At 51.3% G+C, this 57671-nt stretch carries 53 protein-coding genes, 1 pseudogene and 1 riboswitch (1 of these 55 running past the window's edge); of the genes and pseudogenes, 43 read left to right on the forward strand and 11 right to left on the reverse strand.

The annotated features are described in order from the left end of the window. Nucleotides 1-129 precede the first annotated feature (129 nt). Nucleotides 130-612 (forward strand): low molecular weight protein-tyrosine-phosphatase, encoded by a 483-nt coding sequence (locus KQI79_RS14195; RefSeq protein ID WP_216538914.1) that lies wholly within the window; start codon nucleotides 130-132, stop codon nucleotides 610-612. A gap of 253 nt (nucleotides 613-865) precedes the next feature. On the opposite strand, the gene KQI79_RS14200 is transcribed toward KQI79_RS14195, so the two are convergent. Beyond that, nucleotides 866-1885 carry an alpha/beta fold hydrolase gene (locus KQI79_RS14200; RefSeq protein WP_216538915.1) on the reverse strand — a complete coding sequence of 340 codons (1020 nt, stop codon included), beginning with the start codon at nucleotides 1883-1885 and terminating at the stop codon, nucleotides 866-868. A gap of 141 nt (nucleotides 1886-2026) precedes the next feature. Here KQI79_RS14200 and KQI79_RS14205 point away from each other — a divergent pair, with 141 nt between their 5' ends. Beyond that, nucleotides 2027-2926 carry a LysR family transcriptional regulator gene (locus tag KQI79_RS14205; RefSeq protein WP_216538989.1) on the forward strand — a complete coding sequence of 300 codons (900 nt, stop codon included), beginning with the start codon at nucleotides 2027-2029 and terminating at the stop codon, nucleotides 2924-2926. A gap of 42 nt (nucleotides 2927-2968) precedes the next feature. After that, nucleotides 2969-3697, forward strand: a complete 729-nt coding sequence (locus KQI79_RS14210) for a sulfite exporter TauE/SafE family protein (RefSeq protein WP_216538916.1) — start codon at nucleotides 2969-2971, stop codon at nucleotides 3695-3697. An 85-nt stretch (nucleotides 3698-3782) separates the two neighbouring features. Here the strand turns inward: KQI79_RS14210 and KQI79_RS14215 are convergent, their stop codons facing one another. Beyond that, on the reverse strand, nucleotides 3783-4511 hold the full coding sequence (locus tag KQI79_RS14215; RefSeq protein WP_216538990.1) for an alpha/beta hydrolase: 729 nt from the start codon (nucleotides 4509-4511) through the stop codon (nucleotides 3783-3785). Nucleotides 4512-4755: 244 nt separating this feature from the next. Here KQI79_RS14215 and pdhA point away from each other — a divergent pair, with 244 nt between their 5' ends. The 8 genes from pdhA (at nucleotide 4756) to KQI79_RS14255 (ending at nucleotide 14120) form a co-directional block, all read left to right on the forward strand. Next, nucleotides 4756-5823, forward strand: coding sequence for a pyruvate dehydrogenase (acetyl-transferring) E1 component subunit alpha (gene pdhA / locus KQI79_RS14220; RefSeq protein WP_216538917.1), 1068 nt, complete (start codon nucleotides 4756-4758; stop codon nucleotides 5821-5823). A 24-nt stretch (nucleotides 5824-5847) separates the two neighbouring features. After that, nucleotides 5848-6828 (forward strand): alpha-ketoacid dehydrogenase subunit beta, encoded by a 981-nt coding sequence (locus KQI79_RS14225; RefSeq protein WP_216538918.1) that lies wholly within the window; start codon nucleotides 5848-5850, stop codon nucleotides 6826-6828. Between the two features lie 68 nt (nucleotides 6829-6896). Beyond that, nucleotides 6897-8171 (forward strand): dihydrolipoamide acetyltransferase family protein, encoded by a 1275-nt coding sequence (locus KQI79_RS14230; protein ID WP_216538919.1) that lies wholly within the window; start codon nucleotides 6897-6899, stop codon nucleotides 8169-8171. 2 nt (nucleotides 8172-8173) lie between these two features. Next, nucleotides 8174-9589: a dihydrolipoyl dehydrogenase gene (gene lpdA / locus KQI79_RS14235; protein ID WP_216538920.1), complete on the forward strand. Its 1416-nt coding sequence runs from the start codon at nucleotides 8174-8176 to the stop codon at nucleotides 9587-9589. A gap of 195 nt (nucleotides 9590-9784) precedes the next feature. Next, nucleotides 9785-10264 carry an acyl-CoA thioesterase gene (locus KQI79_RS14240; RefSeq protein WP_216538921.1) on the forward strand — a complete coding sequence of 160 codons (480 nt, stop codon included), beginning with the start codon at nucleotides 9785-9787 and terminating at the stop codon, nucleotides 10262-10264. Nucleotides 10265-10344: 80 nt separating this feature from the next. Next, nucleotides 10345-11301 carry a thymidylate synthase gene (locus tag KQI79_RS14245; RefSeq protein ID WP_216538922.1) on the forward strand — a complete coding sequence of 319 codons (957 nt, stop codon included), beginning with the start codon at nucleotides 10345-10347 and terminating at the stop codon, nucleotides 11299-11301. A gap of 33 nt (nucleotides 11302-11334) precedes the next feature. Then, entirely contained in the window at nucleotides 11335-11847 is a 513-nt protein-coding gene (locus tag KQI79_RS14250) for a dihydrofolate reductase (RefSeq protein ID WP_216538923.1), read from the forward strand. Then, on the forward strand, nucleotides 11844-14120 hold the full coding sequence (locus KQI79_RS14255) for a type IA DNA topoisomerase (RefSeq protein WP_216538924.1): 2277 nt from the start codon (nucleotides 11844-11846) through the stop codon (nucleotides 14118-14120). The genes KQI79_RS14250 and KQI79_RS14255 overlap by 4 nt, the downstream gene beginning before the upstream one ends. Nucleotides 14121-14220: 100 nt before the next feature. Here the strand turns inward: KQI79_RS14255 and KQI79_RS14260 are convergent, their stop codons facing one another. Both KQI79_RS14260 and KQI79_RS14265 read right to left on the reverse strand, forming a co-directional pair. Next, on the reverse strand, nucleotides 14221-14979 hold the full coding sequence (locus tag KQI79_RS14260; RefSeq protein WP_216538925.1) for an HAD family hydrolase: 759 nt from the start codon (nucleotides 14977-14979) through the stop codon (nucleotides 14221-14223). Between the two features lie 20 nt (nucleotides 14980-14999). After that, on the reverse strand, nucleotides 15000-15914 hold the full coding sequence (locus KQI79_RS14265; protein WP_216538926.1) for an ArsR/SmtB family transcription factor: 915 nt from the start codon (nucleotides 15912-15914) through the stop codon (nucleotides 15000-15002). A 112-nt stretch (nucleotides 15915-16026) separates the two neighbouring features. Here KQI79_RS14265 and KQI79_RS14270 point away from each other — a divergent pair, with 112 nt between their 5' ends. From KQI79_RS14270 to KQI79_RS14320, 11 genes are all read left to right on the forward strand, one after another. Next, on the forward strand, nucleotides 16027-16755 hold the full coding sequence (locus tag KQI79_RS14270) for a phosphonate ABC transporter ATP-binding protein (protein ID WP_216538927.1): 729 nt from the start codon (nucleotides 16027-16029) through the stop codon (nucleotides 16753-16755). A 147-nt stretch (nucleotides 16756-16902) separates the two neighbouring features. Then, nucleotides 16903-17925 (forward strand): polysaccharide deacetylase family protein, encoded by a 1023-nt coding sequence (locus KQI79_RS14275; RefSeq protein ID WP_216538928.1) that lies wholly within the window; start codon nucleotides 16903-16905, stop codon nucleotides 17923-17925. Nucleotides 17926-17994: 69 nt separating this feature from the next. Next, nucleotides 17995-19284, forward strand: coding sequence for a hypothetical protein (locus KQI79_RS14280; protein WP_216538929.1), 1290 nt, complete (start codon nucleotides 17995-17997; stop codon nucleotides 19282-19284). Beyond that, on the forward strand, nucleotides 19281-19982 hold the full coding sequence (locus KQI79_RS14285; protein ID WP_216538930.1) for a response regulator transcription factor: 702 nt from the start codon (nucleotides 19281-19283) through the stop codon (nucleotides 19980-19982). The genes KQI79_RS14280 and KQI79_RS14285 overlap by 4 nt, the downstream gene beginning before the upstream one ends. Beyond that, nucleotides 19958-21430 (forward strand): sensor histidine kinase, encoded by a 1473-nt coding sequence (locus KQI79_RS14290; RefSeq protein WP_367398198.1) that lies wholly within the window; start codon nucleotides 19958-19960, stop codon nucleotides 21428-21430. The genes KQI79_RS14285 and KQI79_RS14290 overlap by 25 nt, the downstream gene beginning before the upstream one ends. Before the next feature lie 65 nt (nucleotides 21431-21495). Then, the gene (locus tag KQI79_RS14295; RefSeq protein WP_216538931.1) at nucleotides 21496-21705 is read left to right on the forward strand and encodes a hypothetical protein; all 210 of its coding nucleotides are present in this window, start codon (nucleotides 21496-21498) and stop codon (nucleotides 21703-21705) included. A 492-nt stretch (nucleotides 21706-22197) separates the two neighbouring features. Continuing rightward, nucleotides 22198-22992, forward strand: a complete 795-nt coding sequence (locus tag KQI79_RS14300; protein WP_216538932.1) for a transporter substrate-binding domain-containing protein — start codon at nucleotides 22198-22200, stop codon at nucleotides 22990-22992. 23 nt (nucleotides 22993-23015) lie between these two features. Continuing rightward, a complete protein-coding gene (locus KQI79_RS14305) occupies nucleotides 23016-23669 on the forward strand; it encodes an amino acid ABC transporter permease (protein ID WP_216538933.1) in 654 nt (217 codons plus the stop codon). Next, entirely contained in the window at nucleotides 23662-24384 is a 723-nt protein-coding gene (locus KQI79_RS14310) for an amino acid ABC transporter ATP-binding protein (protein WP_216538934.1), read from the forward strand. Before KQI79_RS14305 ends, KQI79_RS14310 begins: the two co-directional genes overlap by 8 nt. A gap of 164 nt (nucleotides 24385-24548) precedes the next feature. Beyond that, nucleotides 24549-24727: riboswitch (cyclic di-AMP (ydaO/yuaA leader) on the forward strand. After that, nucleotides 24723-25424, forward strand: coding sequence for a 3D domain-containing protein (locus KQI79_RS14315; RefSeq protein WP_216538935.1), 702 nt, complete (start codon nucleotides 24723-24725; stop codon nucleotides 25422-25424). (Overlaps the previous riboswitch by 5 nt.) A 130-nt stretch (nucleotides 25425-25554) precedes the next feature. Further along, nucleotides 25555-33831 (forward strand): glycoside hydrolase family 94 protein, encoded by an 8277-nt coding sequence (locus tag KQI79_RS14320; RefSeq protein ID WP_216538936.1) that lies wholly within the window; start codon nucleotides 25555-25557, stop codon nucleotides 33829-33831. A 50-nt stretch (nucleotides 33832-33881) separates the two neighbouring features. Here the strand turns inward: KQI79_RS14320 and speE are convergent, their stop codons facing one another. The 3 genes from speE to KQI79_RS14335 form a co-directional block, all read right to left on the reverse strand. Next, nucleotides 33882-34760 carry a polyamine aminopropyltransferase gene (gene speE, locus KQI79_RS14325; protein ID WP_216538937.1) on the reverse strand — a complete coding sequence of 293 codons (879 nt, stop codon included), beginning with the start codon at nucleotides 34758-34760 and terminating at the stop codon, nucleotides 33882-33884. Between the two features lie 3 nt (nucleotides 34761-34763). Then, nucleotides 34764-36029 (reverse strand): saccharopine dehydrogenase NADP-binding domain-containing protein, encoded by a 1266-nt coding sequence (locus KQI79_RS14330; RefSeq protein ID WP_216538938.1) that lies wholly within the window; start codon nucleotides 36027-36029, stop codon nucleotides 34764-34766. 175 nt (nucleotides 36030-36204) lie between these two features. Then, nucleotides 36205-37200 carry a polysaccharide deacetylase family protein gene (locus KQI79_RS14335; protein ID WP_230192618.1) on the reverse strand — a complete coding sequence of 332 codons (996 nt, stop codon included), beginning with the start codon at nucleotides 37198-37200 and terminating at the stop codon, nucleotides 36205-36207. 170 nt (nucleotides 37201-37370) lie between these two features. Between KQI79_RS14335 and KQI79_RS14340 the strand changes: the two genes are divergently transcribed. From KQI79_RS14340 to KQI79_RS14375, 8 genes are all read left to right on the forward strand, one after another. After that, nucleotides 37371-38306: a dihydroorotate dehydrogenase gene (locus tag KQI79_RS14340; protein ID WP_216538939.1), complete on the forward strand. Its 936-nt coding sequence runs from the start codon at nucleotides 37371-37373 to the stop codon at nucleotides 38304-38306. Further along, complete coding sequence (gene lpdD / locus KQI79_RS14345; protein ID WP_216538940.1) at nucleotides 38303-38632, forward strand: prenylated flavin chaperone LpdD; 330 nt, start codon at nucleotides 38303-38305, stop codon at nucleotides 38630-38632. Before KQI79_RS14340 ends, lpdD begins: the two co-directional genes overlap by 4 nt. Before the next feature lie 115 nt (nucleotides 38633-38747). Beyond that, a complete protein-coding gene (locus tag KQI79_RS14350) occupies nucleotides 38748-39422 on the forward strand; it encodes a PspA/IM30 family protein (protein WP_216538941.1) in 675 nt (224 codons plus the stop codon). 124 nt (nucleotides 39423-39546) lie between these two features. Further along, nucleotides 39547-39957 carry a DUF350 domain-containing protein gene (locus KQI79_RS14355; RefSeq protein ID WP_216538993.1) on the forward strand — a complete coding sequence of 137 codons (411 nt, stop codon included), beginning with the start codon at nucleotides 39547-39549 and terminating at the stop codon, nucleotides 39955-39957. A gap of 54 nt (nucleotides 39958-40011) precedes the next feature. Beyond that, nucleotides 40012-40518, forward strand: a complete 507-nt coding sequence (locus tag KQI79_RS14360; protein ID WP_216538942.1) for a DUF4178 domain-containing protein — start codon at nucleotides 40012-40014, stop codon at nucleotides 40516-40518. Nucleotides 40519-40608: 90 nt separating this feature from the next. Further along, nucleotides 40609-41358, forward strand: a complete 750-nt coding sequence (locus KQI79_RS14365; protein ID WP_216538943.1) for a DUF4247 domain-containing protein — start codon at nucleotides 40609-40611, stop codon at nucleotides 41356-41358. A gap of 163 nt (nucleotides 41359-41521) precedes the next feature. Further along, nucleotides 41522-42121 carry a DUF2087 domain-containing protein gene (locus KQI79_RS14370; protein WP_216538994.1) on the forward strand — a complete coding sequence of 200 codons (600 nt, stop codon included), beginning with the start codon at nucleotides 41522-41524 and terminating at the stop codon, nucleotides 42119-42121. Between the two features lie 30 nt (nucleotides 42122-42151). Continuing rightward, nucleotides 42152-42826, forward strand: coding sequence for a spermine/spermidine synthase domain-containing protein (locus tag KQI79_RS14375; protein ID WP_216538944.1), 675 nt, complete (start codon nucleotides 42152-42154; stop codon nucleotides 42824-42826). A gap of 7 nt (nucleotides 42827-42833) precedes the next feature. On the opposite strand, the gene xerS is transcribed toward KQI79_RS14375, so the two are convergent. Next, nucleotides 42834-43913, reverse strand: coding sequence for a tyrosine recombinase XerS (gene xerS / locus KQI79_RS14380; protein WP_216538945.1), 1080 nt, complete (start codon nucleotides 43911-43913; stop codon nucleotides 42834-42836). A 380-nt stretch (nucleotides 43914-44293) separates the two neighbouring features. Here xerS and KQI79_RS14385 point away from each other — a divergent pair, with 380 nt between their 5' ends. From KQI79_RS14385 to KQI79_RS14435, 11 genes are all read left to right on the forward strand, one after another. Beyond that, on the forward strand, nucleotides 44294-45091 hold the full coding sequence (locus tag KQI79_RS14385; protein ID WP_216538946.1) for a helix-turn-helix domain-containing protein: 798 nt from the start codon (nucleotides 44294-44296) through the stop codon (nucleotides 45089-45091). 59 nt (nucleotides 45092-45150) lie between these two features. Beyond that, on the forward strand, nucleotides 45151-45588 hold the full coding sequence (locus tag KQI79_RS14390) for a VOC family protein (RefSeq protein ID WP_216538947.1): 438 nt from the start codon (nucleotides 45151-45153) through the stop codon (nucleotides 45586-45588). A gap of 205 nt (nucleotides 45589-45793) precedes the next feature. Continuing rightward, entirely contained in the window at nucleotides 45794-46702 is a 909-nt protein-coding gene (locus tag KQI79_RS14395; RefSeq protein WP_483311389.1) for a tyrosine-type recombinase/integrase, read from the forward strand. A gap of 80 nt (nucleotides 46703-46782) precedes the next feature. Next, the gene (locus KQI79_RS14400) at nucleotides 46783-48282 is read left to right on the forward strand and encodes a spore germination protein (RefSeq protein WP_216538948.1); all 1500 of its coding nucleotides are present in this window, start codon (nucleotides 46783-46785) and stop codon (nucleotides 48280-48282) included. A gap of 3 nt (nucleotides 48283-48285) precedes the next feature. Next, on the forward strand, nucleotides 48286-49539 hold the full coding sequence (locus tag KQI79_RS14405) for a Ger(x)C family spore germination protein (RefSeq protein ID WP_216538949.1): 1254 nt from the start codon (nucleotides 48286-48288) through the stop codon (nucleotides 49537-49539). Nucleotides 49540-49546: 7 nt separating this feature from the next. Next, nucleotides 49547-49777 (forward strand): hypothetical protein, encoded by a 231-nt coding sequence (locus tag KQI79_RS14410; RefSeq protein WP_216538950.1) that lies wholly within the window; start codon nucleotides 49547-49549, stop codon nucleotides 49775-49777. 18 nt (nucleotides 49778-49795) lie between these two features. After that, a complete protein-coding gene (locus KQI79_RS14415) occupies nucleotides 49796-50896 on the forward strand; it encodes a GerAB/ArcD/ProY family transporter (RefSeq protein ID WP_216538951.1) in 1101 nt (366 codons plus the stop codon). Nucleotides 50897-50929: 33 nt separating this feature from the next. Continuing rightward, nucleotides 50930-51283: a cupin domain-containing protein gene (locus KQI79_RS14420; RefSeq protein ID WP_216538952.1), complete on the forward strand. Its 354-nt coding sequence runs from the start codon at nucleotides 50930-50932 to the stop codon at nucleotides 51281-51283. Nucleotides 51284-51385: 102 nt separating this feature from the next. Then, the gene (locus KQI79_RS14425; RefSeq protein ID WP_216538953.1) at nucleotides 51386-51904 is read left to right on the forward strand and encodes an NUDIX hydrolase; all 519 of its coding nucleotides are present in this window, start codon (nucleotides 51386-51388) and stop codon (nucleotides 51902-51904) included. A 462-nt stretch (nucleotides 51905-52366) separates the two neighbouring features. Further along, on the forward strand, nucleotides 52367-52951 hold the full coding sequence (locus KQI79_RS14430; protein ID WP_216538954.1) for a bifunctional transcriptional activator/DNA repair enzyme AdaA: 585 nt from the start codon (nucleotides 52367-52369) through the stop codon (nucleotides 52949-52951). Then, nucleotides 52929-53441, forward strand: a complete 513-nt coding sequence (locus KQI79_RS14435) for a methylated-DNA--[protein]-cysteine S-methyltransferase (protein ID WP_483311390.1) — start codon at nucleotides 52929-52931, stop codon at nucleotides 53439-53441. The genes KQI79_RS14430 and KQI79_RS14435 overlap by 23 nt, the downstream gene beginning before the upstream one ends. Nucleotides 53442-53568: 127 nt before the next feature. On the opposite strand, the gene KQI79_RS14440 is transcribed toward KQI79_RS14435, so the two are convergent. Beyond that, a complete protein-coding gene (locus KQI79_RS14440) occupies nucleotides 53569-54096 on the reverse strand; it encodes a PadR family transcriptional regulator (protein WP_216538955.1) in 528 nt (175 codons plus the stop codon). 39 nt (nucleotides 54097-54135) lie between these two features. Then, entirely contained in the window at nucleotides 54136-54984 is an 849-nt protein-coding gene (locus KQI79_RS14445) for a sialate O-acetylesterase (protein ID WP_216538956.1), read from the reverse strand. A gap of 218 nt (nucleotides 54985-55202) precedes the next feature. Between KQI79_RS14445 and KQI79_RS14450 the strand changes: the two are divergent. Both KQI79_RS14450 and KQI79_RS14455 read left to right on the forward strand, forming a co-directional pair. Beyond that, nucleotides 55203-55707, forward strand: a pseudogene (locus tag KQI79_RS14450) (2OG-Fe(II) oxygenase). A gap of 372 nt (nucleotides 55708-56079) precedes the next feature. Beyond that, complete coding sequence (locus KQI79_RS14455) at nucleotides 56080-57426, forward strand: MFS transporter (RefSeq protein ID WP_216538957.1); 1347 nt, start codon at nucleotides 56080-56082, stop codon at nucleotides 57424-57426. Nucleotides 57427-57475: 49 nt separating this feature from the next. On the opposite strand, the gene KQI79_RS14460 is transcribed toward KQI79_RS14455, so the two are convergent. Continuing rightward, nucleotides 57476-57671: the 3' end of a FadR/GntR family transcriptional regulator gene (locus KQI79_RS14460; protein WP_216538958.1), read on the reverse strand. The gene runs 473 nt beyond the window's last position; only the last 196 of its 669 coding nucleotides appear in the window; the start codon falls outside the window, past its right edge; its stop codon occupies nucleotides 57476-57478.

Here is a 57671-nt window from a genome sequence, read left to right on the forward strand (position 1 = left end):
AAAGTCCAGTCCCAGATGAAATTTTCAAAGAACGAGCCTGGAAATTTCGAGGCCGTTTTCCATCCCCCTCAGGGGATGGAAACTAACCTATAAGAGCTTTCAAAAGATACTATACGAGGAGATATGAAAATGATGAAAGTATTATTCGTATGTTTGGGAAATATATGCCGTTCGCCGATGGCCGAAGCGATTTTCCGCGCCAAAGTCGAAGCGAAAGGGCTAAGCGGCGCGATCGCGGCGGATTCCGCCGGAACGGGAAGTTGGCATATCGGCAAGGAACCGCATGAGGGGACGCGCCGGATTCTGCGCAAGCATAGCATTTCTTATGAAGGAATGAAGGCGCGCAAATTGGAAAGTGCGGATTTTGCGAAGTTCGATTATATCGTCTGCATGGACGATTCGAACGTGAGCAACGTGCGCAGCATTCCGGGGGGCGAACGGCATCCGCAAATCGTGCGGATGATGGACTACGTACCTGAGCATCCGATGCGCGAAGTGCCGGATCCGTATTATACCGGTAATTTCGAGGAAACGTACGAATTGGTGAACGAAGGCTGCGAGCGATTGCTGCAGCATATTTGCGAACGCGAATCGCTGCAGCAGGAAGGCTGAGAGGAAGCGGTATCGGAAAGAAAGGCGGCAGGCAGAGGCGATCTGTCTGCCGCTTTTTGACGGCGATTGGCTTCTTATAGACTGTTGTTCGCTCAAAATTTGTAACGGAAATAGGAGACCATATGTGCAAAAAATCGGCCTTTTCGGATTGCAACGGATGTCAGCGCCCTTATTTGTCGTTTTGATAGCGAAAAATGAACAAATGGCCGCAAATTAGACTGGCGATGGCATTAAGCTAACGGGCAGGGATGATCTAACCGTTTGTACTAAGCGACAACAAGCGTTTTAGATTGTCATCAATAAAATTATTATCGGCAGTGTTGATTCCCCGCCCGGCAATATGGCCCCAGATCGAATCGATAGGATGAAAAACAGCATTAGGCATAAGGCTGGCCTCGTATTCGTTATCGTCCGCCGAGCAGAAAAGATCCGTGCTCCCTGGCATGACGCAGGCAAGTGCTTTAATGCTTCCCAGCGCTTTATCGAAATCTCCGTTATAGGAGGGGTTTGCGCTAATATCTGCATGTTGGCCTGTCCACAACATGGCCAATACATTGTGCGGATCTAGCTTCATAAAGGTATCTTCCCAGACGCCAGCGACAAAATCTTCCAATGAGTCATATCCCAGCTCACGATAAAGTTCCTCTCTGTAAAACGCCTGCGATAAGCCCCATCCCGCATAGACACGGCCAACGGCGCGCATGTCTGCAGAAGTCAACTGGCTTAGTTTGCTTGAATCGAAGCGGGCTGCAGCCATGAGCGGAGCTTTCATTCCTTCCAGAACCACATACGTATGGGGCCAAGTCTTGGCAACTCCGGCGAAAGGTGCAATTCGTTCTACCATTTCCGGATAACTTGCCCCCCATTGGAAAGCTTGAATGCCTCCCATGGACCATCCAACGACGAGAGCGATCTTTTGAATGCCGAATTTTTCGGCCACCAGTCGATGCTGTAATTTAACGTTGTCATAGATGGTTACCTGCGGAAAATTAGCCCGGTCGAATGGGGGAGGCGTGTTACTGGGAGACGAAGATAATCCGTTGCCCAGCAGATTTGGAACGATAATGAAATATTTTCGCGGATCTAGCGCCATGCCGTTTCCAATCAACCATTCGTTCTGAACATGCTGATCGCCAAAAGCCGTTGGATAGACGATGACATTATCTTTTTTTTCATTCAATCTTCCATAAGTCTTATAAGCAAGAAAAGCGCTCGGCAACGTCACTCCTGATTGCAGGGTCACGTCACCCAAATCAAAAATCTCATAATCCATCGTGTTGTCGCTCCCTTCAAAATGAAACCACATTTGAAATGTATTTCTTGTACTTAGTATAGGCCTGTGATATCCTCAATAAAAGTGAATGATATTCAAATTAGTATTCAATATTATTGAAAGTTAAAGGGGGATTGTATGATGGAATTGCGCCAACTGATTACGTTCCGCACGGTTGCATCCACTTTAAATTTCAGTCGGGCCGCGGAAGTGCTGAACTACGTCCCCTCCAACGTCACGATGCAAATAAAAGCATTGGAGGATGAGCTTGGTGTTCGCCTCTTCGACCGCTTGGGCAAGCAGCTTGTTATCACAACTGCGGGTAAACGCTTTTTAACTCATATCCAAGGCGTTCTAAATAAATTGGACGAAGCCCGCAGCGTCGTTCATGACGATGGGAATTTAAGCGGCACCCTAACGGTAAGTGCCAACGAGGTTCTTTGCGCCTATCGGCTTCCCGTAGTCTTTCGCCTATTTCGTTCGCGCCATCCGGGAGTTCGTCTCATCTTCCGCTCCGTTCCAAATCAAGAGCTCAAGCATACGCTCTTTGAGGGAACCGCGGATGTCGTCTTTATGTTGGACGAACCCATTCGCTCAAGCGGACTTGCGGTGGAGCCGTTGGTGGAAGAAACTTTCCGCTTTTTCGCCGCTCCGGACCATCCGCTCGCGAAACGAACAACACTAAAGCTGGAAGATTTTCACGAAGAAGTGTTCCTGACGAATGAAAAAGGTTGTACCTATCGAACCATGTTTGACCGGCAATTTGAGAAAGAGGGCATTGATAGTATTACGTATTTAGAGTTTCAAAATGCCGAAGCCATTAAACAATGTGCAATTACGGGAATCGGTATTGCCTTTCTTCCTGAAATAACAGCGAAAGCCGAAGTTGAACGGGGCGAGCTTGTTGCTCTTCCATGGCAAATTCCGGATTTGCACGTGCATACACAGATGTTATGGCATAAAGATAAGTGGCTCTCACCCATCATATTATCTTTCATAGAAGCAGCAAGGGAGGTTATCGCTGTGGCGGAGGAGAATTAGCCGTGCTGATGTGAATGGTAAAGATTTTTGGGAGTGTTGCGATTGGGAGGATATTTATTTGTATTACTTGCAGGGTTGGCGGCAGGGACAGTAAGTGGCGTTATAGGAACAGGCTCATCCATCATGTTATTGCCTGTTCTGGTATTTACATTTGGCCCAAAGCAAGCTGTACCCATCATGGCAGTCGCTGCTGTCATGGCCAATATTTCAAGGGTAATTGCCTGGTGGCGTGAAATCAATTGGAAGGCTTTTGCCGCATACTCCGTTACAGGCGTACCTGCCGCAGCGATGGGAGCTAGTACTTTGTGGGTATTGCCAGTGCATATTGTCGATATTGGACTGGGCATCTTTTTTCTGGCTATGATTCCTTTAAGGCATTGGCTTGATGCACGCAAAAAACATATTTCCTTATGGCAGCTTTCCATCGCCGGCGGATTTATCGGCTATTTGACCGGAATCGTCCTTTCAACCGGCCCTCTAAGCGTCCCGGCATTTACTTCCTATGGATTGATGAAAGGAGCATTTCTTTCTACGGAAGCTGCTAGTTCACTTGCACTTTATAGCAGCAAAGTTGTGACTTTCCAAGAGCTCGGAGCACTTCCGATCGAATTGATTTTACAGGGTGTTATGATAGGTGCCTCTCTCATGCTTGGCACGTTCGTCGCCAAGAGAATAGTGAAGCGTATGAGTATTGCCTCATTCCGATATGTATTGGATGGTCTCCTCTTATGTTCAGGTCTTTCGATGCTGTGGACTGCATTCGCTGTGTAATAAAACCATTGCTCAATAAAACAGCGGTAGTCTAGGACTTTCATTTCTCGTCCAATGCTGCCGCTGTTTTATTGGGGGTTGGGATTTACCGCAGGAAATAGGACAGCGCATCGGGCAATTGCTGCTGCCAGAAACCCCATAGATGCCGGCCGTCTTTTTCCAAGTAATGCAGATCGGCGTTCCTTCCGGCCAACAAATCCCGCGTCTTCCGGTTCAAGTCGACGAAATCGAAAACCCCGCGGTCGGTTTCGAAAGCCGTCTCTTGCAACCCGACGAGCATATACATGCGCAGCCAGGATAAATCGGCCGCGGCGGCGATCCGCTCCTGCGAAGCCGGATAGAATGCGCCGGACAGGGAGATGACGCGCCGGAACAGATCGGGATAATGAAGCGCGATATGAACCGAGACTGTCCCGCCCAGCGAATCTCCCGCGAGAATGCGTTCTGCGCCGGAGGAGCGGATCGGATATTTTGCCTCCATATAAGGGACCAGTTCTTCGGCAAAAAAGCGTACATAATCGGCAAAACGCTCTCCGTCCGGCGAATATTCCGAGGTGCGCTTCCGCTTGTCGACATCGGCGCCGACGATGATGAACGGTTCGATATCTTCATCCAAAATTAATTGATTCGCAATCGTGGCGATCCGGCCGAAATTGAAAAAATCCTCTCCGTCCTGGCAGTACACGACAGGATAACTGAGCAGTTCCTGATATCCCGGCGGCAAGTATACTCTGGCCGTTCGTTCTTCTTGAAGAAATCCGCTCGTCAACTCTTCTTTTATAATCGTACGTTTTAAATATCGTTCTTCCGTCATCATTTCCACCTTTTTCGTTTTATTTTTAGTCATTTAGGAAACTATAGGGATGATATCCTGTTCATTTCACAATTTATTCAAGTTTGTATTAAGCTGTTCTAGTCGATTTTTGTATACTGTTATACATACAAAAAAGAAAAATTATAGTTTTTCCACGATATATTTTGACCAAACTCTTATAACAGGTATATAATAATTCTATAACAGCGTAACATGAAATTCAAATTCATTAGAGGTGAAGAACATGAGCAAGCTTTCTTATGAAGTGCATGCGGATCCGGTTGAAGCTTTGTCCGTATTGTCTCCCGACGGAGAAATCATTAACAAAGCGAAAATGCCGAAACTCTCCGACGATCAGTTAAAAGAAATTATGTATCGCATGGTCTTTACAAGAACATGGGATGAGCGTGCCGTTAATTTAGGCCGCCAAGGTCGTCTCGGCTTTTACGCGCCTGTATCGGGACAAGAAGCGACCATGGTCGGCAGTGAATATGCTTTAAATAAAGAAGATTTCATTTGTCCGGGTTACCGCGACATGCCGCAAATCGTATGGCACGGTTTGCCGCTGTATCAAGCGTTCCTGTACTCCCGCGGCCATCAGCACGGCGGGCAAATTCCGGAAGGCGTCAACGTATTGATGCCGCAAATTATTATCGGCGCGCAAATTTTGCACGCGATGGGCATTGCAATGGGCTTCAAGCTGAAAAATCAAAAAAATGTAGCCATTACGTATACAGGCGACGGCGGTTCCTCCGAGGGCGACTTCTATGAAGGGTTGAACTTTGCCGGCGCATTTAATCTGCCTGTTATTTTCTTCGTGCAAAATAACGGTTATGCGATTACGACGCCGTTCGCCAAGCAAACGGCTGCTCAATCGATCGCGCATAAAGCGGTTGCGGCGGGCATTAAAGGCGTGCAGGTCGACGGAATGGACGTGCTTGCCGTGATTGCGGCGGTGCAAGAAGCGGCGGAACGCGCCCGGGGCGGCGAAGGAGCGACGCTGATCGAAGGGATTACGTACCGTTTCCGGCCGCACTCGATGGCGGACGATACGACGAAATACCGTACGAAAGAAGAAGAGGCGGAATGGAGCGTTCGCGATCCGCTCGTTCGTTTCGGCAAATATTTGGAGAAAAAAGGGCTTTGGTCGGAAGAAGAAACGGCCCGCGTAAAAGAAGAAGCGAAAGCGAAAGTGAACGAGCAAATCAAAAAAGCGGAAGCTACGGAAAAAATGACGGTAGCCGGTTTGATCGACAGCATGTTCGAGCATACGCCTCCTCATTTGGAAGAGCAAAAAGCGGATTTTCAATAAGGGGAAAAAGGAGGACAAACTACAATGGCACAAATGAATATGAAAGAAGCGATTCGCGACGCGATGCGCGTTGAATTGAAGAACGATCCGAACGTCGTCGTATTCGGGGAAGACGTAGGTCATGTCGGCGGCGTATTCCGCGCTACCGAAGGCTTGCAGAAAGAGTTCGGCGAAAATCGCGTATTCGATACGCCGCTGGCGGAATCCGCGATTGCGGGGATGGCCGTCGGTCTGGGAATTCAAGGTTTCCGCCCGGTAGCGGAAATTCAGTTTGTCGGCTTTATCTATGAAGCGCTGGATCAAATGTTCGTACAAGCGGCACGGATGCGTTATCGTTCCGGCGGCCGTTACCATAGCCCGATTGTATTCCGTACGCCGTTCGGCGGCGGGGTCAAAGCGGCGGAACTGCATACCGATTCGCTTGAAGGATTGGCGCTGCAAACGCCGGGAATTAAAGTCGTGATCCCTTCCAATCCTTACGATGCGAAAGGGCTGCTTATTTCCGCGATTCGCGACAACGACCCGGTCTTCTTCATGGAGCATTTGAACTTATATCATGCGTTCCGGGCGGAAGTGCCGGAAGACGCGTATACGGTAGAAATCGGCAAAGCGAACGTCGTGCGCGAAGGTGCGGACGTTACGATTCTCGCCTACGGCCTGATGGTGCATACGGCGCAAAAAGCGGCTGACGAAATCGAGAAAACGCGCGGCATCAAAGCGGAAGTCATCGACCTGCGCACATTAATGCCGCTCGATATCGAAACGATCGTCAAATCGATCAAGAAAACGAACCGCTGCATCGTCGTGCAAGAAGCGCAAAAAACGTCCGGCGCCGCTGCGGAAATTATTGCGCAAATCAACGAACACGCGATTCTGCACCTGGAAGCGCCGGTGCTTCGCGTTGCCGGACCGGATACGGTATATCCGTTCGCGCAAATCGAAGACCAATGGCTTCCTACGCCGGCACGGATCGTTGCGGCTCTCAATAAAGTATTGGATTTCTAATAAACTAGAACGAATAAGCATATGCTGACGAAGTATTCCTTCGGAAAACGTTAAGGAGGGTTTTGATCGTGGCGAAATTTGAATATCGTTTCCCGGAATTGGGCGAAGGCCTGCATGAAGGCGAAATTATTAAAATGCACATTAAACCGGGCGATACGGTCACTGACGAAGACATCATCATGGAAGTGCAAAACGATAAGGCGATCGTCGAAGTGCCTTGCCCGGTAAACGGCAAAGTGCTTGAAGTGTTGGCGAAAGACGGACAAGTATGCCATATGGGCGAAGTCGTCGCCATCATCGATGCGGAAGGGGATATTCCGGAACAAGCCGCTCCGGCGGAGGAGGCTCCCGCGCCTGCGGCGGCCGAACCGGCTCCGGCAGCACCGGCTGAAGCGACGGCAGCGGCTGCGCCTGCGGCAGTCAGCGCGAAGGAAGTGCTGGCAACGCCAAGCGTCCGCAAATTCGCGCGCGAGCAAGGCGTCAATATCGCCGAAGTGACCGGAACGGGCAAGAACGGCAAAATTACGCGCGAAGACGTGGAGCGATTCGCGCAAGGAGGCGCAGCAGCGCCTGCGGCAGCTCCGGCGGAACAAGCTGCGGAAGCGAAGGCCCCTGCTCAAGCGGCCGTTGTCGATGCGCGCGCCGAAGAAGAACGGGTACCGTTCAAAGGCATCCGCAAAGCCATCTCCAATGCGATGGTGAAATCCGCTTATACGGCGCCGCATGTTACGCATATGGACGAGGTGGACGTCACGGAATTGGTGGAATTCCGCACCCGCATGAAGCCGATCGCCGAGAAGAAAGGCATCAAAGTAACGTATTTGCCGTTTATCGTCAAAGCGCTCGTTGCGGCATGCCGCCAGTTCCCGGCCATGAACGCGATGATCGACGAGGAAAACAACGAGATCGTGTACAAAAAATATTACAATATCGGCATTGCGACCGATACGGACAACGGCTTGATCGTACCGGTCATTAAGGACGCCGACCGCCGCAGCATCTGGATGATCGCAAACGATATTAAAGATTTGGCGACTCGCGGCCGCGAAGGCAAGCTCGGCCCGAACGAAATGAAAGGCGGCACAATTACGATTACGAATATCGGTTCCGCCGGCGGCATGTTCTTCACGCCGATCATCAACTTCCCGGAAGTGGCCATTCTCGGTACCGGTCGCATCTCGGAAAAACCTGTCGTGAAAAACGGAGAAATCGTGGTGGCGCCGGTCATGGCACTTTCCTTAAGCTACGACCACCGCATCATCGACGGGGCGACAGCGCAAAACTTCCTGAACTACATCAAATCGTTGCTTGCTAATCCGGAATTGCTCGTTATGGAGGTGTAATCATGGTAGTAGGAGATGCTTCTTTAGATATTGACACATTGGTTATCGGTGCAGGTCCCGGCGGTTATGTCGCCGCGATCCGCGCCGCGCAATTGGGACAAAGCGTATTGATCGTCGACAAGTCGGATTGGGGCGGCGTTTGCTTGAACCGCGGCTGTATTCCGTCGAAGGCGCTCATTTCCGCGGCGCATCAATATGAATCGGCCAATCACGCCTCGCATTACGGAATTACAATGGATAATGTGAGAGTGGATTTTGCCAAAGTGCAGGAATTTAAACAGGGCGTCGTGAACAAGATGTCCGGCGGCGTGTCCGCTTTGCTCAAAGGGAACAAGGTGCAGATGTTCCAAGGCGAAGCGATGTTTATCAATGAAAACGAAGCGCGCGTGTTCAACGAACAGGAGTCGCCGCGCTACCGTTTCAAAAATTGCATCATCGCTACAGGTTCGCGTCCGATCGAATTGAAAGCATTCCCGTACGGCGGCCGCATTCTGTCCTCGACCGAGGCGCTCGAATTGCAAGAGTTGCCGAAAAGCATGATCGTGATCGGCGGCGGCTATATCGGGGCGGAATTAAGCCAAATGTTCGCGAAGTTCGGAACGAAAATTACGATCATCGAAGGCGCCGAAACGGTGCTGCCGGGCTTCGACAAAGAATTGACAAGACTCGTTCAGAAGAAAATGGAGAAAAGCGGGTTCGAAATTCATACAAGCGCCCAAGCGCAAAGCGCTACGCAAACCGAGAAAGACGTAACCGTGAAATTTACGGTAGGCGGGGAAGAGAAGGAAGTAACCGCCGAATACTTGCTCGTGACGGTCGGACGCCGCCCGAATACGGACGGCGAGCTCGGACTCGATCTGATCGGCATTAAAATGACGGATCGCGGCTTAATCGAAGTCGACAACCAAGGACGCACGAACATTCCGCATATTTTCGCGATTGGCGATATCGTTCCAGGCCTCGCGCTTGCGCATAAGGCGTCTTATGAAGGCAAAGTGGCGGCCGAAGCGATTGCCGGCATGCCTAGCGTCGTAGATTACAAATGTATTCCGGCGGTATGCTTCACCGATCCCGAATGCTCCAGCGTAGGTTATAACGAAGCGGAAGCGAAGGAGAAAGGATATAAAACGAAAGTCGGCAAATTCCCTTATGCGGGGAACGGCCGAGCCGTATCGCTGAACGGCGCAGACGGTTTCGTCAAAATCGTTGCCGATGCGGATACCGGACTTATCCTTGGCGGACAAATCGTCGGCATCGAGGCTTCCAACCTGATCTCCGAAATCGCCCTTGCCATCGAGATGGGAGCGACGCTCGAAGATATCGCTCTTACCATTCATGCGCATCCGACGCTCGGCGAGCTCGTTATGGAAGCTTCGGAAACGGCATTGGGCCATCCGATTCATACGATCGTAAGGTAATAAACGCGAATTTCAACACAGAGGGCTGCCCTTTCTCGTGCCGAACGAAGAAGGGGCAACCCCTTTTTTTTGCATACCGGATGCCGATGCGAAAGTGTGGAAAATTCCGCATCGTTCCGTTACAATAGAGAAGAGGTCTTGACGCGGCATGCGAAGACCTTTTTCTTTGTCTACGCTATAAAAGGGGGTTTTCGCATGGAAGCGCTGCAACCGAAAACGGTGGGCAGCTCGCGTTCGATTCTGACGCAGCTGGTCTTCCCGTCGGATACGAATATGCATGGCACGATGTTCGGCGGCAAAGTGATGGAGTATATCGACAAATTGGCTGCGATCGCTTGTATGCGCCATGCGCGCCGGCCGGTCGTGACCGCTTCGAGCGATCATCTGGATTTTATCGCTCCGATTCGCGTCGGGCAAGCGATCGAGATCGAAGCGTGCGTGACCTGGACGCATCGAAGCTCGATGGAAGCGTACGCGAAAGTATATGCGGAAGATTTACTGACCGGCGAACGCACACTGACCGTGACCGCTTTGCTTACTTTTGTAGCTTTGGACGAAAACGGCAAGCCGTCCCCGGTTCCCGCCGTTATTCCGGAGACGGAGGAAGAGATTCAATTGCATCGGTCCGCCATGGAGCGTTATGCGATGCGCAAAAAGCGGAGGTCGGCGGATTAGCCGGTTAACAGTTCGGGACCGGCATGGTACACTATCTGTATTGGTGATATTGAGAAACGGCAATGGAGGGTGCGCGAAAGATGAGCAGAAGCGAGCAACAATATATCGATTTGTTAAAGCATGTGTTGGAGCATGGGACGAGGAAAGACGATCGTACCGGTACGGGGACGGTATCCGTCTTCGGCTACCAGATGAGATTCGACTTGAACGAAGGGTTTCCGTTGCTCACGACCAAGAGAGTGCCGTTCAGGCTCATATCGAGCGAATTGCTCTGGTTCATTAAAGGGGATACGAATATTCGCTATTTGCTTCGGCATAACAACAATATATGGAACGAATGGGCTTTCAAAAGATGGGTCGAAAGTCCGCAATACGAAGGACCGGACATGACGAACTTCGGATTGCGCTCGCAGGAGGACCCGGAATTCAACCTGCTATACGAAGAACAGATGGAAAGCTTCAAGCGGCGCATATTGGAAGACGACGCGTTCGCCGCGCAGTTCGGCGAATTGGGCGACATATACGGCAAACAATGGAGAAACTGGAAAACGTCGCAAGGCGACACGATCGATCAGTTGCAAGGTGTGATCGATGCGATCAAGCGCAATCCCGATTCGCGAAGATTAATCGTTACCGCCTGGTCCCCGGAGGACGTTCCTTCGATGGCGCTTCCGCCTTGCCATACGCTGTTTCAGTTTTATGTCGCAAACGGCAAGCTGTCTTGCCAATTGTACCAAAGAAGCGGAGACATTTTCCTTGGCATCCCGTTCAACATCGCCAGCTATTCGCTCTTGACGCATATGATTGCGCATGAATGCGGATTGGATGTAGGGGAGTTCGTGCATACGCTCGGCGACGCGCATATATACGTCAATCATCTGGATCAGATTCATACCCAGCTTAGCCGCGAGCCGCGGGAGCTTCCGAAACTGCGGTTGAACGGTTCGATCAAGTCGGTGTTCGATTTTGACGTTCCGGATATCGAAATGGAAGGCTATAACCCGCATCCCGCCATTAAAGCGCCTGTAGCGGTATAAGCGAATACGGACATAGCAGAAGGGGACGATACGATGAGCATTTCTTTAATATGGGCGATGGACCGGAACAGAACGATCGGGGTCGATAACAAGCTTCCATGGCGTTTGCCGGCCGACATGGCCTATTTCAAACGGCAAACTTCCGGCAAAACGGTGCTGATGGGGCGCAAAACGTTCGAATCGATCGGCAAGCCTTTGCCGAACCGGACGAATGTCGTATTGACGCGAAGCCGCGATTTCAGGCATGAAGGCTGCACGATCGTAAGATCGTTGGAGGAAGCGCTGGCGCTGGCCGAGCGCGAGCCGCTCATGGTGATCGGAGGCGCGGAAATTTACCGTTTGCTGCTGCCTTACGCGGATCGCCTGCTTGTGACCGAGATCGATCATTCCTTTGCGGGAGGGGACGCCTTTTTCCCGGAATGGGACGAGGATGAGTGGCGGATCGTTGAGTCCGTTCCCGGGACGATAGACGAGAAGAATATATACCCGCATACGTTCGTCACTTACGAACGGGTGCGCGGCCGCAAGGAGCTGCCGCGGCAATGAAGACGTTAGTGATCGCCGAGAAGCCTGATATGGGGCGGAATATTGCCGCCGTGATCGAGCCGAAGGCGAAGAATAACCGGACGTACTTGGAAGGGGAGCGCTATATCGTTACGTGGGCGATCGGCCATCTGGTCGGGCTGGCGGAACCGGATTTATACGACGATAAATATAAAAAATGGAATTTTAACGATCTTCCGATTATTCCCGAACGGTTCCTCATCGTTCCGAATCCGAAAACGAAAGACCAATTGAAGACGATCGGCCAGTTGGCCAAGCGCTGCGACCTGATCGTCAACGCTTGCGATGCCGGGCGGGAAGGGCAATATATATTCGCCCTGATTCAACAGCATTTGAAGCTCCGCCAGCCGGTAAAGCGGCTATGGATTTCCGATTTGACCGCCGAGACGATCCGCCGCGGATTCGCCGAATTGCGCGACGGCGCGGAATTCGACAATTTGACCCGGGCGGCGCGCGCCAGAAGCGAAGCGGATTGGCTCATCGGCATGAACGCGTCGCGCGCTTTCACGACCAAGCATCGTACGCTGTTGTCGGTCGGAAGAGTGCAAACGCCCGTATTAACGTTGATCTATGATCGCCAGAAAGAGATTGAAGCGTTCGAGTCGTTAACTTTCTACGATTGTATCGCCCAATTCCAGCAGGAGAACACGACCTATCAAGGCACATGGCAGGGGGAACGAATTACGTCGCAGGAACAGGCGCAGCAGCTCGCGGCCAAGGTCGCCGGCAAGCCGGCGCGCATTGTCAATTACGAAGTGAAGGAAACGAAGGAATATCCGTATAAATTGTACGATTTGACGCTTTTGCAACGGGATGCGAACGCCAAATACGGCTTCTCCGCCAAAAAAACGTTGGATGTGGCGCAGGCGTTGTATGAAAAGCATAAAGTCATTACATACCCGCGTACGAACTCCAACTATGTTACCGAGCAAAACATCGACCCGATGCACAAAACGCTGCATATGCTGAAATCGACGGCGTACGGGCCGCTTGCCGAGGGGGCGGAGCGCTCGCGCGTGCATAAGAACAATAAGGCGGTCTGCAATCCCGCCAAGGTTGAAGATCATCACGCGATTTTGCCGACGCTGAAAAAAGCGGGCGCGTTAAGCGCAGACGAGCAAAAGGTATACGATTTGATCGTACGCCGGTTTTTGGCGCAATTCTATCCGCCTGCGGAGTATAAACAGCATGCGTTATGGACCGAAGTCGAGCAGGAAACGTTCAAAACGAATGTGAAGGAATTGCTGCTGCTCGGCTGGAAAGCGGTCATCGAAGAGCAGAAACCGGACAAGCCGAAAAAGCCGGCGGCCAAAAAAGAAGCCGAGGAAGAGGAAGCGGAACAACTGCTGCTCGTTCCCTTTCAGATCGATGCCAACGCGCCGACTGTTTGTACGGAAGCCGTCGCCAAAGAGAAATCGACCCAGCCTCCTAAAGCCTACACCGAAGGAACGCTGCTGAAAGCGATGGAAAGCGCCGGAAAGCAGATGGAGAACGAAGAATTGCGCGAAGCGATGAAGGATGCCGGACTGGGCACGCCGGCGACGCGTGCCGCGACGATCGAGCGATTGAAGCAGGTCGGCTATATTACGATGCAAGGCAAGCGGATTACGGTCACGCAAAAAGGCCGCACCGCCGTCGAATTGATCCGCCATGCTGGCATCGATCTGTTGACGTCTCCCGAAATGACAGGACAATGGGAAAGGCGGCTGCATCAAATTTCGAAAGGCGAGGCGTCGAACGAACGCTTTATGGAAAATGTAATAAAGTTCACGACATTAATTATTGATAAGGTTAAATATCAACGTCCGGCGGCGAAGGAAGCTTTCGCGGAAGGCGAGACGGATGTTTCGCGCAAGAAGAGCGGTTCCGCCAAGGGAACCCGAACGCAGCGGCGAAGCAAGGACGATGGGGAGCGGCACGCGGCCGCTGTTTCCGGGGCGCAGGGCGATACGGCGACGGACAAGCGGAGCGAGGAGCCGGCGCATTTCGGCGATTGCCCGCGTCCCGGCTGTGGCGGGCGCATCATTATGGGGCGGAAAGGCTATGGCTGCAACCGGTATCGGGAAGGCTGCAAATTTGTCATTTGGAAAGAGAGCTTCGGCAAACCGTTAACGGAGACGATGATCAAATCCTTGCTGCAGAAAGGCGTTACGCAGGCTCTGACGTTCAAGGAGGGCGACGGAAGCTCGTATAAGGCGAAACTGCGGATCGCCGATCCGAATACGGGCGAGCTGGCGTTGGAACGGCAGGAGTAATGGCAGGTCATGCATCGAATCTAAAAAAATGGCATCCAACGCTTCGTTGGAATGCCATTTTTTTAAATATTCGGCCCTTATTTGAGCCGTGGATCGATCCTCAGGCTCGGTCATGCCGTTTCAAATAAGATGCGATCACGCCGGGCACTTCTTCGAGCGCCGTAACCGTAAAAAGACTGTCCTCCGGCGTCGATTCGAATTCGATCACATTATATTTCCATTCTTTCGGCTGTTTGAAATGAATGGCGTGAATGCCCGCCTGCAAGGCGGGAGCGATGTCCGTGCGAAGGGAGTTGCCGATCATCCACGTACGGGACCGGTCGAAGCCGCCTTCGGATAAAATCCGCTCCAACGCATCCGCATTTTTATGCTGCCGGATATACATCCGTTCGCCGAAATATTCGGCGAGCCCCAAGCGGTCGATTTTCCGTTGCTGTATGTCCGCCTCGCCGCCCGTATACAAATGCAGCTCATGCCCCGCCTCGAGCAGCCTGCCTAGCGTTTCCGTCATGCCCGGATAGGCCTCCACAGGCTGTTCGTACACGCTTCTGCCCAATTTCCACAATTCCGCTTCCTCTGCGCGATTGGCGCTTCTTCCCGTCAAATCGCAAAAATGGCGGTACGTCATGACGAACGATTGGGGGAAATGATCGCTGACAAAGCCGGTATCGTTCAATCCGGCGACGTCAAGCTCGACTTGTTTGTCGCGAATTTGCTTGACCGTTACGTCATAGCCTTGAAACCATGTGCCTGTCAAATCGAGAAACTGATCGATAACGATCATAAAATACTTATTGCAATAAATTAGCGTATCGTCCAAATCGAATAAAATTTGTTGCGTTTGGCCCGGTTGCCTCAAATAAAAACACTCCTTGCTCGTTAGACCCTGATATAGGATTCCAGAAACAGCTGCATTTCGGCAATGCCGTCCGCGCGTATGCTGTACCGTTCCTTTTCGCCGTCCATATGCACGCGCACCAAGCCCGCGGCGCGCAGCATCATAATATGGTGAAGGGTCGTTTCTCTCGTTAATTGCGTCTCGGCGGCGATTTCTTCTTGCGTTCGTATATCTTGCGCCAAAAAACGCAAAATACGCAACCGAATTTCGTCCGCCAGCGCGTTCGTAAACCGGATCAGATTCGTCGGCGGCTGATCTTCGTCGAACTCGGGCATATCGACCGGGTAGAGGATGAGCAATAAATCGTTGTAATAACAATATGCATTGATCGGCCGCGTATGGAGCATCGGAATGAGCATTACGGTGCTCACCTTGTCGGCCAGTTCGAGCACGACGCCGTTCGTCGCATACTCAACCAAAGCTTCCGGTTCCATTTTGTCAAGCAGCATCCGTTTCTCGGCCGCATCTTCTTCGAGCAGCGGGCTATACAGCGATTCCAATTCGCGGAAATATTGCTCATACCATTTGCGAAGCAGAGGAACGTAAGAGTTCCGGATTCGCAATATGTCCTGCCGGGACAAATTATCTATGTATGGGATCACTAGCTCATGCAGACTCTTCTCGTCGCTTTGCTCCAAGTACTGCAGATGCTCTTCGATATTGTCGGCATGGTTCCTTCGGCAAACCCACAAATACAACACGTCGTAATCGGCAAAAGGCCATTGTTTCGAATCGGCGATTTCTTGAGCGAATTCAGGGTCGAGGCGGTCGTTCACAGTTTGCAGCCATTGATGGCCCCAATCCAAATTACGGGTCCACCTTTGCGTCGCGTACACAAAAAAACTGCTCAATAGTTCGTAAGTCGGTGAATAATCCACTTTAACCTGGTATCCCATCGGGTATGCCCTCCTAAAAAACAACCTCTTCAACTATTATGGCTTGTTTTAAGGTCAATTGTCCACTATTATGTTCAATATATAGATAAGTCCGAACAAGGAGAATGGTCATATGATTAGAGTCGAACATTTATCAAGACGAATCCCTCCGCAGACGACCGTTTTAGACGATATCAGTTTTACGATCGAGCCCGGCGAATTGATCGGAATCGTCGGCGCAAGCGGCAGCGGCAAAACGTCGCTTCTGCGCTGTCTCGCTTTAAAGGACAGATGGAGCGGCGGCAAATTCCATGTCGACGGCATCGACATTTTCGGCGCCGGCTTGTCCGGTAAACGCAAAATTCGCAGAGAATGGGCTTATCTGGAGCAAAATCCGGTGTTGTCCATGTCGAGAACGGCATTGAAAAACGTGCTGATCGGCCGCTTTCATCAAACTCCGATTTGGCGCATGGCAACGGGAATGGTTCGGTCGGACGACTATATGGGCGCGATGGACGTGCTCGAACAGCTCGGCCTGCTCGACAAAGCGCATCAGAAGGCGGAGCAATTAAGCGGGGGAGAACGGCAGCGAGTAGCGATCGCCCGCGCGCTCGTTCATGGCGCGAACGTCATCTTGGCGGACGAGCCGACGTCCGGACTTGACCCGAAAGCGGCGGAAAGCGTGTTTGAACATTTGCGCGAGCTTTGCCGGCGGCAAAGAGCGACAGCGATCGTCGTGTTTCACCAACTGGAGCTTGCCGAACGGTACGCCACCCGCATATGGGGGCTCGCATCGGGCAAATTGGTCGTTGACGTCGGCGGCCGCCGTTTAACGCATCGGGAGAAAGAATTGTTTTATTGATCAAACCCATTTCATACTATAGAAACAGATTTCATCCAAACCTGCCATATTCATGGATTGTAAACTGTTTGTCACTCTTTTTCGCCGCTTCTTTTCTATAATTGATAGAGTCGGCAATTCGACAGAAAGGCAGGATGGAAAGCGGTTATGCAACAAGATTTCGGCTACAAACGACAGGAACGGCCTCCGGATGAACGGCAGCGCAGGAAGTACCGGAGAAGAAGGACGTTTTTCCGTCTTGCATGGACAGTAATGTTTATCGCAATCATTGGCATGATTATACAAATTCAAGCGATTGGCAATCAGAACGACAAGCGGAATCATTCGATTAACAGCGAGAACGCATCGGCGACGATTATCGGCCCGCCGGCTCCAAGTTCATCCTCGCAACCGGAACGGGACACGAAGCCGGAGACCAAACCGGAACAACCTGCCAAGCCGCCCGTACAGCCCGGCAAGCAGACCGGCAAAGATTCGAAAGGGACGGAACAACCCGACAAACCGAATCGCAACGATCAAGGAAACGATGCATCGGAAACCCACGCCGGCAAAGACCAAACTCATAAAAAAGTCGCATATTTGACGTTTGACGACGGACCCAGCCCGAATGCGGATAAAATTATGGATATATTGGATCAATTCGAGGCCAAGGCAACCTTTTTCATGCTGGAGCCGAATATGCGCAAACATCCCGACGCGTTGAAGCGGATGAGCAAGGACGGGCACGCGCTCGCGATGCATGGCGTCACTCATTCCGTCAAAAAGTTTTACGAATCGAAAGAATCCGTCCTGAAGGAGATGGACCAGGGAAGAGATACGGTGAAAGAGATCGCCGGCGTCGAGTCGAAGCTGATTCGCACCCCTTACGGCAGCAAGCCGAATATGAAATCCGAATATTTGACAGCCGTGCAAGATGCGGGTTATCTGCTATGGGATTGGAATATCGACAGCCTCGATTGGAAATATAAGGATAAACGCATGGTCGACGAAGTGAAAAAAGCGGTGCCGTCGCTCGAAAAGCGCGGCCAGGCTCCCATCATCCTTCTGCATGACCGCAAGCAGACGGCTCAATATTTAGAAGAAATATTAACCTATTTGCAGGACCGGGGTTACACGTTTGAACCGCTTGACGAAACGATGGAACCGTTCACGTTCAAATCGCGCCATTAATTCCGGCCGCACAGCATAATGCACTCCTCTTCGGATAAAATGAGAGCATACGAAAGGAATGTGAACTGCTTGAAAACAAAATGGTTAGGGGTCGTTTGCCTCGGTTTGGCCATGCTGCTCGCAAGCGGCTGCGAACTGACTAAAGACCCCAAGTCGCTGATGAGCGTTCCTCATTTGCCGGCGGAAAAAGAAAACTTAAAAGGGTTGATTATGTCGGCGCTTCCGGAAGGCGCTTCAATTATTCGTCCCCGCAACGCCAAAGATACGAGCGCCATTCGAATGCGAGACCTGAATCAGGACGGAGTCAAGGAAGCGATCGTATTCTATTCGACTCCCGAACAGGATGTTCGCATTCACGGAATGATCTGGGAATACAGCAAAGAGACCTGGACGAAAAAGATGGAATTCGACGGCGAAGGAACGGATTTGGATTCGTTTGAACTGCTCGACCTGACGAACGACGGCAATATCGAGTTGATCGTCGGATACGCGAATGCGGATCAAGAGGTGCAGAAAGGACTTGTCGTCTACTCCTATCAAAATAATCAGCTGGAGAAGTTATTGGAGAAGCCCTATACTTCATATGTTGTTAACGACTTGGATGGCGACGGCTCGAACGAATTGACGATCGTCATGCTGAAGCCGAATCAAACCTCGACGATTACGTCGATGCGCTATGCCGAAGGCAAGTTTAAAGATATCGGCTCCTTAACGCTGGATCCGTTCGTGAATACGTATTATAACGTCGTTGCCGGCGAGGCGGCGCCAGGGCGTAAGGCGGTCTTCATCGATGCGATGGTCGGCGCGCATTCCGCTTACACGGACGTTGTCGTACTGGAGAACGATCAGTTGCGCAAAGTCGTGTCGGATCAACAGACGTACAAACCGCAGCCGGTCCCTAGCCAGGACATTAACGGCGACGGAATTATCGAGATCGGCATGATGGAAACGCCGAAAGGATGGGAACATGTAAACTTGCCCGATATGCTGTGGTTCCATTCGTTTTATCAATGGGACGGAGCCGACGGGCTGAAGTTTATCGCCCTGCAATACCGGGATCCGTACGAACGCTTTTATTTCAATTTCCCTTCGGATTGGCGAAACAGGGTTACGCTCGATATCCGGTCGAAGCAAGGGGAATATTTGCATTTCGTCGACGTCGATACGAACGAGACGCTCGCCGAAATCGAGTTTTTCCCAACCGGCAAGTGGGAAGCGAATAAGAAGGGATGGACGGAATTGTCCCGTTCCGAAGATAGAGTCGTTGCGTTTCGCAGCAAATATGAGTTAACGGCGAAAAAGTCGAAGTTGGAGATGGAACTCCCGAAAAGTAACAAAGAAAGCGGTGATCGTCCTTGAGTAAAGTATTGATTTTGGAAGATGAAGAATCGATTCGAAGTTTTATCGTCATTAACTTGAAACGGAACGGTTTCGACGTTATCGAAGCGGCCGACGGCAACGAAGCGCTGCAAAAATACGAATCGGATCCGGATATCGATATCGCCTTGCTGGACGTCATGGTGCCGGGCATCGACGGTTTCGAAGTTTGCCGCAAAATTCGGGAGACAAACGAGCGGATCGGCATTATCTTTCTGACGGCGAAAGTGCAGGAACAAGATAAAGTGTACGCTTTGTCCGTCGGGGCCGACGATCATGTAAGCAAGCCGTTCAGCCCGACCGAATTGATTGCGAGAATTCAATCCTTGCTGCGCAGGGTGAACGTCCACCGCGAGGCGGGAGCGAAGGTCACGTTCAAATCGGGGCCGTTCACGCTCGATTTAATCTCCAAGCAATTCAAAAAACACGATCAATTGATCGACTTGACGCCGACCGAATTTTCTTTAATCCAATTGTTTCTGGAGAAAGAAGACGTTCCGCTCAGCCGCGATGTGCTCCTCGATCATGTATGGGGCAAAGAATATATGGGCGATCCGAAAATCGTCGATGTGAATATTCGGCGCCTGCGGCAGAAGATTGAGGAAGACGCTTCTTCGCCGGAATTTTTGGAAACGGTGTGGGGATTCGGCTACAAGTGGAAAGGACCCGCAGCGAGATGATCAAAAAAGGGATTCGCCGCCAAATCGTATTGCATTACTTTATCGTCGTGTTTTTAACACTGATGATTGTGGAAATCGTTTTTTTGATTGCCATTCAAACGTATTACTACAACAGCATTCGTCAATATATGATGAATCACGCGGCGGTAACGACATCCTATTACGATAAATTTTACGCAAATGCATTTGCCGAGAAAGATCCGAGTTTTTTGCCAAGCTTGCTCAAAATGTTCTCGCTCGATAATACGGAGCTGCAAATTTTGAATACAAAAGGGGAAGTGCTGATCAGCTCCAGCGGATTTCAGGTGGAGAAAAGCGTTCAAACCTCGGACGTATCGCAAGCTTTAAACGGAAGCACAGGCCGCTGGTTCGGCAAGCAGGCGGGAACGAACGAATCGGTGATGGCCATTACGGCTCCGCTGAAAATTAACGGGGAAACGAGCTATTTGCTGCGCTACGTCACGTCGCTCGAAGCGGTCAACGGCAAAATCATGTCGATCGTTCTGCTCGCCGTTGCCGTCGGAATCGTCATTTTGGCACTAGTGCTCATTATTAGCATCGGGCTCGCCAACTCCATCGTGAAGCCGCTTAACAATATTACCGCGGTATCCGCGCAAATGGCGCGCGGGCGATTTGATGTGCGCGTGGAAGGCAATTATCGTTACGAGCTCGGCGAACTCGCTTCGACATTGAACTATATGGCGGAGGAAATCGTAAGAAGCGACAAAGTGAAGAACGATTTTATATCGTCGATATCCCATGAGCTGCGTACTCCGCTTACCGGAATTAAAGGTTGGAGCGAGACGTTGGAATCGGGCAATTTCACGGATCCGGAGGAAACGAAGCTCGGGATGCATATCATTTCCAAGGAAACGGAACGGCTGATCGGCCTGGTGGAAGAACTGCTCGATTTCTCGCGCTTGCAGCAAAAAGAAGTGAAATTGAATATGAATTACGTCGAGTTGGAAACGCTCATTTCCGAAACGATATTGCAGGTGCGCTCCAAGGCGGAACAGAAGCAGATTCGGCTAACGATGAACGTAAGCGGCGTTCCGTCGCCTGTTGTCGGCGATCAGAACCGGTTGAAGCAGGTATTTTTGAATCTTATCGATAATGCGATCAAATTTTCTCATCCGGAATCGAATATTTTCATTCATATCGATCATACCGATGAGACGTGCACAGTGTCCGTCCGCGATACCGGGATCGGGATCAGCGAGGAACATGTGAAGAAAGTGACGGAGAAGTTCTATCAAGTGAATCCGCTAGGCGGAGGAACCGGCTTGGGACTTGCGATTACGAACGAATTGGTCGAACAGCATCACGGCCATTTGGAAATCGAGAGCCAGCCGGGACTAGGAACGACGGTAAGCGTTATGTTGCCGAAAGCGCCTCGGACAGAGCCGCAGCCGGAGAACGAAACGCAGAAACAGCAGCAGGAGGTTTAGTCCGATTCGGGCTAAGCCTTTTTACATTTGCGCGAAGAAGAAGAGGCCGGAAGGGTTGAAACCCGATGCAAATCGCAACTATGAAGCCGACGAAGCGTTCCCGGTTTAGACTGTTATGCGGGCGAATGTTCTACAAGTCCTATGAAATATACGAGAAAGAACATCGAATTATCCAGCAATATTGGGGCGGTTTCGTGCGCCATAATGAAATATGCCGCATTGTGCGGAAGGCGAAGCGGTGGCGGACGAGTGGATTACGGAGAACAACGCTTTAATGATGTACCAACCCTAGTTGCAGGAAACAAGGACAAACGTGACTTGACGGGAGCGGCGGAGGCGTGCATTTGGGAAGCGTTGAGGCGATGTAAGGCCGGTTGGGGTAGAGATGTGCGCGACGTTCACAATTCTAACGGATGTGGGTGACCTTAAAGCGGATAAAAGAAGTTATTTCGGATTCTAACGGATCTCAGCGCCCTTATTTGTTGTTTTTCTAGCGAAAAATGAATGAATAGAGACAAATAAGGTTCGTGGGTTCCGTTACATTTTGAAAAGTCTCGATTTTGCTCAAATAGAGTCCCATAGATCCGTTAGCCGTGAAAACGGACTCACGAATCGAACCGTCTCGAAGCAATGCGACCGCGAGGCGGTTTTTTCCATTTTGCGGAATGGAAATGATACCACAAATTACTTGTATGCATATTCATGCATTTTCATTTATAATTAGTTCTTGTTTGCAGCAAGACTAGACATAAAAGGGGATTGTAGTAATGAAAAAAATAGCGGTGGCAATCATTGCAAGCTTGTTCATAATTGGCATGTTGGCGGGATGCGGCGCGGGCGCCGCCGACCGATTGGATACCGTGCAGCAAAATAAACGGATCGTTCTCGGCACCAGCGCGGACTATCCGCCTTACGAATTTCATAAAACGATCGACGGCAAAGATCAAATCGTCGGATTCGATATTGAAATCGCCAAAGCGATTGCCGACGATCTCGGCGTTGAGCTAGTCGTCGAGGACATGAATTTCGACAGCTTGCTGATCGCCTTGAATACGGGAAAAGTCGATATGGTCATCTCCGGGATGAACCCGACGGAAAAACGCAAAAAAAATGTAGACTTCTCCAACATTTACTATACGTCCGAGCAGGCGGTATTAGTGCGCAGCGAGGATCGGGATCGTTACCAAACGATGGACGATTTGGCCGGCGCCAAAATCGGGGCCCAAAAAACGACGATCTACGAGGACATTGCCCGCTCGGTGCCGGATGCCAAAGTAGAAGCGCTTAGCAAAGTTTCCGATTTGGTATTGAGCCTGGAAGCGAAGCGGATCGATGCGATCGTACTGGAAATGCCTGTGGCGGCTGCTTATTCGAAGTCCCGTTCGAACTTGGCCGTAGCAGGAGCGGAGCCTGATTCCGGAGACGAAGGGTTCGCGATTGCCGTGAAGAAAGGCAGCGCCAAACTGGCTGAGCAAATAAACCAAACGTTGGACAGACTAACGAAAGAACAACGAATCGAACAATTCGTAACGGAGGCGACGAAACTGGCGGAAACGGATTAAGCGGCGGATAAAGGAGACAGAGTATGAATATTATCTCATTTTTCGCGGAATACAAGCAATATTTCATTACCGGCGCCGCCATGACGTTGTGGCTGTCGCTGCTTACGGTCATCTTCGGCTTCCTGCTCGGTACCGTTCTCGTATTGATGAGGCTGTCAGGCGTGAAGCCTTTGCGCTGGATCGCGGTCGCTTATGTCGAATTTCTGCGCGGAACGCCGCTGATGGTCCAATTGTTCATCATTTACTTCGGGCTGACCTCGTTCGGCATCGAACTGCCGAAATTCACGTCCGGCGTCATCGCGTTGTCGATGAACAGCGCCGCTTATTTGGCGGAAATATTGCGCGCAGGCATTCAAGGCGTCGATAAAGGACAGACGGAAGCGGCTCGCTCGCTCGGAATGAGCCATGCGATGACGATGCGTTACATTGTCTTCCCCCAAGCGCTGCGCAACGTCTTGCCGGCGATCGGCAACGAATTTATCGTCGTCATTAAGGAATCGTCCATCGTGTCTTTGATCGGCGTCTCGGATATTATGTATAACGCGGAAATTGTTCGCGGAAGCACGTTCGAGGGGATGAAACCGCTCGTGCTGGCTGCCATCCTCTACTTCATATTAACGTTTACGCTGTCCAAACTGTTCGGCGTAGCGGAACGGAGGCATCAAGCCAATGCTTAACATTTCGGGATTGCATAAATCGTTCGGCAAGCTGGCGATTTTGAACAACATCGATCTTTCCGTCCGTAAAGGCGAAGTCGTCGTCATCATTGGGCCGAGCGGCTCGGGCAAAAGCACGTTGCTCCGATGCATCAATTTATTGGAGCAACCGACGCAAGGACTGATCGAATTCGAAGGCCAGGCGATCACGGCGCCGAATTACGATATCGATGCGGCGCGCGAGAAGATGGGCATGGTTTTTCAGCAGTTTCATCTATTTCCGCATATGAACGTGTTGGATAATATTACACTGGCGCCGCGCAAGGTGAAACGTAAGGACAAGCTGCAAGCCGAAGAGGAGGCAAGGAAGCTGCTCCGAACGGTCGGGCTTGAAGACAAGTCCGGCGCGTTCCCCTCGCAGCTGTCGGGCGGGCAGAAGCAGCGGATCGCCATCGTACGGGCGCTTGCGATGGAACCTCATGTCATGCTGTTCGACGAGCCGACTTCCGCATTGGATCCGGAGATGGTGGGCGAAGTGTTGGAAGTGATGAAGCAATTGGCCGCTTCCGGCATGACGATGATCATTGTCACCCATGAGATGGGATTTGCGCAGGAGGCAGGAGACCGCATCGTCTTTATGGACGGCGGCGCGATCATCGAGCAAGGAAAGCCGGCCGATTTGTTCGGCAATCCGCAGCAGGCGCGAACTCGGCAATTTTTAAGCAAAGTGTTGTAACATGAAGATGACGATCATACGCCGAGTCTCTGTGACCGGTCGTATGATTTTTTTTGTCAACATTTACAGAATTGTAATCGAACGAATCCGAAAGATCGCGTAAAAACAAGACGTATCAAGACTTACCAACATTTTCATACATACATGGTTACAAAATTGTGATATATTCATTTTAGCCGAAACTACAACAACAGTGCGGGGGATGATTTGCAGGACAACGGCTCTGGACGAAATCGATCGTCGAGCGGCGTTTCCTAGGGGTGAATCGCAGCGTTTCAGCGCGAAGGGTTGTTCCTCAACCCTAACCCGACAACTAACCTCGTAGGCAAAAGGAGGAAATGCATTTGTTTGGCAAGAAAAAACTAGCTGCCGCAGCGATTGCATTAGCGCTATCGATGCAAGCGGTACCCGCGATGGCCGAATCGTACACGGTCGGGGACAATGATACGTTTTATGTGATTTCGCAAAGGTATAACGTGGATTTGCAACTGTTAATGAACGCCAATCCGAATATCGATCCTTTGAACATTTACAAAGGATTGAAGATTGAAATTCCGACGAACGATAAGGAAGTCCGGATTCAATCGGCTCCTGTTGCAGACCAGGCAGACGAAAAGAAGACAGGCGAGGAGTCGGCTCCCAAGATGGAGGCGAAGGCCGCTATCGCTTCAACCTTGAAAGCAGCCAACGTGATCCAAACGAATGGACAACAATTGACGTATAAGAAAAAATTGGACGTAAAGGCGACCGCCTACACTTCTGCGGCAAGCGAGAACGGCGAATGGGGCGCGGTCGATTACTTCGGAAATCCGCTCAAAGTCGGAACGGTCGCAGTTGATCCGGACATGATTCCGCTTGGAGCGAAAGTGTATGTAACCGGCTATGATTTTGACGGGTTGCCTGTGGGCGGCTTTGTCGGCAAGGCGACGGATGTAGGCGGAGCGATTGACGGCAACCGCATCGATATTTTCGTCCCGACAGGGCCATCGAAAGCGAAAACGTTCGGAATTCAAAACGTGACCATTTATATTTTGGAATAGATGAATCAGACTGAGGAAGAGTGCTCTAGCGGGGCTCTCTTTTTTTGTTATAAAAAAAGTATATTCATAAAAACGGGTCAAAATGGGGAATATTGTTAGTGTTCAACTACGATTTTCGCCAGGAGGACTCATGATCGTTGATAATGAAAAGCTTCGCCAACAAGCGCGCGAACTAGCGCTGCAGCATCAGCTCCGCACGGTTCGATTCTCGCCGAAACGGGTTTGGCGCGATTTCGACGCCGACGTAGAACGTTTGCGGTCGTTCGTGCGCTCTTTGCAAGATTGTCATGCGAGTTGCTCCCAGCCTGCGGAAGAATGGCTGCTCGACAATGCGGAATTTATCGAGGAGCAAGCGCTGGATATACGGGACCAACTGTCCGATCCCTTGCTCCGCCGATTGTTCGGGCTGCGCAAGTCGGATCAATTGCGGGTGGAATCCGTTTGCGCGGATTATCTCGAACAAACGGACGGCTCGGCGGATGCCGAATCGCTCGTTACATATATCAATGCGTACCAGGAAGTGTCCGTACTCTCCATCGGGGAAGCATGGTCGCTGCCGCTTCTGATGCGGATGACGCTGATCCGGCGTCTGGCCGATGTGATGGAATCGGTTCGGGAACGCCGGGAAATATGCGTTCAGGTCGAACGATTTCTGGCGCATGTGGAGCCCTCCAAATTCAATGCCGAGACGCTGAACGCCGCGTTGGAGGAAGCAGGGGAGCGCTTCCCGCTGTCCGGCCCGATGATCGTTCATATGGTCGGGCATCTGCGGGAGTGGGCGGACGATTCCGCCATGGTGCATGATTGGCTGTTGTGCAAACTGGAGAACGGACCGGAAAGTTTGGATCGAATCGTTTCGTACGAGCATCGGCTTCAAACTTCCTATCAGGTGACGGCAGGCAATATGATCGGCAGCTTGCGCAAATTGATTCGCTACGAATGGCGCGACATATTCCAGCGCATCTGTTTGGCGGAGCGCACATTGCGCGAGGACAGCGCGGATACGTATTCGAGGCTTGACGATTCAAGCAAAAATTTGCTGCGCAAGCGAGTCGAAGAACTGGCTGCGCTGATGCGCGTTCCGGAAAATTTGGTCGCGAAACAGGCGGTCGAGCTTGCCGCGGCGGAAGTGGAGCGGACGCATTCGATGCCGCAAGTAGCCGGGGCGGAGCCAGCCGGCCGGAAGGGCGATCGGCATGCGGGCGAGGAAGATTCGGAGGGCAGGCCGCAGGAAGACGGCGACTGCGATTCCTTTGAGCAACCTTCCCCGCCTCGCGCAACGTTTCTCGCCTATTATTTGCTCGAAGAGGACGGAATCAAGAAGCTGAAGCGCGCCTTGAAAACGTGCAGCAATCCCCGGTCGACGCCGGGAAGAGGATTGTTCCGGCGAAATAGCGGTTCCTATTTCGCCTTGCTTGGCGGCTCGTTTGTCGTCATATGGCTCGCGCTATCGGCATGGATCGGCGGCGGGGGCGATTACGGCGCGGCCGGATGGGCCGCCATCTTGCTCGCGCTGCTGTTTCCGGCCGGCGAGTGGGCCGTCACGGCGACGCATTGGTTGATCGAAAGCTTCGTCCGTCCCCGTCCGCTGCTGCGCTACGACTTTTCCGCCGGCATTCCTGAGGAAGCGAGCACGATGGTAGTCATACCGGTGATATGGTCAACGCCCGAAGAAGTGAAAGATATGGCGGACCGTTTGGAACTGCACTATCTGGCCAGCCGCGATCCGAATTTGCATTTTGCCTTGCTCGGCGACTTCACCGACGCTTCGGTACAGAAACTTCCGGAGGATGCGGAGGTGCTGCGCGAAGCGCGCGCCCGCATCGAGGCGTTGAATGCCGCCTATTCCGGCCCGAACGGTTCGACTTTTCATCTGTTTCAACGCCGCAGAGAATGGAATGAGGCGGAGGAAGTCTGGATGGGCCGCGAACGCAAACGGGGGAAACTGGTAGAGTTCGTCGAGCTGCTGCGCGGGCGCGGCGATACAACCTACGATTTCGTCGTTAGCGATGCCTCGGTCTACGGCCGGCTCCGTTATATTATTACGCTCGATGCCGATACGCAGCTTCCGCTCGGCAGCGCCCAGCGGATGATCGGCACGATGCATTTGCCGTACAACCGTCCGCGCTTGAACCGCTCCCGGACAAGGGTTGTCGAAGGATACGGCGTACTGCAGCCCCGGATCGGAATCAGCCACGAATCGGCGATGCGGTCGAGATTGGCGAAATTATGGTCCGGCGTGCCCGGAGTCGATCCTTACGCGTTTGCCGTATCCGATCCGTATCAGGACGGTGTCGGTCATGGCATCTTTACGGGCAAAGGGATCTTCGATATCAATTTGTTTGCGGAGCTGTTATGCGAACGAATTCCGGAAAACCGCGTACTCAGCCACGACCTGCTTGAAGGCGGCTTTTTGCGCGCGGGTTTGCTGTCGGATATCGAATTGGTCGACGAACATCCCGCTACATTCAGCGCCTATCAGAAAAGAATGCACCGCTGGGTGCGCGGCGATTGGCAATTGCTGATCTGGTTGAAGCGGACCGCCAGGGACCGCAGCGGCAATCTTCAGCCCGTCGATTTGTCGCCGGTCACCCGCTGGCAAATGATCGATAATTTGCGCCGCAGCTTATTGCCGCCGGTACAGCTGTTGTTGATTGCGCTCAGCTTGACGGTTCTCCCCGGATACCCCTTCCGGATGTTGGCGGTCTTGCTTATTACGTTCTTCCTTCCCGTCATTCGCCAATGTATCGCTGTTCGTCGACGCTCCGTCTGGAATCCGAAAGGAATTTCCGCCGCCTTCGGGCAAGTGCTGCTGACGATGTTGATGCTTCCGTACCAAAGCGCGCTCATGCTGCATGCGATTTGCGTTACTTTATACCGCATTTGCATTTCGAAACGGCATTTGCTCGAATGGGTCAGTTCGGCCGAGATTGAACGCAGCCGCGGACGGGGAGGCCAGCCGCTGCTGCTTGGCATGAGAGGTGGCTATGCGTTCGTCGTCGCCTTTGCGTTGGCCGTTTTGTTCGGCAGTTCCGGCGCGCTAACGGCGATAGGAATACTATTCGGCGTCGTCTGGGCCGCGGCGCCGTTCAGCATACGCTGGCTGGACGAACCGAAGGCCGAATTCGAGTGGCAGCTTTCTCCTGCGGAACAGGCGGAACTCCGAACGCTGGCCAAACAAATTTGGGCTTATTTCGAAGATTTGGCAGGTGCGGAAGATCATTACTTGCCGCCGGACAACGTGCAGTTTGAGCCGCCGAACGGCGTCGCCCACCGCACTTCGCCGACGAATATCGGTTTTCTGCTCGCATGCATCGTTGCCGCGAGAGATTTCGGTTTTATCGACACGCCCGGTATGATCAAGCGGTTGGAGCGAACCGTAGAGACGATTGAACGCATGGAGAAATGGAACGGGCATTTGTACAATTGGTACGATACGACGACGCTTGTTCCGCTGCCGCCGCTGTATGTATCGACCGTCGATTCCGGCAATTTGGTCGCATGCCTTCTCGCTGTCAAAGAAGGGATTGCGGAATGGCTCGATCGGGACGGGAAGGCGGAAGCGGATTGGGCGGAGCGCGGACGGCGCTTGCTGGCCCGGATCGAATCGCTTGCGACCGGCACCGATTTTCGTCCGCTCTACGACCATAAAGCGAAATTGTTCTCCCTCGGGTATCATGCCGGAACCGGCGAGCGCGAGACGATCTTATACGATTTGCTTGCATCGGAAGCGAGACAGGCGAGCTTCGTGGCCATCGCGCTCGGGCAAGTATCGGTGTCCCATTGGTCCGCGCTGGGCCGCTCGATGACGAAGGTCGGCGGCAAGCCGGCGCTCGTCTCCTGGTCGGGAACGATGTTCGAATATTTAATGCCGTGGCTCCTTATGCGCAACTATCGGGACACGATATGGGATCATACGTACCAGGCCGTCGTGAACCGGCAAATCGAATATGCCCGCGAACGGGGCGTTCCGTTCGGCATATCCGAATCGGGGTATTATGCGTTCGACCATCAGATGAACTATCAATACCGGGCTTTTGGCGTTCCGGGACTCGGTTTGAAACGCGGACTGGAAGAAGATTTGGTCGTTGCGCCTTACGCTGCGATCATGGCTTTGCCGTTTGCCGGGCGGCAGGGCATGGACGACTTGCGTAAAATAGGCGAACTCGACGCCCGCGGGAAATACGGGTTGTACGAGGCGATCGATTATACGGCGAATCGCATGCCGGAAGGCCGCAAATATATGGTCATCCGCAATTTCATGGCCCATCATCAAGGTATGAGCATGCTGACGCTGGCCAATTTGCTGTTGCCGTACAAAATGTACGACCGGTTTCACCGCGACAAACGGGTGCAAGCGGCGGAATTGCTGCTGAAAGAACGGATGCCGGACAAACCGGCGATTATACGCCGGACCGCGGAATCGTTTCGGCGCAAATTCGAAACGAACGCCGCGCAGGCGAGCGCCGCGCGCGAGTTTGCTACCCCTGCGACGGCGATGCCGGAAGTGTGCATCCTCTCGAACGGAACGTATACGAGCGTCGTCACGAACAGCGGCAGCGGCTACAGCAGCAGCCGCGGGATGGCCGTGTCGCGCTGGCGCTCCGATCCGACAGAGGACGACTGGGGCCAATATATGTACATACGCGATGTTACGCGCGATACGATATGGTCTCCGGCTTACCGGCCTTGCCGCGCGCCCGCGGACGAGCAAAGCATCGTATTTTCGCTGGATAAAGCAACCTTCGCCCGCAAGGACGGCGAGATGGAAACGAGCCTGGAAATATGCGTATCGCCGGAGTCGGACGCGGAAATCCGCCGGTTGACGATCGCCAATTCCGGGAGCGAAGCGCGGACGCTCGAGGTAACCACTTATCTCGAAATCGTGCTTGCCCCGCCCGGAGCGGATCATGCTCATCAAGCATTCAACAAGTTGTTCGTGGAGACGGAATATGCGGCGGAAGCCCAATGTTTGCTGGCCCGCCGCCGCCCCCGCAGCGATGACGAGCGTCCGGTTTGGGCGTTTCATGCCTTGCATGTGGCCGGTTCCTACGAAGGGTCGCCCGAATTTGAAACCGACCGGTCGAAGTTTGTCGGCAGAGGTTATTCGCTGGCCGAGCCGCAAGCGATTCGCACCTCGCTGAAGGGAACGTCCGGTTCCGTCGCAGATCCCGTATTCGCGATGCGGCGGCGCATTACGCTGGAAGCCGGAGAACGCGTCCGGTTAATCGCGGTAACCGGCATCGCCGATACGAAGGAAGACGCAATCGGCTTGGTCAAGCGGTTATCCGACGAGCATCAAGCGGATCGCTCGTTCCAACTCGCCTGGACGTATACGCAAATCGAATTGCGGCATTTGCATATGACGGCTGCCGACGCGGGACTCTTCCAGACGCTTGCGGGCAGGGCGTTATACGCGGCGCCGCTGCAACAGGAGCGAGCCGCCGGCATCGCAGCGAACTTGAAGGGGCAATCGGGATTATGGCCGCACGGCGTGTCGGGCGACCGTCCCGTCATCATGCTGCGCGCGGCCGATTTGGCGGATATGCCTTTCGTCGTCCGAATGATTCGCGGCCACGACTATATGCGCCGCATCGGAATCCAAGCCGATCTTGTCATTCTGAACGAATCGGCGGGGGGATACCAGCAAAATGTGCAGGAAGCGATCAGGCGCGCCGCGGAACAGAACATGTCCCGCTCCGGCGAAGGCGGAGTATACGTCATCGCCGCCAATCAGCTTGCGGACGAAGACAAGTCGCTGTTGTTCGCCGTATCGCGCATCGTTCTCCGCGCCGACGGTCCGAGCTTGCGCGCGCAGCTTCGCGTTCGGCGCGAGCGCCCGCTGCCGGCTCCGCTTGCGGCCGGCGCGCCGCAGCGGGCGTACGAACCGGTTGCGGCGGAGCCGGCGCAATCTTTATTGTTTTTCAACGGGATGGGCGGTTTTACGGAAGACGGCAAGGAATACCGCATCTTGATGAGAAACGGCAACCATGTGCCCGCGCCATGGATCAATGTGATGGCGAACCCGCGTTTCGGCAGTCTCGTTTCCGAACTGCTTACAGGCTACACATGGTGGCGCAACAGCCGGGAATGCAAAATTACGCCATGGTCTAACGATCCTGTGCTGGACCGTCCCGGCGAAGCATGCTATTTGCGCGATGAGGAAACCGGGGAAAGCTGGACGATCGCGGATCGCGGCCAGTCGGACGTTCCGTTCACCGTCGCGCATGGCCGCGGATATTCGCGCTTCCGGCGGGAAAGCCACGGGCTGGCGCAGGAACTGACCGTTTTCGTTCCGATCGACGATCCCGTCAAGGCGATCCGGCTCCATCTCGAGAACCGGTCCGACACGCCGCGGAACCTCTCCGTCACTTATTACGCCGAATGGGTTCTCGGGGTCCAACGCGAAGACAACGCTCCTTTTATTGTAACCGAGTGGGACGAATCGGCTGCGGCGATCATCGCGCGCAACGCATATCAAGAGACGTTCCGGGACGCGCGCGCGTTCTTGTCGATTCGTACCGGTCCGGCTCGGCCGAACTTATCCGCGAACGGGCAAGCGCCGAATGGGAAGGCCGTTTCCGAGCCGTCGCCGGAGCTTTCGTGGACGACGGACCGGCGGGAATTTATCGGACGGCTCGGCACCGCGGAACGGCCGGATGCGATGAACCGGCTTCTATTGTCCGGCAGAACGGGAGTGCAGAGCGATTCCTGCGGCGCCATCCGCAAGGGGCTGACGATCGAACCCGGCGGCAAGCGCAGCGTCTATATTTTGCTCGGATGCGAGCAATCCCGCGAAGCGGCCGTCGCTTTGCTTCGCAAATACGACCAAGATCGTGAATTCGAGCGCCAATTCGAACGCGCGCAAACATTCTGGGCGGATGTGCTGGACCAAATTACGGTGAAGACGCCGAGTCCGGAAGCGGACGTTCTGCTGAACAATTGGCTGCTATATCAAACGCTCTCGTGCCGCATGTGGGCGCGTTCCGCATTCTACCAAGCGGGCGGCGCGTACGGATTCCGCGATCAGCTGCAGGATTCGCTCGCCTTGCTACATTGCCGTCCGGATTTGACGAGGGCGCAAATCATGCTGCATGCCGCTCATCAGTACGAGGAGGGCGACGTTCAGCATTGGTGGCATGAAGAGACGGAACGAGGCATCCGCACCCGGTTCTCCGACGATTTGCTGTGGCTGCCGTATGCAGTATCGCGATACGTGGAGCAGACGGGCGACGAGAGCGTTCTGGAAGAGACCGTTCCGTATTTGCGCAGCGGACCGCTTGGCGAGGAGGAGCATGAACGATACGAAGAAACGGCCCGCTCCGAGCGCAGCGGCTCGATCTACGAACATTGCGTCATGGCGATCGAACGAAGCTTGCGCTTTGGGGAGCATGGGCTGCCGCTGATCGGAATCGGCGACTGGAACGACGGCTTGAATCGGGTAGGGGACGAAGGGCGCGGAGAGAGCGTATGGCTGGCATGGTTCCAATGCGATATTTTGCAGCGCTTCGCGGAATTATGCGAACGAACCGGAGACGGAGAGCGGGCGAAGCGCTACCGCGATATCCGCGGGCAAATCGCCGAAGCGGTCGACGCTTCCGCCTGGGACGGGCAATGGTTCCGGCGCGCCTTCACCGACGGCGGCGAGTGGCTCGGATCGGTGCGCAACGAGGAATGCCGCATCGACGCCATCGCCCAATCATGGTCCGTATTGTCCGGCGCCGCACCCCGGGACAAGGCGGTACAGGCGATGCAATCGTTCGACCGCGAACTGGTGGACCGTTCGTTAAACGTTGTCCGGCTGCTGACGCCGCCGTTTCATCGGACGGAGCCGAGCCCGGGATATATTCAAGGCTACCCGCCGGGGATCCGCGAGAACGGCGCCCAGTATACGCACGGCGTGTTATGGAGCATAATCGCTTGGTGCAAGCTGGGATGCGGAGACAAGGCGTTCGAGCTGTTCCATATGTTAAATCCGATTACGCATACGCAAACGCAGGGCGAAATTCGCAAATATTACGGCGAGCCGTACAGCATGGCGGCCGACGTATATACGGCCAGTCCGCATGAAGGGCGGGCCGGTTGGACGTGGTATACCGGAGCGGCGGGCTGGATGTATCAAGCCGGGGTGGAATGGATCGTCGGCCTGCGCCGGCGCAGAAACCGGCTGCATATCGATCCGTGCATTCCAGCCGAATGGCCGGAATTTGCCGCCAGCTATCGTTATGGAACGGCCCGTTATGAAATTGCGGTCAAAAACCCGGAGCGCAAATGTTCCGTATCCGAGCATACGACAATGCGGGTGGACGGCCAAGAGGTCCGGTTGGAAGGGAATTTCGGCGAGGACGGTCCCTATGTGGAATTGAAAGACGACGGCCGGACGCATCGGATCGTTCTGACATTGTAATCATGGAAAAACCGTGTAGACGATTGCAGCGCTATACGGTTTTTTCCATGTTATTTCATTGACACAATGCGTTGCACATAATTCGGCAATACGAAGGATGAACGAAATACGTCGGGATTGACGTATTTTGTTTCGCGCCATTGCAGCCGTTCGAGATTCGCTTGCAGCGGATCCCATTGCTTGGAGGCGAGCATGAAGCACCATACCCCTCCGGGAAACATTGGGATTACGCATAGATAGGGCCTAACGACAGGGAACAGCTTGTTCAAATGGCGAAACGTCGATCGTACCGTATTCGGATCGTAGAACGGGGAGCCCGATTGGAACACGGCAATGCCGTCATCGTCCAGCGCTTCGTATACGTATTCATAAAAGCGCTGCTTGTACAAACTGGTTGCAGGCCCGTACGGATCGGAGCGGTCTACGAGAATGACGTCGTACGATCTTTTCTTCCGTTTACGCATCCAAGGGTACCCGTCGTTATAAACGATGCTTATTCGATCGTCGGGTTTCGTTCCGGTCAACCAAGTGCGGCATGCTTCAATCACTTGCGGATCGATTTCCACGACATCGATTTGCCGTACATCGCAATATTTCAACGCTTCGCGCGCGGGTCCGCAATCGCCGCCGCCGATGATGGCGATGCGTTCCGGCTGTTGGTGGGTAGCCAGGGCGATATGCGTAATCATTTCATTATAAATAAATCCGTCTTTTTCCGTAATTTGCGGCGTTCCGTCCAGGACGAGCATTCGTCCGAACGCTTTCGTTTCCACGATGCTGATTTCCTGGTACGGCGAGCTTGCGAAGTGGAGCAGCGATTCGACTTTGTAGCCGATTTCCATTTCAAGTTCCGGCATATCGTCCCATAACCATAATGCCTCGCTATCGTCTTTTTCATAACCGGTTAACGCTTTCTTCGCAGCAGGCATGGTTCACCCCTCCCGCTTCATGCGATCCAGCAGCAGCCCGTCGCTTGCGCCGTTCTCGCCGGTCGTAAAGTCTTGCATATAATAAGAGAGATAATTGCCGTATCCGGAATCCGTTTGCAGCAGCAGTTCGTCGACAAAGTAAACGCCGTCCGGAATGTCGTCGAGAAGCAGCGAGGATAAGGCTCCGTAAAGGCCGCATGCAACCTGGAAGTAAGTCGCATTCGTCTTGTATTTGGCATAAACGGCTTTGTTGCTCATGACGTTGTACATATAGCGTTCCCGATCCGGGTAGACAAGAAGAACGCCGACCATGTCCTCGCCCTCCAGCTCCGCTTCCGCCGGGTCGAGCACTTTATGGTTCCAATCCCAAAGATCGTTCGCTTGATCGATATGGGCGCGGAGCAAATCGGTCGTATAGTCGTTGACGCGATAAATGAAGCCTGTCTCCATATCGTAAGCCTTTCCCAACGTAATGACTTCTTCATGGGGCATCAAACATCCGTAGAACTGTTTGCCCCCAAGCGTGACTTTAAATTCGAGCTCATAAGCGGCACTGTACATAATGAGAGGCGTATGACGCTGCATGAACATTGGATAATTCAGGATCGCTTCGTCCAGGAAACATTCGGTGGACCAAGTGGAATACACGGTTTTGGGCCGGACCGCGGATTTGTCCGCATAGAATGAACTGTCATGCTCGACGATATAGCAGCCGAGCGGCGTTTCTTCGGGATGCCTGCGCATCAATTCGACGGCCATCCACTGTACGACTCCCGGATTCATGCCGGACCCGACGATCGCCTTCATCCGCGTAAACCGTTTGCGATGGCGCTCGAAGATCAGATACCGTTCGAGCAGCGTAAATCCTTCGAGTTCCTCCGTTTCGTCGACCATCGTATTTTCCAAAGCCGAGTTGATGTAATGCGCGCCCGTTTCGTGACAGCATTCCATCATTTGCACCGTATCGGCCCAAGAAACGTCTATGACAATGGCCGTATTCGTATCGGTCAAATGTCGGCGGACACGGACCGGATCGTTCAAATCGAATTGATGCAGTTTTACCGCATGAATGAGATCGGGGATATATGTTTTGTAATATTCCAATTTTCGTTGCTTGCGGTCGACGAAATGAAGCGTGCACCTTCCGATCAGCGAATGGATCGGATCGTTTGCGTCCAGAAACGAGCGGTTTAAAATGGAAAGCAAAGATTTCGCTACGCCCCCGCCGCTTCCGAATATGCTGATCGTTATTTCAGCCTGATTGGTCAAATCTATCAACTCCTTTTTTGCCCTATTCTCAAAAACTAGTATTTAGTCATATCATATGTTCGAATTTCATAGTTTGACGTTGCCAGCTATCTTGGTTGCCGGAAAATGGTCCTTCGAACAAAAAAATCCCCGTTCCTTACTCGGAAGGGGGAAGGCTGGCGTGCAAGCCTGGCGTTTATCTGTTTTTGGATGTATGCAGCAATTCGGGCAGCGTTACGATCCGATAGTTTCGTTTCTGCAACGTTTCGATAATGTCGGGAAGCGCTTCGAGCGTCCCGTTCAAATTTCCGTCCACATTGCCGCCGGCATGCTGCAAGACGATCGCGCCGGATCGAACGGTCGACAATATGTTTTTATACACTTCCTCCGCATCGAGACCTTTCCAATCCAGCGAATCGACGTTCCAATTGACGACGACGTAGCCGTGCGCTCCGGCCCAGCGAAGCTGCTGCTCGTTAATTTCGCCGTAAGGAGGGCGCAAAAATTTCGGTTTGTAACCGGCAATATCGTTAATGATTTTCTCCGTACTGACCACTTGCTTAATAAACTTTTCCTTGGAAATTTTCGTTAGCAGCGGGTGATTATACGTATGATTGCCGATAACATGCCCTTCGCGCACGATTCGCCGCACAACGTCCGGATGTTTTTCCGCGCGCGATCCTACCAGGAAGAACGTCGCCTTAACTCCGTACTTCTTTAATACGTCCAGCACTTTCGGCGTAAAATGGCCGTCGGGCACATCGTCGAACGTCAGCGCGACTTTGCGCGTTTGGGCGGATCCTTTAATACGGAAAATGGTAGGGTATTTATGGCGAAGCTCGGCGATGCTCAATTGCGCGCTCGAACTTCTCCGGACGGCGGTTCCGGCGCCTTTGCGCGCGGAGGCAGCGGTTGTCGAATCATTCGTCCGCTTCCGGGACTTCGTTTGCGCCGCTTGGGCGGATTTTCGTTCCTTGTCGGGAACCGGCTTGGCATTCGGCGTTGCCTCGGAATGCTGTTCGCGATGGGGCAGAGGTTGCTCCGGCAGCGGACGAAGAGCGTCATCGCCGGACGATGCCGATTGTCGCTCTTGCAAACTGGATGTCGGAGACGGCGGTTGCGGCGGCGGCTGTCCACGGGAGCAACCCGTCGCCATAAGCAGGATGAGCGCAACGAGATACAGTTTTCGCATCGAGCTGACCTCTTTTCTAATCAAAATTCAAGCGCGTACGCTCTCATTGTTGTTATCCCCTAATTTGGAAAAAATTATGCGTTGTGAACCGGATCACAGCATTCGCTGCCGCGCAGGAAGTACATTAAAGGAAGAAGAGTAGTTAACGAAGATGCGGGAGGTGAATTTCGGTGAGAAATACGGCATGCAACATTGCAGGCGTTTCGTTCCGCAATCCGATCGTTATGGCTGCGGGAACGTTCGGCTTCGGGCAAGAGTGCGCGAAATGGTACGACATTAATAAGCTGGGGGGCATCTCGGGCAATGGGGTGACTCTTCGTCCGACGGCGGGAGATGCCGGCGTTCGCGTGTGGGAAACGTCAGGGGGGATGCTTAACAGCGGCGGATTTGACAATCCGGGAATCCACGCGTTTCTGCAGGAAGAGCTGCCGTTCTGGGAAACGATCGAACCGGCGAAGATCGTCAATCTCGGCGGCGAATGCGTCGAAGATTACGTGATCGGCGCCAGGCTTGTGACGGAAGACGAAGAAATTCGCAGACGCCAAGGACGAAAGGCGATCGATATGATTGAATTGAACCTATCGTATCCGGATGTGCGGGCAGCCGGGGGCGGCTACGGCGTGAAGACGGCGATGGCGCGGGAGGTCGTCAGGGAAGCGCGTCAGGCGACGTCGCTGCCGCTTGTCGTCAAATTGTCCCCGAACGCGAAAAATATTGTGGAAATGGCGGTCATGTGCGAACAAGAAGGGGCGGACGGCATTTCGCTGATCAATACGATTCCCGGAATGAAAATCGACACGAAACAGCGGCGAAGCGTATTTCATAACGTTTATGCCGGCTTGTCCGGGCCGGCGATCAAGCCGATCGCGCTGCGAATGGTGCATCAGGTCGCTCGGCAAGTAACGGTTCCGGTGATGGGCATGGGCGGGATCGCTTCGGCGAACGACGTCATCGAATTCATTATGGCAGGCGCTGCGGTCGTTCAGATCGGGACGTATCACTTTATGGATATGCGGGCGGGCGAAAAGTTGGTTGCAGGCGTCGAGAAATTTATGGAGGAAGAAAATATCGGATCGCTGGACGAAATACGGGGGATTATACCATGAATTTCGAGCCGGCGATTCAAATCGCAGCCGAACGGATCGGCGCCGATTATTTGTTCGTGATTACCGGCGGGACGGCCCATATCGGGGCCAGCGCGACAGCTTGCCTGCGGGACGGAGAATGGATCGTTCAAACCGCCGCCGTGCCCGGACATCGCGAGCAAGATATTATCGGACCGCTTGCTTTGTATGCCGCCCGCACATTGCAGCGAACGTGCACGATTGTCATGGGCGTTCATTTCGACGGGGTGACGAAGACGGAAATCGAACGGATCGTCGCGCTCATTCGGAGCAAGACGGCGGCGAAGATCGACGGGTTATTGCGTTAGCCGGCATTGTTTTGGCCGGCACTTTTTTTTTGCTCATTTTGAAACGAAACGTAAAATGCTTCGTAAACATAGACATAAAGATAAAATTTACCGTTCCATAAGGAGGAGCCAGAACATGTCTATTTTCAAAAGATTGCGCGATTTAACGATGTCCAACATTAACGCTTTGATCGACAAAGCGGAAGATCCGGTAAAAATGACCGACCAGTACATCCGCGACATGCAGGAAGACTTGGAAGATGCGGAGAAAGCGGTGGCGGCGCAAATCGCGATCGAGAAAAAGTTCAAGCAGCTGTATGAAGAACAAGAGGCGTTGGTGCGCAAACGCGAAGAACAAGCGCATATCGCCGCGCAAGCGCAAAACATCGATCTCGCCCGCCGCGCCTTGGAAGAGAAGAAGGCGGCCGAAGCGAAGATGAACGAGTACAAGGCGAGCTACGACCAGAATAAAGCGTCGGCCGACAATTTGCGCGCGAAACTTGACGAAATGCGCAAACAATTGACCGAGATGAAAAATAAGCGGGAAACGTTGATCGCCCGTTACAACGCCGCCAAAGCGCAAACGGAAATCAACAAGGCGCTTACCGGTTTCAGTTCCGATACGGCGTCCGCAGGGCTGAAGCGCATGGAAGAAAAAATGCTGCAAATGGAAGCCCAGGCGGAAGCGAGCAACGAGATGGCAACGAAAGAAAAATCGTTGGACGATGAATTCGCAAGCCTCGGCAAAGATAAAGCGGTGGAAGACGAACTGGCCGCATTGATGAAAAAGTACGAGAAACCTGCGGAATAAACAATCGCTCAAGAAAGAAAACGTCTCGCGACGTTTTTTCTTTCTTCATCGGGCCATTTCGCGCTGCGTCGTTCCAGCTAGGCCGACGGAGCGCACCAAATAGGTAAGGAGGATCGCGATGGCGTTGACGTTGTCGAACGTATTGGGCATTCTGATCTGGACCGGAGCAGGAGCGGTTCTATTGTTTCTTTTGATGTATGTGGACTCGCTGTTTACGAACTACAAAGACTTTGAAGAAATTAAAAAAGGGAATATGGCGGTCACGACCCGCTTCGTCATGAAACTGTTTGCGCAAGGCTATATTCTTGCTTCTTCGATCTCCAGTTCGGATAATTTATGGCTATGGGATGCGCTGGCCATTTCCGCCATTTCTTTCGTCATTTTATTTATTTTGGAATGGATCGTACGGTTTGTTTTGAAAGCGAGTGTCGGATTGAAGCTGGACGAGGGAACGAAACAGGGCAAAGTCGCTTACGCGCTATTCGCAGGTTCGCTTCACATCGTCGGCGCGCTGATCATTTCCGCATGTTTGTAAAGGCAATGGATGGATAACGACCAATCGAGATTTTTCCGTAAAGGAGCGCAAGCGATGAGCCTATTGAAACGGATCAAAAATATCATATCGAAACCGGAGCCGCCGAAACCGGAGAAAACCGTCTTGCAATTGGGCCCCGGCGATATTGTCGACGTCTCTCTTGTCACGTATCAAGTGGTCGGACGGACGCATAACCGCCAGCGGAACGCCGTTGTGCTTACGCTTGCGGACGGCAACACGATTCGCTATTTGCATATCGAGGAAAGGGAACGTACGGTATACGCGTTATACGAGCCGATCGACGGACGATTGGATACGCCGGACGAGGTGCCGACGACGATCGAGATGGAAGATCATACGTATTATATGGAGGAACGGTATTCGGGCATGGTAACCGCGGCGGGCAAGACGCCGTTCATGCATGGCGGAGAACAATACGTATGGCAATACCAATCGGACGATTACAAATTGCTGCGCATCGAATGGCAGGACGGACGATTTATGCTGTATGAAGGCGAGTCGGTCTTGCCTGCCGACGTTCAAGTAACGCGGGGAAGCTAATCCGCCGAGCGGATCGAACGCATCCGACGCAACCCTAGCACGTCAAATGCCCAGGAAGCATGCTTATTAAACGTTGAGGAGGTGTATGTCATGCCACGGCGGCCTCTATTTCTATTGAAAATCGTGCTCGTCCTCAGTTTTTTCGTATCGCTGTTAAGCGGCTGCGGCGAATTCGGCGAAGTGACGATGAAAGAAACGTACCCGCTCGAATCGGTCAATAAAGACGGTTCGCAAACTTCCTATATTTATCGCGCCGCGAACAAGACCGTTCCCGAGGTGGCGCGGGAACTGGCGGAGCAGAAGAAACCGCGGCAGATCTCCAAAGAAGATGCGGAGCATATGTTTCTCGTTTATTCCAATGAATGGATTCATGTGCAGAAGGACGAGCGAAATCCCGACGATACGCTGATTGAAGTCGATTCCGAGGAATATGTGAAGCAAAACTACAGTCCAAGCTTTTTGGAAGGATATCTCGTCGCCAGCCTGATCGGCAATATGTTCGATTCGCTCGGACGGCATGGAGATTATCGGGGATATTCGAGTCGGGACGTTTACCAGCCTGCGAAACAATACGAAGCGCCCACGGCCAAGGATAAAAAAGCGATTCCGCCGCTAACGGTCGAGCGAAGCGGCTCGATTTTCAAGCGAGGCCAAGACAATTCCGGTTCTTCAAAGAAGGTAGGGGACAACGGCAACGTATTCGGCAAATCTTCGTCGGGGAAAATTGTAAAGGAGAAGGATGGCAAATCGGGGTTTGATTCCATATTCTCTCCTTCCAAATCGAAAAAACCGAAAACAAGGGTCGGAACCGGGAAAATATTCAAACGGGGAAGGCGATGACCAACAAGGAAAGGTATTGCGCGGGGGAGCGAAGGAATTCCCGCTGCGATGCCTTTTTGTTATTTATACGTTGTTTTCGTTTGACAATCGCATCTAATTAGATTAGTATCTAATTTAACGAATATCTAATTAGATAGACATCTAATTTATAAGGGTGATTCTTATTCAACTTGAAAAACTCGTCAAATATTACAAGGCTTTAGCCGACCGCAACCGGATTCGAATGTTGATTTTACTCGCTCAAGGCGAGTTGAACGGACTCGCTTTGGCCGAGAAATTAGCCATTACGCCGGCAACGGTCACACATCATATCGCGAAGTTGAGGGAGGCGGGACTAATCATGGAACGCAGAGAAAAAAACACGTCCTATTACGGGGTGAATCATTATTTGCTGAAACAAACGGACCGCGCTTTATTGCATTTGCTCGAGCAGCAACGAACGGGGTTTGCGCCCGAAGAACGTTCGGAAAAGAACGTGAAGTTGCGCCAGTCGGTATTGCGCAGTTTTCTTGCAAGCGACGGCACGTTGAAGCAAATTCCGGCGCAACTGAAGAAAAAGCTGATTGTGCTGGAGTATTTGGTTTCCGGCTTGGAGATGGGACAAAAGTATAAAGAGCGGGAAATCAACGAATGGATCAAAAAGGTTCATCCGGATTTCGCCACCATCCGCAGGGAATTTGTTATGCATCATTATATGTACCGGGAAAACGATATGTACGAATTGAACCCGCGGGAAATGTGGGCCAAGTGGGAAGACTTGTAAACGATAGATACGAAAAGGGGGTGTCGGTCGATGTACGCATACACGAATGGGGATCGCATTGTAACGATCGAACGCTGCGCGACGCCGCGCGGGGAACTTCAACTGCAGCGCAGAGGAACGGGCGAATACGAGATTGTTAGCAACGGTACCTTTCTGATGGCAACGTATAACGGAGAATCCGAAAAACGATTGGTCAAATCGGCGCTCGATGCGGTTGGCAAAACGGATTGCTCGGTATTGATCGGCGGGCTCGGCGTCGGTTATTCGCTGGAAGCGGCCGTGAACGATCCGCGGGTACGACGCGCGACCGTCGTCGAAATCGAAGACAAAATCATCGAGTGGAACCGTTCGCATCTGGCCCCATTCTCCGGCAACGCCGCCGGGCACAGCAAGGCGCGCATCGTTCACGCCGATTTGATCCGCTGGATGTCGCGCACGGAAGATACGTTCGACGCGATCTGCCTGGATATCGACAACGGGCCGGATTGGACGGTATTTCAGGAGAACGATCATTTGTACGGCGACGAAGGATTGGCCTCCCTAGGCCGCCTCTTGAATCCGCAGGGAGCCGTTTCCTTCTGGAGCGCTTCATCGTCTCCGGTATTTGCGGAACGGCTCGAGCGGCATTTCATTACCGTCGATATGCAAACCGTCGAGCGAAGCGACAACGTACATCCCGACGTCGTTTATATCGCGAAACGTTAATCCGCCGCTATCGGGAGCGGCGCTCGATCGCCTCGGACATCGTCTTGTCGGTCAAATGGGCGTACACTTCGGTCGTCTCCGTCGAGGCGTGTCCAAGCTGTTCCTTCGTTTTATAAATGTCGTTCTGCAAATAATAGTCTGTTGCAAAGGAATGTCGAAGCTTATGTACCGTCAAATAAGGCTTGCCGAATCGCTTTGCGTATTTGACGATCATTTCTTGAATCGCCCGTTTCGTCATGCGCTTGCCTTCTTTGTGTCCGTTCGGGACGGCCAGGAAGAGAGCTTTTTCCTTTTTCGGCGCGCAATAGCGCGTCGTGCGCAGCTGCATATAGGCGATCAGATCGGCCTTTGCATCCTCACGGAAATAAACGGGCGTCTTGAACGTCTCGTCGTTATTCCCTTTCCGGTACACATGCACCAGTTTGTTGGCCAAATCCACATCGTCCACGTTCAGATTGACGACCTCCGACACCCGCAACCCCGAATTCAAGATTAAATTCGCTATGCTTGCGTCGCGCTGCTTGTTCAGTTCATATGCATAGAGCGCTTGCTTGTTGTTGGCGATATCGTTCATATATCCGCTATGAATATAAGCGATGAATTCGCCGATTTCCTCTTCTTCCAACAGCTTGCCTTTCAAGCGGGCCGCCGTATCTTTCGGCTTATGGATTCGTTTGATTTCAACTTTGGCCATGATGTTCCGTTTCAGCAGCGGATAAAAGTTTTCATCCTCGGCAATTTGGCTCAAATAATGAAATAAAGAACGAAGCGACGACAGCTTGCGCGAAATCGTAATTCTCGAATTGGCGTTTTCCTTGTACGTTCCGAGAAAGATCCGGAAATTGACGATGTTGTCCATCGTCAGCACTTCCAAGTCTTGCAGCGCAATGTCTTTCATCTCCGCCGCGCTCGTCAATCCTTCGGCCATGAGCCACGTGAAAAAGATTTCGTAATCTCTCGTATATTCCAAAAGGGTGGAGGGAGATAGATCGGGCAATTTATAATCGATAAACATTTGGACGAACCATGGAAACAACGGGGTTCGCTTCTCTAGCTCATGCCGGTCCTTTACCTTCTGCACATTCATGAATTAACACCCCTAATAATTAACTTCATTAAATATAAAATGCCGTCTTACTGCATTCGACTGTCCGAGCGGCTTTGTTGTTGCGAGTAAAATTATAACATATCCTCGCGGGCAGTTGGCTACCTTTCCTTTTCCGGCATTTCTTTTTTTCCGCCTTTTGTGGAAATCCCTTTTACTCAGGATAGAGAAATGCGGCTTAAGAAGAACTGGAACGAGGAGATTCATATAAATAACAGTTTTCTGAACAAAGGGGATATCGACAAAAGGAAAGGGAATGCAAACATCAGGTCGTATAAATTTGAAAAGTTGTCACAAATTGAATAAAATAATACTAATAGAAAAAGTTGAAAATTAGTAGATATGCGAAGGGAAGGGACAGGATGACGACTGGGCGATATCCGGAAATCGACGAAGTGATCGCATATATACATCGACATATCTACGAGCCGCTTTCGCTTAACGAATTGGCCAGCTACGCGGGCTATAGCCCTTATCATTTCACGCGCATTTTCAAAGAAAAAATCGGGCTGTCGCCTTTATATTTCGTATCCGCTCTCCGGTTGCAGAAAGCGAAAGATTTATTGCTGCATACCAAATTGAGCATCCGCGATATCGGGCTCGAAATCGGACAGCAAAGTTTGGGCACCTTTACGACCCGTTTTACCGAACGGGTTGGCGTCACGCCGTCCGACTTCCGGAACCAAGCGTTGCAAGCGGATCAGCATATTCGCACTTTGCAGCATTGGAACGATTGGACTTCGCCGCATTCCGCATTCAATCCGTATGCAACGGTACACGGCACCATCGATGCGGAAATTCCCTTCGAGGGCGTCATTCTGATCGGTTTGTTCGCCAAACCGATCCCCGAAGGATTGCCCTTATACGGAACGCTTCTTGCTTCCGTCGGCGATTTTTCTTTTGCGAACGTCAAGCCCGGCATCTATTACTTGATGGCGACCTCGGTTTCATGGGGGACGCAGGCCAAAGACATTTTGCTGCCGCAGACGACATTGCGGGCCCGATTGAAGAAGCCGATTGTCGTGGAGCCGTTCACGGCCGTTCCGCACCAACAATTGACGCTATACGGTCCAAGGCTGGACGATCCGCCGATTCTCATTTCTTTGCCGCTGCTGATGGACCGCTTCCTCAATCGGATGTTCGAACATAGCAATCGATAAGAAATGATCCGGTTTATTTCGTGTCATAATAATAAAAAAGAAGAATTGAGGTGGATGTAATGATTAAAGGATTAAACCCTTATTTGGTTTTCAACGGGAACGGACGCGAAGCGGTGTCGTTTTACGAAAAAGCGTTGGGCGCGCAAGTCGTAGCGATGCAGTCATTCGGAGACATGCCGGATAACCCGGGTTTCGAGATTCCGGAAGAGGTGAAGTCTCGCGTTATGCATGCGCTGTTAAAGGTCGGGGATACCGATCTCATGATATCCGATACGTTCCCGGGACCGCATGAAACATCGTACCAGATCGGATCTCAGGTGACCGTCTCGATTGCGGTGAGCGACGCAGAAACGGCAAGGAATGTATATGAATCGTTGCGAGACGGCGGCAAGGTCGTCATGGAGCTGCAAGAAACGTTCTGGAGCCCGTCCTACGGACAGGTGACGGATCGATTCGGCGTAACGTGGCATGTTTCGGCAGACGCCGCCAAGCAATAAACAGGAATGAACGTGAAACATCCTCGTCAAGAGGATGTTTTTGCGTTTTTCTTGCCGGCAAAGTCGTAAACCTTCCCTTTGACAAAAAAACTGCGTATAATATAAATTATATGCAGTTTCGATTGTAATCGATTTTTACGATCGGCGAAGGGAATGTCCCGCTTCATGAACGGAGAAACGAAAAGAACGAAGAGGCGAATACAACATGAATATGCAGCTTGAACGGTACGAGAGCGAATTGGAAGCTTTCGTCATTTGGATGAAAGATGCCGGGTATACGAAATTTACGCAAACTTGTTATTTAGGAGATATCCGACATTTTTTGCGCTTTATCGACGGGAAGCAGCTCTCGCAAGTAAGCAAACTCAATGTCATGTCCTATTTATCGTCCGTACGGGAAAGCGGCGTTTCCGATACGACGCGAAACCGTAAACATAGTTCGATCCAATGTTTTTTCAAAGCGTTGATGGAATTGGAGATGTTGGATGCCAATCCCGCGGCCGCGGTCAAAAAGTCGAAAACGGAAAAGAACCGGTCGCTCGTCTATTTGGATGAACGGGAAATTTTCGCTTTTTTGCAATCGATCGAAGGGAAGTACCGGACCCGCAATCTGGCGGTCTTCTTGCTCATGGCCTATATGGGGTTGCGCGTCGGCGAAGTTCATCGCCTGAACTTGTCCGATTATCATCCGCAGCGGAAGACTTTGAATGTATTCGGCAAAGGGCGGAAGTGGAGGACGCTGCCTGTGCCGGATCGGGTCGATGAAATGCTGCGGCTTGCGATGGAAGAACGCAGGCAACCGGGAAGCAAAAGGGAGGATGCCTTTTTCATTTCCCAAAAGGGAAGGAGGTTGTCCGTCCGCAATATTCAATTGATCGCATCGCAAACGTTCGCGGCGTTTGAGCAAAAATACCGGACAGGCCGCCGCTCGTTATCCAGCCATAAGTTAAGGCACTCCTTCGCCACCTTATTGCTCAAAAACGGGACGGACTTGCGCACGGTGCAGGAATTGCTTGGTCATGCCTCCATTCAAACGACGACGATTTATACGCATGTCTCGGATCGGCAAAAAGAAGAAGCGATTCGAAATCTCGAAGTGCTGGTGCCGGAATGATCGAATGAACGTGATCCGCCGTATAGAAGCCCGTATTTTGTTAATAATGAGATTTATTAACAAGGCACAGGTGATTTCATATGGGATTTCTTCAACAGCAAGTACCGCTTTCGGCCGATTGCAATGAAAACTTGCGCTTGTTGCAAAGCATTTATCAAGATTGTTCGGACGTCATTTATTACCAATTTCTGATTGCCGGCAGAAAACGGGCGATTCTCGTCTATATTGACGGAATTACGGATAACGATGCGATCGATAAACAAGTCATATTGCCATTAATACGGGAAGACGGATCCGATCTTAGCTTGGCGAACATTCGCCTTCACATTTCACATTCTGCGATCGCTGCGGTCGGCACGGTCGCCAAAGCGAGCGAAGAAGTAAACGGCGGCAATGCGTTATTGATCGTCGACGGGGAACAACAAGCCTTGTCGATCGGAATATCGAAGTGGGAGAAGCGGAACATTGAAGAACCGACCGCCGAAGCGGTCGTTCGCGGGCCGAGAGAAGGATTTGTGGAAACGCTGCGGGTCAATACTTCCATGCTGCGCCGTAAATTAAAAACGTCGCAATTAAAGCTGAAGTCGATGAATATCGGGTTATATTCCAATACGAAAGTCGTCGTGGCGTATATCGAGGATATTGTCGATCCTGCGCTCGTTACCGAAGTGGTCAACAGGCTCGAACGGATCAACGTGGACGGCATTCTGGAAAGCGGATATATTGAGGAATTGATTGAGGATCATCCTGGTTCTCCTTTCCCGCAAGTGTTAACGACGGAACGGCCAGACGTTGCATGCGCGAATTTATTGGAAGGACGGATCGTCATTCTCGTGGACGGAACTCCGATCTCGATCATTGCGCCGATCACGTTTTTTTCTTTGCTCCAATCCGCCGAGGAGTATTATCAACGTTATTTGATCAGCACGGCCATTCGATGGCTTCGTTATTTATTTCTCGCTATTGCGTTGTTCGGGCCCTCGTTTTACGTTGCCGTCGTCTCGTTCCACCAAGAGATGATACCGACCAAGCTATTGCTTACGATGGCCGAATCGAGGGAACAGGTTCCGTTTCCGGCTTTGATCGAGGCGCTATTGATGGAAATTACGTTCGAGGCGCTGCGCGAAGCGGGCATCCGGCTTCCGAAGCAGGTTGGAGCGGCGGTCAGCATCGTCGGCGCCTTGGTTATCGGACAAGCGGCGATATCTGCGGGTCTTGTGTCGACCCCCATGGTCATGGTGGTGGCGATTACAGGCATCGCTTCCTTTATGATTCCCCAATACGCATTAGGAACTGCGATGCGATTGTTGCGGTTCCCGATTATGTTTCTTTCCGGCAGTCTCGGCTTGTTCGGTTTATTGCTCGGTTTCATACTCATGCTCACTCATTTATTGACGCTTCGTTCATTCGGAGTCCCGTATTTGGAGCCCGTTGCGCCGCTCAAATTTGCCGGCCTCAAAGACGTACTTGTTCGCTCGCCGTTTTGGATGCGAAATACGCGTCCGCACTTTACCGGCAAATGGAATAAATTCAGGCAAAGTCCCGGACAACGGCCTGGTCCGGGCAGAGGGGGCGATTGACGTATGCAGTACGAAAGGGGGACCGCTCAAAAATACGTCTTGCCGTCGTTCTCCAACATGCCGAGAAAGGCTCCATTTCGCGCCGCGCTATTATGCATCGTCACCTCATTGTTCCTAACCGGCTGCTGGGACAGAACGGAGCTCAACGATCTGGCCATCATTACGGCAACGGCAATCGATATAACGGATAACAACCAGGTCAAATTAGCCGTTCAAATCTATGTGTCCAAGCAAGGTCAAGCGTCGGGAGGCAGCCAGACGCAATTGGAGCAGCAAAGCAGCAGCGGCGGCCCCCAGAATACGGTCGTGATCGCCGCCAAAGGCATTTCGCTCGCCGATGCGGCCGCCAATTTGCAAGAACAGCTCCCGCGCAAAGTATTCTGGGGACATAATAAAGTATTCATTTTCGGCGAAAAAACAGTGAAAGCCGGAATAAAAGATCATATCGATTTCCTGCTTCGGCATCCGGGAACGCGCGAACACTCGTACGTTTTCGCAAGCAAAGGAGACGCGATGAAAATATTGGATATGAATACCGTCTTGGAACGGGACAGTTCCGAAGTATTGCGAGAAATGACCAAGAACAGGACGGGCTTAACGGTCACGTTAAACGAAATCATGCAGCTATTGAACGAAAAGTCCGAAGCTGCGTTTCTGCCGAGAATCGAACTTCGCGATCGCGACGGCAAAGGGAAAGTGCCCACGATTCGCGGTACGGACGTGCTGGAAGAAGGAAAGTACGCAGGCTGGATCGATCGAACGGCGACCCGAGGCGTCATGTGGCTGCGAGACGAAATCAAAACATCCATTATAACGGTAGATTCCGAACAAGAGAAAGGCTTGATCTCCTTTCGTTTAGCTCATAACAAAACCGATCTGGTACCGCTTGTTCGAGGAAATGAGTGGAGCATAACGGCGAAAATTGAGATGGAAGGCGATATTGTTCAAAATACGTCCGAACAAGATATTACGAAGGTCGAACAGGTCAAGCTGGCCGAACGAGCGATTGGCGACGATGTCCGCAAACGGATTGAGTTGGCCCTTCGAATCGCCCAAGACGAGCTGGATGCGGATATTTTCGGTTTTGCCAAGGAATTTCGCCGCAAATATCCGATGGAATGGGAAAAAAACGAACGGCGTTGGAAAGAAATTTTCCCTCAAATCCGAGTGAACGTGGAGCCGAAGGTGAAAGTGCTGCGTATCGGAATGGTGGGGAAAAATATGGAGAATATGAAGGAAACGGACCAAGTGGAGTGATATTCGCATGAAATGGCTATTAGCCGCAGGAGTCTCCATCATCGTGTTCATCGCGACGGTGTACGAATGGCCGAACATGTCGCCGAAAATGAAAAAAGAGAAGATTGTCTTTGTTGCCTTGTCGGCGCTGGGATGGTGTTTGTCGATTTCAATCATTTTTTTCCCGGACATTCTGTCGCTCAACGACATCATCGAATTCATTTACAAGCCGTTCCTGAATTTTTTCAATATTAGCTAAAGGGGCCCTGTTCCAATCATGATCGAAAAAGGGAAAATATCCGGCCTGCAACTGATTTTGATTATGTATCTTATGATCGGGGCGACGGCGATCCTAATCGTACCGGCCCTGTCCGCACGCGACGCCCATCAAGATGTATGGTTGTCGCCGGTTTGGGGCTCGATCAGCGGATTTGCCGCCGTTTGTCTTGTCTGGACGCTTAATCTACTGTATCCGAACCGTACCATCGTCGAACAGAGCCAACTCATTTTAGGCCGTTTCCTTGGCAGTGCGGTCAATATCGTGTTGCTCTTGTTTATACTGCACACGTGCAGTTTAATTCTTAGGGAATATGGTGAGTTTATCGTCGGTACATCGCTTGTGTTGACGCCTATTTCCGTCGTGATGGGCTGTATTGTGTTAGTCAGCGCGATTGCCGTGCGCGGCGGCGTGGAAGTGCTGGGAAGATTCGCAACGATTGTAGCTCCCGTCTTCGTTTTTTTTGTGCTAGCGATTTCGATTTTCTTGATTCCGAGTATGAATATCGACAATATGCTTCCGGCATTCGAACGCGGCCTCATGCCGTCCATAAAAGGCTCGATTACGCCGCATGCATGGTTTATGGAATTTCTGATTCTTACGTTTTTCGTTCCATATGTCAAGAAGAAGGAACGCAAAATACGCTATGCGATCATCCCTGTCGCTGCGATGACCGTTACGATGATCATTACGAATATTACTTGTTTATTGCTGTTCGGCGATATGACGGGCAATATGACCTTCCCGGTCTTCATCGCCTCCCGGTTTATCAGCTTTGCGGAATTTTTCGAGCATGTGGAGGCCATGGTTATGGTGCTTTGGATGTTGGGAGGCTTTTTGCAAATCACGTTATGGTTTTACGCTCTCGCGCTCGGCACAGCGCAATGTTTGCGCCTTTCCGATTATCGTCCCGTCGTGTTGCCGTTCGGATTGTTGCTCACCGCCGTTGCCGTCTGGGTCAGCCCGAGTCTGCAGCATTTGATTCGCTTTTTTTCGGTTAACGGTTTCATTTATTCGCTTTCGATATTAATCTTATTGCCTCTTCTATTAATCGTAATCGGGTTCGTTCGTAGAAAATGGCTTAAGCAACAAATAAATTGATGAATATTATATCTTTCAAAGGAGAGTTGTAGAATGATCGTACATAAAAACAACGCTGAACATTACCGGTGGGGAAACATGTGTGACGGTTGGCATTTGGTGAAGGACGCCAATTTAAGCGTGATCTATGAAAACATGCCGCCGCAAACGGAGGAAGTGCGGCACTATCATACGAAGTCGCGGCAATTTTTTTTCGTGCTGGACGGTGTCGCGACGATGGAGGTAGACGGGAAAATCTATGAAATCCGCGCGCGGGAAGGGATTGAAGTCGCTCCGAACGTGCCGCATCAAATGATGAACCGCTCAGAGGAGACGATCGAATTTCTCGTTGTTTCGCAGCCGCGCAGCCATGGCGACCGTATCGAAGCGGAGATTATGGTAGAATAGAATGGATCAATATTTGGGAGCGAAGATAGACGTTACATAGGAAAAAGTCGGTTAATCGCTGAATTTACGTCAACAAGCAAGAGGAAGAGGGAGAGGGAGACATTGCTCAAATACACGATTTGTTTCATTAAGCAAGACGATCGCATTCTGCTCCTCAACCGCAATGCGCCGGCATGGATGGGCAAATGGAACGGCGTTGGCGGCAAATTGGAGCCGGGAGAATCGCCGACAGAAAGCGTCATTCGCGAAGTGCTCGAGGAAACGGGCATCCGATTGCAGAGGCAAGACGTAAGCTATAAAGGGATTGTCAGTTGGACCGTCGACGGACAACCTAGCGGGGGGATGTACGCTTATACGGCAGAGTTGCCGTCTACCGTCCGTGTCGAGACGCCGCTCAATACGGAGGAAGGCATTCTCGACTGGAAGGAGCTGTCCTGGATTATGCATCCCGACAATAAAGGGATCGCGGACAATGTGCCGGCGTTCTTGCCGGTGATGCTGCAGGATCGCCATTATTACGATCATCGCTGCATCTTTGACAACGGGATGATGACCGGATTCGTTTCGGTTCCGATGGAAGATGAGAGTCCGTATGCAGTAGAGTTGAAACAGTATACATAATCAATATTATGTATACTGTTTCTAATGCTATTACAGTAACGTGAGGTTAACGCCAAAATCTACTTCTAATTTCAATGATATTTGGATAAGTTTCGAATTATCGGTATTTTCTACAGTAAATGTCTTCGAAAAATGCGCCCATGGGGAAAGAGTACAGAATTATCGGTAGAAAACGGAGGTACATTAGTCATAAAATTGGATGTGAGCAATGTAGCGTCAGTTTTTACTGCTATTTGTTATCGATGTCCATATTTGTCGGTTTGTAATATAAAATTATTAACATAATATTTGTTACGTCACTTTTTTTAAGGGAAATACGCAAAGAAATAAAGCAAGGCGGACGGATTCGATATTCAAGCAACGCGCATTCTTCGAGTTATGAATTACGATATCTTGCTATTATATTGTTGAAATGTTGGAATATCAACGGTTTGGGTGTATCCTAACAGAGGAGGTGATGCGGTGGATTCGAAAAAAACGAACATACCCGATGAGTATTGGAAGGCCATTGTGGAATGCGATCCGGCTTATGACGACGCATTTTTGTACGGTGTGCGAACGACCGGAATTTTTTGCCGCCCATCCTGCAAATCGAAAGTTCCAAATCCGGATAATGTTCGGATCTTTCCCAATGCTTATGTCGCTTTGAAGGAACATTTCAGACCGTGCAAGCGTTGCAAGCCCGACGGATTGCAATTGCCGACAGAAGAGTGGATCGAACAAGTTGTCGAATGGATCGACCTGCATTATGACGAGCCTCTTACTTTGAATATGTTAGCGGATATTTCGCATGGCAGCCCGTTTCACTTGCAACGAATGTTCAAAAAGGTGAAAGGCTTTTCGCCTGCCGAATATATCCGGCAAGTTCGGTTGAATAAAGCCGCCGACTTGCTGCAAACAACCAATCAATCGGTTGCCGAGATCGGAATGCAGGTCGGTTTTTCGAGCACGCCGTATTTTATTACATTGTTTAAAAAAAAGCTTGGCGTAACCCCGTCTAGTTATCGAGAGGATCGGAGGAATCATGATGGAAACGCAAATGATTGAATGGGCGGTACTGGAATACGATTGCTGGAATTTGCACGCAGCCGTAACGGAGATGGGACTTTGCTATGTAGGATCGCCCGGGCAAACCGATGAGGAAATGCGAATCGCACTGCGACACCGGTTTCCATCAGCGGCATTTAGGAGAAATGATGAGGCGCTGAGGCCTTATATGAATGAACTGCTGGAATATTTTGAAGGGAAGCGTCAAAGCTTCACCATCCCGATCGATATGAGAGGCACAAGTTTTCAAGAGAAGGTGTGGGAAGCGCTGAAGCGGATTCCGTATGGACATACTTGCTCGTATTCCGATATCGCACGGATCGTTCAAAGTCCGAAAGCGGTTCGTGCCGTCGGCTCGGCCATCGCCGCCAATCCGGTGCTGATCGCGGTGCCCTGTCATCGCGTCGTCGGTAAGAACGGAGCGATCACAGGATACCGCGGCGGCTTGGATATGAAACGGTATTTGCTTGAATTGGAAGTAGGGGGATAACAAAGCCTGAAGTCGAAACAACCGGATGAATAAGTTGAAAAGTGATAAAACCAGCTAATCCCTCGTCAAGATATTAGCTGGTTTTCCGTAATGAACAAGAGCAATAAATCCTAATTTTGTTTTCCAACTATACTTCTGATTCAATCTCCTTTAATAGCTCATAAAACCAATTTACATTAACTTTATGGTGTGAAATGGAGTTTTCTAACATACGAACAAAACTCTTCGTGAGAGTTGATCTGTTTGCTAAAGCATCCTCTATGAGAGAAATTTTTTTCTCTGTTTGTTTAATCTGAACAAGAATTAAATCCCTCATCTTTTCTTTGTCGAATTCATCTTCAAAAAGCATAGCACCATAAAAGGAAAGATTTACATAATCCGTTTTTGTCCCATACTTAGTCATTAAACGATTAAACTCTGTAATTCCTAACTCAGTAAGAATGTATTTATTTTTTTCTCTCGATTCTGAATTCCTCGCTTCGGAAATACGTTCAATCAGTCCTTTTTCTTCTAACTGTTGAATGTTGTAATAAAATGAACCTTTGGTGTAATTGACTACAAACTCGTAATTTCGCTCATTCATTATTGCCAAAAGTTCATATCCATATGAACCTGGTTTTTCTTTTAACAAACCTAAGATTAAGAGTGGAATCAATTGATTGATCTCTCCTCGTAAAATGAGATTAATGTTGTTTTACTTACTTTCATTAATATTGGAGAGATTAATAGAAAACTCCTCAAAACTCAATTGTCCTAAGGCAAACTTCATACTTTGAACAAATATACGTTCATTTTTAGTTAGTTCACGTTTTGCTTCCTTCTCAATCCATTCATGCTCTTTGTCCAAAATATCTAAAACATGCTTTCGTTTTGAAAAAGCTTCATAATATCTTAATCCAAATTTTCTTTGGGAGATAGCATCAATATGAATGCCATCGGGATTTGCTGTTAAGCCTTTTGATGTTACAAAATAGCAATTTTTTTCGGCATGAGCAACTTTAGATAATATTTGGTTTATTTGTTTATATTCTACAGCGCTTTTTCCAAATCCGACCTCTCCAAGGTAATGTCCCAACTCACCGATTATAATTGGGATATCTGGTGCATTTAATTCTTCCCTCAAGTGTTTAAATAATGAAATCAATTTATCCTCATACGTCTTATAACGTTCTCCGTGACTGTCGCTTTCTCCTTGATGCCACAGAATTCCCACTAATTCACTTGTTTCCATAGCGAATTTTGCTTCAGAAATCGCATGTCTTGTTAATAGTCCGTCAATTGCCCACTCATCAATAGAGCTTCCTCCCTCGGCACATGCTATTACCCCAATGGACTCCCCCGGATGATCCTCTGTCCAAGCCTGAGCAAAAGAGGCTGCCGGCCCAACACCAGATACGTGACGATCAAAATTAAGAGGTTCCGCCATCATTTGCCATCTACCGTTTCGCAACATATTTATACGCTCATTATAAATCGGCGGGACATCCTCAATAAATCCTCTGCCTGCCATATTTGATTGTCCGATTATTAATATAGATTTCATAGATAAACCTTCTTTCTTTGTTTGCGATGGTCTAATTAGACTATTGAGAGTATAGTTTAATTAGACTTTTTTTGTCAAGTCGATTTTGTCTTTATTCAACTAAAGGGCGCTTATGCAGCAAGAACTCTGTCACTAAACCTTAAAATCGTGATGGAGCTTATGTCCTTGATTATTATTTACATAATATATATTATTTATACTAATTGGAGGGGGCAGCTATGCATGAAACGATAGAGACGAAGATCGCTTCGCTTGCATGGGAGCGGATCCATCAGACGTTGGACCGGCAAGGATTTGCGAAGCTGCCCCCATTGCTCGATAGCGGGCAATGCCTTCACCTGATCGGGTTGTACGAACGGGAGGAATTGTACCGAAGCAAGATCGAAATGAGCCGATATCGGTTCGGAGAAGGAGAATATAAATATTTCGCGTCCCCTTTGCCATCACTCGTGCAGCAGCTGCGTGCTTCGTTCTACCCCGAGCTGGCCCAAGCGGCGAATCGTTGGTTAGCACGACTAGGCAAGGAAATGAGATATCCCGCTGCGCTGGATGAATTTTTGGCGAGTTGCCACATTAAAGGCCAGCTTCGCCCGACTCCTTTAATTTTGAAATATACGGAAGGGAAGAGGGGGGATTATACAACATACGGTGCGCCATGGCGTCAGTAATTTTCTCTCAGGCACACGATACGGACTCGGGATCATATTCCATGACGCCAAGTGAGCTTCCGTTCTCATCATAAAATTGACTATATTATAAACTAGGCTATATATTAATATTATATAATATTAATGATGTTAATTAAAATAATGCGTTGACATAACGGTGTGATTGCGGCTATTATAGACCTGTGTAGTCTTCGATTAAGAGCGGGCCCTTCATGTTCGAATGCCGTTATACCGCGTGCCGGAATGGTTGCCGCGAGTATAACCGCGAATTGATCAACGCCGTTATTTTTGAATAATCAGGGATATTGAGGATCTTTAAAAACTTCATTGGGAGGGTGAATAAAGATCGTACGGACCACTTCGGCAAGATATAATGCGAAACAGGATCATACGGATTACAATAATAGCCAAGGAGGCGTATTCGAAGATGAGGAATGAACAAAAAGGGATAACGGATAACATCCCATTATCCGGGAATCAGGCGAATCGTTGGCAGATCTACGGCGATTCTCCGGAAAAAAGAAGGCGGCTCCAGCGCAGGACGTTGTTGATCGTTGTGCTTGCGCAAATTTTGGGCGGTGCGGGGTTGGCGGCAGGTGTTACGATCGGCGGTTTGCTGGCACAACAAATGCTAGGGACCGACAGCTTTGCCGGCGTTCCCTCCGCGCTCTTTACGCTAGGTTCCGCCGCCGCGGCGCTGCTGATCGGGCGGATGTCGCAACGGTTCGGCCGCCGCATGGGACTTGCGGCAGGCTTCATGGCCGGCGGGATCGGGGCTGTCGGCGCTGTGCTCGCGGCGGTCCTGCCGAATATCCCGCTGCTGTTCGTTTCGCTGTTTATTTACGGCGCAGGCACCGCTTCCAATTTGCAGGCGCGTTATGCGGGCACCGATTTGGCCAAACCGAACGAGCGGGCCAAGGCAATCAGCGTTATTCTAACATCGACTACATTTGGGGCGGTTGCCGGCCCGAATTTGGTGGACGCGATGGGACGGTTTGCAGCGTCTCTCGGCGTTCCCCCTCTGGCGGGGCCGTTTCTGCTCGCTGCGGTCGCCTTTCTTTTTGCCGGTGTGGTGCTGCTGGCGTTTCTAAGGCCCGATCCGTTCCTAGTGGCCAAAGCGTTGGCGCAAGATAAGCTCGCGGATAAACAGTTCGTTACGGGCGGAGAGCAGCCGCGGGCAAACGATAACCGGAAAATTGCGGTGGGGGCGACGGTGATGATTTTAACCCATGTCGTTATGGTCGCCATTATGACGATGACCCCGATCCACATGCAGCATCACGGACACGGTCTAGGGGAGGTCGGGCTCGTGATCGGCGTGCATATCGCGGCCATGTATCTTCCTTCGCTTATTACCGGAATATTGGTCGATAAATGGGGAAGGACGGTAATGGCTTACGCTTCGGGCGTGACATTGCTATTATCCGGGCTGATGGCAGCTTGGGTGCCGGCCGATTCGATGGCGCTTCTTATGATCGCGCTCGCCTTGCTTGGCCTTGGTTGGAACTTCGGTTTGATCAGCGGGACGGCGATCATTGTCGATGCTACGGCGGCGGCTACCCGCGCGAAAACACAAGGCTCGATCGACGTTCTCATCGCTTTGACCGGCGCCTCCGGCGGCGCGCTTTCCGGCATGGTAGTCGCGAATTCAAGCTATGCAATGCTCTCGTTGGCCGGCGGCATCATGTCCTTGCTGCTGATTCCGGTCGTCATTTGGTCCCGCCGACGTCCGAGCGCAAGACAACGCAATGAAAGGGTGTCGATGGGCAGTTAAGCTATTCTCCCCAGCGAACTGCGCCACTTTAAACGGCGATATGCTCGATCTAAGAACGAGAGGAGAGGAGGTTGATCATATCCGATGCCACCTTCTCCGCCGCAACGGGATCGCGAGCCCGAATCGTATTGTAAAGCTCGTTATGAAGCGTCGTCAATTCATTCAACAATTCGAGATTGCCGAGAGTGCTGCTAATCGCGTACCGCAAATGTTCATTCATATAAAGATAAAGTTCATACAACAGA

The sequence above is a fragment of the Paenibacillus sp. MSJ-34 genome (assembly GCF_018918005.1).
Classification (GTDB): Bacteria; Bacillota; Bacilli; order Paenibacillales; family Paenibacillaceae; genus MSJ-34.

Bases quoted from the DNA above. Each gene is read 5' to 3' on its own strand.
- KQI79_RS14410 (WP_216538950.1), top strand. From the start codon at position 49,547: ATGAAATGGCTATTAGCCGCAGGAGTCTCCATCATCGTGTTCATCGCG.
- KQI79_RS14320 (WP_216538936.1), top strand. From the start codon at position 25,555: ATGATCGTTGATAATGAAAAGCTTCGCCAACAAGCGCGCGAACTAGCG.
- lpdD (WP_216538940.1), top strand. From the start codon at position 38,303: ATGAATTTCGAGCCGGCGATTCAAATCGCAGCCGAACGGATCGGCGCC.
- KQI79_RS14215 (WP_216538990.1), bottom strand. From the start codon at position 4,511: ATGACGGAAGAACGATATTTAAAACGTACGATTATAAAAGAAGAGTTG.
- KQI79_RS14205 (WP_216538989.1), top strand. From the start codon at position 2,027: ATGGAATTGCGCCAACTGATTACGTTCCGCACGGTTGCATCCACTTTA.
- KQI79_RS14375 (WP_216538944.1), top strand. From the start codon at position 42,152: ATGTACGCATACACGAATGGGGATCGCATTGTAACGATCGAACGCTGC.
- KQI79_RS14310 (WP_216538934.1), top strand. From the start codon at position 23,662: ATGCTTAACATTTCGGGATTGCATAAATCGTTCGGCAAGCTGGCGATT.
- xerS (WP_216538945.1), bottom strand. From the start codon at position 43,913: ATGAATGTGCAGAAGGTAAAGGACCGGCATGAGCTAGAGAAGCGAACC.
- KQI79_RS14275 (WP_216538928.1), top strand. From the start codon at position 16,903: ATGCAACAAGATTTCGGCTACAAACGACAGGAACGGCCTCCGGATGAA.
- KQI79_RS14200 (WP_216538915.1), bottom strand. From the start codon at position 1,885: ATGGATTATGAGATTTTTGATTTGGGTGACGTGACCCTGCAATCAGGA.
- lpdA (WP_216538920.1), top strand. From the start codon at position 8,174: ATGGTAGTAGGAGATGCTTCTTTAGATATTGACACATTGGTTATCGGT.
- KQI79_RS14390 (WP_216538947.1), top strand. From the start codon at position 45,151: ATGATTAAAGGATTAAACCCTTATTTGGTTTTCAACGGGAACGGACGC.
- KQI79_RS14415 (WP_216538951.1), top strand. From the start codon at position 49,796: ATGATCGAAAAAGGGAAAATATCCGGCCTGCAACTGATTTTGATTATG.
- KQI79_RS14400 (WP_216538948.1), top strand. From the start codon at position 46,783: ATGGGATTTCTTCAACAGCAAGTACCGCTTTCGGCCGATTGCAATGAA.
- KQI79_RS14240 (WP_216538921.1), top strand. From the start codon at position 9,785: ATGGAAGCGCTGCAACCGAAAACGGTGGGCAGCTCGCGTTCGATTCTG.
- KQI79_RS14435 (WP_483311390.1), top strand. From the start codon at position 52,929: ATGATGGAAACGCAAATGATTGAATGGGCGGTACTGGAATACGATTGC.
- KQI79_RS14420 (WP_216538952.1), top strand. From the start codon at position 50,930: ATGATCGTACATAAAAACAACGCTGAACATTACCGGTGGGGAAACATG.
- KQI79_RS14225 (WP_216538918.1), top strand. From the start codon at position 5,848: ATGGCACAAATGAATATGAAAGAAGCGATTCGCGACGCGATGCGCGTT.
- KQI79_RS14350 (WP_216538941.1), top strand. From the start codon at position 38,748: ATGTCTATTTTCAAAAGATTGCGCGATTTAACGATGTCCAACATTAAC.
- KQI79_RS14295 (WP_216538931.1), top strand. From the start codon at position 21,496: ATGCAAATCGCAACTATGAAGCCGACGAAGCGTTCCCGGTTTAGACTG.
- KQI79_RS14365 (WP_216538943.1), top strand. From the start codon at position 40,609: ATGCCACGGCGGCCTCTATTTCTATTGAAAATCGTGCTCGTCCTCAGT.
- KQI79_RS14305 (WP_216538933.1), top strand. From the start codon at position 23,016: ATGAATATTATCTCATTTTTCGCGGAATACAAGCAATATTTCATTACC.
- KQI79_RS14385 (WP_216538946.1), top strand. From the start codon at position 44,294: ATGACGACTGGGCGATATCCGGAAATCGACGAAGTGATCGCATATATA.
- KQI79_RS14245 (WP_216538922.1), top strand. From the start codon at position 10,345: ATGAGCAGAAGCGAGCAACAATATATCGATTTGTTAAAGCATGTGTTG.
- KQI79_RS14455 (WP_216538957.1), top strand. From the start codon at position 56,080: ATGAGGAATGAACAAAAAGGGATAACGGATAACATCCCATTATCCGGG.
- KQI79_RS14195 (WP_216538914.1), top strand. From the start codon at position 130: ATGATGAAAGTATTATTCGTATGTTTGGGAAATATATGCCGTTCGCCG.
- KQI79_RS14395 (WP_483311389.1), top strand. From the start codon at position 45,794: ATGAATATGCAGCTTGAACGGTACGAGAGCGAATTGGAAGCTTTCGTC.
- KQI79_RS14265 (WP_216538926.1), bottom strand. From the start codon at position 15,914: ATGGGATACCAGGTTAAAGTGGATTATTCACCGACTTACGAACTATTG.
- KQI79_RS14255 (WP_216538924.1), top strand. From the start codon at position 11,844: ATGAAGACGTTAGTGATCGCCGAGAAGCCTGATATGGGGCGGAATATT.
- speE (WP_216538937.1), bottom strand. From the start codon at position 34,760: ATGCCTGCTGCGAAGAAAGCGTTAACCGGTTATGAAAAAGACGATAGC.
- KQI79_RS14335 (WP_230192618.1), bottom strand. From the start codon at position 37,200: ATGCGAAAACTGTATCTCGTTGCGCTCATCCTGCTTATGGCGACGGGT.
- KQI79_RS14360 (WP_216538942.1), top strand. From the start codon at position 40,012: ATGAGCCTATTGAAACGGATCAAAAATATCATATCGAAACCGGAGCCG.
- KQI79_RS14445 (WP_216538956.1), bottom strand. From the start codon at position 54,984: ATGAAATCTATATTAATAATCGGACAATCAAATATGGCAGGCAGAGGA.
- KQI79_RS14270 (WP_216538927.1), top strand. From the start codon at position 16,027: ATGATTAGAGTCGAACATTTATCAAGACGAATCCCTCCGCAGACGACC.
- KQI79_RS14405 (WP_216538949.1), top strand. From the start codon at position 48,286: ATGCAGTACGAAAGGGGGACCGCTCAAAAATACGTCTTGCCGTCGTTC.
- pdhA (WP_216538917.1), top strand. From the start codon at position 4,756: ATGAGCAAGCTTTCTTATGAAGTGCATGCGGATCCGGTTGAAGCTTTG.
- KQI79_RS14315 (WP_216538935.1), top strand. From the start codon at position 24,723: ATGCATTTGTTTGGCAAGAAAAAACTAGCTGCCGCAGCGATTGCATTA.
- KQI79_RS14300 (WP_216538932.1), top strand. From the start codon at position 22,198: ATGAAAAAAATAGCGGTGGCAATCATTGCAAGCTTGTTCATAATTGGC.
- KQI79_RS14250 (WP_216538923.1), top strand. From the start codon at position 11,335: ATGAGCATTTCTTTAATATGGGCGATGGACCGGAACAGAACGATCGGG.